At 40.2% G+C, this 57,671-nt stretch carries 58 protein-coding genes and 1 pseudogene (1 of these 59 running past the window's edge); 43 read left to right on the forward strand and 16 right to left on the reverse strand.

Annotation, left to right across the window (positions count from 1 at the left end; all coding sequences use genetic code 11):
• Positions 1 to 556: 556 nt before the first annotated feature.
• From NFS43_RS16195 to NFS43_RS16230, 8 genes are all read left to right on the forward strand, one after another.
• On the forward strand, positions 557 to 1,117 hold the full coding sequence (locus NFS43_RS16195; protein ID WP_251553787.1) for a hypothetical protein: 561 nt from the start codon (positions 557 to 559) through the stop codon (positions 1,115 to 1,117).
• Between the two features lie 116 nt (positions 1,118 to 1,233).
• Complete coding sequence (locus tag NFS43_RS16200; RefSeq protein ID WP_251553788.1) at positions 1,234 to 1,683, forward strand: SRPBCC family protein; 450 nt, start codon at positions 1,234 to 1,236, stop codon at positions 1,681 to 1,683.
• A 175-nt stretch (positions 1,684 to 1,858) separates the two neighbouring features.
• Positions 1,859 to 2,983: a cadherin-like beta sandwich domain-containing protein gene (locus tag NFS43_RS16205; protein ID WP_251553789.1), complete on the forward strand. Its 1,125-nt coding sequence runs from the start codon at positions 1,859 to 1,861 to the stop codon at positions 2,981 to 2,983.
• A 171-nt stretch (positions 2,984 to 3,154) separates the two neighbouring features.
• Positions 3,155 to 5,917 carry a phosphoenolpyruvate carboxylase gene (ppc, locus tag NFS43_RS16210; RefSeq protein WP_251553790.1) on the forward strand — a complete coding sequence of 921 codons (2,763 nt, stop codon included), beginning with the start codon at positions 3,155 to 3,157 and terminating at the stop codon, positions 5,915 to 5,917.
• A gap of 235 nt (positions 5,918 to 6,152) precedes the next feature.
• On the forward strand, positions 6,153 to 8,750 hold the full coding sequence (adhE, locus tag NFS43_RS16215; protein ID WP_251553791.1) for a bifunctional acetaldehyde-CoA/alcohol dehydrogenase: 2,598 nt from the start codon (positions 6,153 to 6,155) through the stop codon (positions 8,748 to 8,750).
• Between the two features lie 344 nt (positions 8,751 to 9,094).
• Positions 9,095 to 10,723 carry a long-chain-fatty-acid--CoA ligase gene (locus NFS43_RS16220; RefSeq protein ID WP_251553792.1) on the forward strand — a complete coding sequence of 543 codons (1,629 nt, stop codon included), beginning with the start codon at positions 9,095 to 9,097 and terminating at the stop codon, positions 10,721 to 10,723.
• Positions 10,724 to 10,809: 86 nt separating this feature from the next.
• Positions 10,810 to 11,541, forward strand: a complete 732-nt coding sequence (locus NFS43_RS16225; protein WP_251553793.1) for a hypothetical protein — start codon at positions 10,810 to 10,812, stop codon at positions 11,539 to 11,541.
• A 14-nt stretch (positions 11,542 to 11,555) separates the two neighbouring features.
• Complete coding sequence (locus NFS43_RS16230) at positions 11,556 to 12,623, forward strand: alpha/beta fold hydrolase (protein ID WP_251553794.1); 1,068 nt, start codon at positions 11,556 to 11,558, stop codon at positions 12,621 to 12,623.
• 52 nt (positions 12,624 to 12,675) lie between these two features.
• Here NFS43_RS16230 and NFS43_RS16235 read toward each other — a convergent pair whose 3' ends face one another.
• Complete coding sequence (locus NFS43_RS16235; RefSeq protein ID WP_251553795.1) at positions 12,676 to 13,458, reverse strand: alpha/beta fold hydrolase; 783 nt, start codon at positions 13,456 to 13,458, stop codon at positions 12,676 to 12,678.
• A 142-nt stretch (positions 13,459 to 13,600) separates the two neighbouring features.
• On the opposite strand from NFS43_RS16235, the gene phaQ reads away from it, so the two are divergent.
• The 4 genes and pseudogenes from phaQ to NFS43_RS16255 form a co-directional block, all read left to right on the forward strand.
• The gene (gene phaQ / locus NFS43_RS16240) at positions 13,601 to 14,038 is read left to right on the forward strand and encodes a poly-beta-hydroxybutyrate-responsive repressor (protein ID WP_251553796.1); all 438 of its coding nucleotides are present in this window, start codon (positions 13,601 to 13,603) and stop codon (positions 14,036 to 14,038) included.
• Positions 14,019 to 14,618 carry a hypothetical protein gene (locus tag NFS43_RS16245; RefSeq protein ID WP_251553797.1) on the forward strand — a complete coding sequence of 200 codons (600 nt, stop codon included), beginning with the start codon at positions 14,019 to 14,021 and terminating at the stop codon, positions 14,616 to 14,618. The genes phaQ and NFS43_RS16245 overlap by 20 nt, the downstream gene beginning before the upstream one ends.
• Positions 14,619 to 14,920: 302 nt before the next feature.
• Positions 14,921 to 15,016 (forward strand): YjcZ family sporulation protein, encoded by a 96-nt coding sequence (locus NFS43_RS16250; RefSeq protein ID WP_074433023.1) that lies wholly within the window; start codon positions 14,921 to 14,923, stop codon positions 15,014 to 15,016.
• A 93-nt stretch (positions 15,017 to 15,109) separates the two neighbouring features.
• Positions 15,110 to 15,184 (forward strand): annotated as a pseudogene (locus NFS43_RS16255) (YjcZ family sporulation protein); the annotation flags it as partial.
• Between the two features lie 115 nt (positions 15,185 to 15,299).
• On the opposite strand, the gene NFS43_RS16260 reads toward NFS43_RS16255, so the two are convergent.
• Entirely contained in the window at positions 15,300 to 17,042 is a 1,743-nt protein-coding gene (locus NFS43_RS16260; RefSeq protein WP_251553798.1) for an AAA family ATPase, read from the reverse strand.
• A 200-nt stretch (positions 17,043 to 17,242) separates the two neighbouring features.
• Positions 17,243 to 17,503, reverse strand: a complete 261-nt coding sequence (locus NFS43_RS16265; protein ID WP_251553799.1) for a hypothetical protein — start codon at positions 17,501 to 17,503, stop codon at positions 17,243 to 17,245.
• A 177-nt stretch (positions 17,504 to 17,680) separates the two neighbouring features.
• Here NFS43_RS16265 and NFS43_RS16270 point away from each other — a divergent pair, with 177 nt between their 5' ends.
• The 4 genes from NFS43_RS16270 to NFS43_RS16285 all read left to right on the forward strand — a co-directional run bounded on the left by NFS43_RS16270 (position 17,681) and on the right by NFS43_RS16285 (position 21,305).
• On the forward strand, positions 17,681 to 19,261 hold the full coding sequence (locus NFS43_RS16270; protein WP_251553845.1) for a peptide chain release factor 3: 1,581 nt from the start codon (positions 17,681 to 17,683) through the stop codon (positions 19,259 to 19,261).
• 192 nt (positions 19,262 to 19,453) lie between these two features.
• Entirely contained in the window at positions 19,454 to 20,197 is a 744-nt protein-coding gene (gene sigI, locus NFS43_RS16275) for an RNA polymerase sigma factor SigI (RefSeq protein ID WP_251553801.1), read from the forward strand.
• On the forward strand, positions 20,194 to 20,763 hold the full coding sequence (locus NFS43_RS16280; protein WP_251553802.1) for an anti-sigma factor domain-containing protein: 570 nt from the start codon (positions 20,194 to 20,196) through the stop codon (positions 20,761 to 20,763). Before sigI ends, NFS43_RS16280 begins: the two co-directional genes overlap by 4 nt.
• Complete coding sequence (locus tag NFS43_RS16285; protein WP_251553803.1) at positions 20,724 to 21,305, forward strand: hypothetical protein; 582 nt, start codon at positions 20,724 to 20,726, stop codon at positions 21,303 to 21,305. Before NFS43_RS16280 ends, NFS43_RS16285 begins: the two co-directional genes overlap by 40 nt.
• Before the next feature lie 47 nt (positions 21,306 to 21,352).
• Here the strand turns inward: NFS43_RS16285 and NFS43_RS16290 are convergent, their stop codons facing one another.
• Both NFS43_RS16290 and NFS43_RS16295 read right to left on the reverse strand, forming a co-directional pair.
• Complete coding sequence (locus tag NFS43_RS16290; RefSeq protein WP_042457375.1) at positions 21,353 to 21,553, reverse strand: alpha/beta-type small acid-soluble spore protein; 201 nt, start codon at positions 21,551 to 21,553, stop codon at positions 21,353 to 21,355.
• Positions 21,554 to 21,652: 99 nt separating this feature from the next.
• Positions 21,653 to 22,006: a DUF3905 domain-containing protein gene (locus tag NFS43_RS16295; protein ID WP_251553804.1), complete on the reverse strand. Its 354-nt coding sequence runs from the start codon at positions 22,004 to 22,006 to the stop codon at positions 21,653 to 21,655.
• Between the two features lie 132 nt (positions 22,007 to 22,138).
• Here NFS43_RS16295 and NFS43_RS16300 point away from each other — a divergent pair, with 132 nt between their 5' ends.
• Entirely contained in the window at positions 22,139 to 22,300 is a 162-nt protein-coding gene (locus NFS43_RS16300) for a hypothetical protein (protein WP_251553805.1), read from the forward strand.
• Positions 22,301 to 22,438, forward strand: a complete 138-nt coding sequence (locus tag NFS43_RS16305; RefSeq protein ID WP_251553806.1) for a hypothetical protein — start codon at positions 22,301 to 22,303, stop codon at positions 22,436 to 22,438.
• A 39-nt stretch (positions 22,439 to 22,477) separates the two neighbouring features.
• Here the strand turns inward: NFS43_RS16305 and NFS43_RS16310 are convergent, their stop codons facing one another.
• A complete protein-coding gene (locus tag NFS43_RS16310) occupies positions 22,478 to 24,223 on the reverse strand; it encodes a B12-binding domain-containing radical SAM protein (RefSeq protein WP_251553807.1) in 1,746 nt (581 codons plus the stop codon).
• 343 nt (positions 24,224 to 24,566) lie between these two features.
• Here NFS43_RS16310 and NFS43_RS16315 point away from each other — a divergent pair, with 343 nt between their 5' ends.
• The 8 genes from NFS43_RS16315 to NFS43_RS16350 all read left to right on the forward strand — a co-directional run bounded on the left by NFS43_RS16315 (position 24,567) and on the right by NFS43_RS16350 (position 33,711).
• Positions 24,567 to 25,580 carry a 2-oxoacid:acceptor oxidoreductase family protein gene (locus tag NFS43_RS16315; protein WP_251553808.1) on the forward strand — a complete coding sequence of 338 codons (1,014 nt, stop codon included), beginning with the start codon at positions 24,567 to 24,569 and terminating at the stop codon, positions 25,578 to 25,580.
• Positions 25,580 to 27,874 carry a thiamine pyrophosphate-dependent enzyme gene (locus tag NFS43_RS16320; RefSeq protein ID WP_251553809.1) on the forward strand — a complete coding sequence of 765 codons (2,295 nt, stop codon included), beginning with the start codon at positions 25,580 to 25,582 and terminating at the stop codon, positions 27,872 to 27,874. Before NFS43_RS16315 ends, NFS43_RS16320 begins: the two co-directional genes overlap by 1 nt.
• Before the next feature lie 167 nt (positions 27,875 to 28,041).
• Entirely contained in the window at positions 28,042 to 29,163 is a 1,122-nt protein-coding gene (locus NFS43_RS16325) for an ATP-binding protein (RefSeq protein ID WP_251553810.1), read from the forward strand.
• Positions 29,164 to 29,536: 373 nt separating this feature from the next.
• Positions 29,537 to 29,797, forward strand: a complete 261-nt coding sequence (locus tag NFS43_RS16330) for an aspartyl-phosphate phosphatase Spo0E family protein (RefSeq protein WP_251553811.1) — start codon at positions 29,537 to 29,539, stop codon at positions 29,795 to 29,797.
• Between the two features lie 452 nt (positions 29,798 to 30,249).
• Entirely contained in the window at positions 30,250 to 31,074 is an 825-nt protein-coding gene (locus NFS43_RS16335) for an electron transfer flavoprotein subunit beta/FixA family protein (protein WP_251553812.1), read from the forward strand.
• Positions 31,075 to 31,107: 33 nt separating this feature from the next.
• Positions 31,108 to 32,139: an electron transfer flavoprotein subunit alpha/FixB family protein gene (locus NFS43_RS16340; RefSeq protein WP_251553813.1), complete on the forward strand. Its 1,032-nt coding sequence runs from the start codon at positions 31,108 to 31,110 to the stop codon at positions 32,137 to 32,139.
• The gene (locus tag NFS43_RS16345) at positions 32,132 to 33,427 is read left to right on the forward strand and encodes an FAD-dependent oxidoreductase (RefSeq protein ID WP_251553846.1); all 1,296 of its coding nucleotides are present in this window, start codon (positions 32,132 to 32,134) and stop codon (positions 33,425 to 33,427) included. Before NFS43_RS16340 ends, NFS43_RS16345 begins: the two co-directional genes overlap by 8 nt.
• The gene (locus tag NFS43_RS16350; protein ID WP_098526926.1) at positions 33,427 to 33,711 is read left to right on the forward strand and encodes a ferredoxin family protein; all 285 of its coding nucleotides are present in this window, start codon (positions 33,427 to 33,429) and stop codon (positions 33,709 to 33,711) included. Before NFS43_RS16345 ends, NFS43_RS16350 begins: the two co-directional genes overlap by 1 nt.
• Before the next feature lie 180 nt (positions 33,712 to 33,891).
• On the opposite strand, the gene NFS43_RS16355 is transcribed toward NFS43_RS16350, so the two are convergent.
• Positions 33,892 to 34,236: a hypothetical protein gene (locus NFS43_RS16355; protein WP_251553814.1), complete on the reverse strand. Its 345-nt coding sequence runs from the start codon at positions 34,234 to 34,236 to the stop codon at positions 33,892 to 33,894.
• 123 nt (positions 34,237 to 34,359) lie between these two features.
• Positions 34,360 to 35,598, reverse strand: a complete 1,239-nt coding sequence (locus tag NFS43_RS16360) for an MFS transporter (RefSeq protein WP_251553815.1) — start codon at positions 35,596 to 35,598, stop codon at positions 34,360 to 34,362.
• Between the two features lie 217 nt (positions 35,599 to 35,815).
• Here NFS43_RS16360 and NFS43_RS16365 point away from each other — a divergent pair, with 217 nt between their 5' ends.
• Together NFS43_RS16365 and NFS43_RS16370 are read left to right on the forward strand one after the other, a co-directional pair.
• A complete protein-coding gene (locus NFS43_RS16365; protein ID WP_251553816.1) occupies positions 35,816 to 36,256 on the forward strand; it encodes a MarR family winged helix-turn-helix transcriptional regulator in 441 nt (146 codons plus the stop codon).
• Between the two features lie 95 nt (positions 36,257 to 36,351).
• Positions 36,352 to 38,046, forward strand: a complete 1,695-nt coding sequence (locus NFS43_RS16370; protein WP_251553817.1) for a M3 family oligoendopeptidase — start codon at positions 36,352 to 36,354, stop codon at positions 38,044 to 38,046.
• A 77-nt stretch (positions 38,047 to 38,123) separates the two neighbouring features.
• Here the strand turns inward: NFS43_RS16370 and NFS43_RS16375 are convergent, their stop codons facing one another.
• The gene (locus NFS43_RS16375; RefSeq protein WP_251553818.1) at positions 38,124 to 40,274 is read right to left on the reverse strand and encodes an ATP-dependent Clp protease ATP-binding subunit; all 2,151 of its coding nucleotides are present in this window, start codon (positions 40,272 to 40,274) and stop codon (positions 38,124 to 38,126) included.
• A gap of 188 nt (positions 40,275 to 40,462) precedes the next feature.
• Here NFS43_RS16375 and NFS43_RS16380 point away from each other — a divergent pair, with 188 nt between their 5' ends.
• A complete protein-coding gene (locus NFS43_RS16380; protein ID WP_251553819.1) occupies positions 40,463 to 41,515 on the forward strand; it encodes a YkvI family membrane protein in 1,053 nt (350 codons plus the stop codon).
• Between the two features lie 27 nt (positions 41,516 to 41,542).
• On the opposite strand, the gene NFS43_RS16385 is transcribed toward NFS43_RS16380, so the two are convergent.
• Complete coding sequence (locus NFS43_RS16385) at positions 41,543 to 42,154, reverse strand: CPBP family intramembrane glutamic endopeptidase (RefSeq protein ID WP_251553820.1); 612 nt, start codon at positions 42,152 to 42,154, stop codon at positions 41,543 to 41,545.
• A 142-nt stretch (positions 42,155 to 42,296) separates the two neighbouring features.
• Here NFS43_RS16385 and NFS43_RS16390 point away from each other — a divergent pair, with 142 nt between their 5' ends.
• Positions 42,297 to 42,416 carry a DUF6254 family protein gene (locus NFS43_RS16390; protein WP_251553821.1) on the forward strand — a complete coding sequence of 40 codons (120 nt, stop codon included), beginning with the start codon at positions 42,297 to 42,299 and terminating at the stop codon, positions 42,414 to 42,416.
• 85 nt (positions 42,417 to 42,501) lie between these two features.
• Here the strand turns inward: NFS43_RS16390 and NFS43_RS16395 are convergent, their stop codons facing one another.
• Positions 42,502 to 42,696 carry a YkvS family protein gene (locus tag NFS43_RS16395; protein ID WP_251553822.1) on the reverse strand — a complete coding sequence of 65 codons (195 nt, stop codon included), beginning with the start codon at positions 42,694 to 42,696 and terminating at the stop codon, positions 42,502 to 42,504.
• Positions 42,697 to 42,916: 220 nt separating this feature from the next.
• On the opposite strand from NFS43_RS16395, the gene NFS43_RS16400 reads away from it, so the two are divergent.
• The 6 genes from NFS43_RS16400 to ptsP all read left to right on the forward strand — a co-directional run bounded on the left by NFS43_RS16400 (position 42,917) and on the right by ptsP (position 48,799).
• Positions 42,917 to 43,111 (forward strand): hypothetical protein, encoded by a 195-nt coding sequence (locus tag NFS43_RS16400; protein WP_251553824.1) that lies wholly within the window; start codon positions 42,917 to 42,919, stop codon positions 43,109 to 43,111.
• 103 nt (positions 43,112 to 43,214) lie between these two features.
• A complete protein-coding gene (locus NFS43_RS16405) occupies positions 43,215 to 44,168 on the forward strand; it encodes an AAA family ATPase (RefSeq protein WP_251553825.1) in 954 nt (317 codons plus the stop codon).
• Positions 44,165 to 45,361: a DUF58 domain-containing protein gene (locus tag NFS43_RS16410; protein ID WP_251553826.1), complete on the forward strand. Its 1,197-nt coding sequence runs from the start codon at positions 44,165 to 44,167 to the stop codon at positions 45,359 to 45,361. The genes NFS43_RS16405 and NFS43_RS16410 overlap by 4 nt, the downstream gene beginning before the upstream one ends.
• Before the next feature lie 35 nt (positions 45,362 to 45,396).
• Positions 45,397 to 46,590 (forward strand): hypothetical protein, encoded by a 1,194-nt coding sequence (locus tag NFS43_RS16415; RefSeq protein ID WP_251553827.1) that lies wholly within the window; start codon positions 45,397 to 45,399, stop codon positions 46,588 to 46,590.
• Positions 46,591 to 46,820: 230 nt separating this feature from the next.
• Entirely contained in the window at positions 46,821 to 47,087 is a 267-nt protein-coding gene (locus NFS43_RS16420; RefSeq protein ID WP_251553847.1) for a phosphocarrier protein HPr, read from the forward strand.
• Positions 47,087 to 48,799, forward strand: a complete 1,713-nt coding sequence (gene ptsP / locus NFS43_RS16425) for a phosphoenolpyruvate--protein phosphotransferase (RefSeq protein WP_251553828.1) — start codon at positions 47,087 to 47,089, stop codon at positions 48,797 to 48,799. Before NFS43_RS16420 ends, ptsP begins: the two co-directional genes overlap by 1 nt.
• A 120-nt stretch (positions 48,800 to 48,919) precedes the next feature.
• Here ptsP and NFS43_RS16430 read toward each other — a convergent pair whose 3' ends face one another.
• A complete protein-coding gene (locus NFS43_RS16430; protein ID WP_251553829.1) occupies positions 48,920 to 49,066 on the reverse strand; it encodes a hypothetical protein in 147 nt (48 codons plus the stop codon).
• 309 nt (positions 49,067 to 49,375) lie between these two features.
• Here NFS43_RS16430 and NFS43_RS16435 point away from each other — a divergent pair, with 309 nt between their 5' ends.
• The 5 genes from NFS43_RS16435 (at position 49,376) to NFS43_RS16455 (ending at position 52,709) form a co-directional block, all read left to right on the forward strand.
• Positions 49,376 to 50,011: an FMN-dependent NADH-azoreductase gene (locus tag NFS43_RS16435; RefSeq protein ID WP_251553830.1), complete on the forward strand. Its 636-nt coding sequence runs from the start codon at positions 49,376 to 49,378 to the stop codon at positions 50,009 to 50,011.
• Positions 50,012 to 50,124: 113 nt separating this feature from the next.
• Positions 50,125 to 50,910 carry an SDR family oxidoreductase gene (locus tag NFS43_RS16440; protein ID WP_251553831.1) on the forward strand — a complete coding sequence of 262 codons (786 nt, stop codon included), beginning with the start codon at positions 50,125 to 50,127 and terminating at the stop codon, positions 50,908 to 50,910.
• Positions 50,911 to 50,985: 75 nt separating this feature from the next.
• Positions 50,986 to 51,459: a hypothetical protein gene (locus NFS43_RS16445; protein WP_251553832.1), complete on the forward strand. Its 474-nt coding sequence runs from the start codon at positions 50,986 to 50,988 to the stop codon at positions 51,457 to 51,459.
• A gap of 111 nt (positions 51,460 to 51,570) precedes the next feature.
• A complete protein-coding gene (locus tag NFS43_RS16450) occupies positions 51,571 to 52,452 on the forward strand; it encodes an NAD(P)-dependent oxidoreductase (protein ID WP_251553834.1) in 882 nt (293 codons plus the stop codon).
• 71 nt (positions 52,453 to 52,523) lie between these two features.
• Positions 52,524 to 52,709 (forward strand): hypothetical protein, encoded by a 186-nt coding sequence (locus NFS43_RS16455; protein WP_251553835.1) that lies wholly within the window; start codon positions 52,524 to 52,526, stop codon positions 52,707 to 52,709.
• A gap of 125 nt (positions 52,710 to 52,834) precedes the next feature.
• On the opposite strand, the gene NFS43_RS16460 is transcribed toward NFS43_RS16455, so the two are convergent.
• The 3 genes from NFS43_RS16460 to NFS43_RS16470 all read right to left on the reverse strand — a co-directional run bounded on the left by NFS43_RS16460 (position 52,835) and on the right by NFS43_RS16470 (position 54,948).
• A complete protein-coding gene (locus tag NFS43_RS16460) occupies positions 52,835 to 53,986 on the reverse strand; it encodes an aminotransferase A (RefSeq protein WP_251553848.1) in 1,152 nt (383 codons plus the stop codon).
• A gap of 110 nt (positions 53,987 to 54,096) precedes the next feature.
• Positions 54,097 to 54,297, reverse strand: a complete 201-nt coding sequence (locus tag NFS43_RS16465) for a hypothetical protein (protein WP_251553836.1) — start codon at positions 54,295 to 54,297, stop codon at positions 54,097 to 54,099.
• A 171-nt stretch (positions 54,298 to 54,468) separates the two neighbouring features.
• Complete coding sequence (locus NFS43_RS16470; RefSeq protein ID WP_251553837.1) at positions 54,469 to 54,948, reverse strand: YkyB family protein; 480 nt, start codon at positions 54,946 to 54,948, stop codon at positions 54,469 to 54,471.
• 256 nt (positions 54,949 to 55,204) lie between these two features.
• On the opposite strand from NFS43_RS16470, the gene NFS43_RS16475 reads away from it, so the two are divergent.
• Both NFS43_RS16475 and NFS43_RS16480 read left to right on the forward strand, forming a co-directional pair.
• On the forward strand, positions 55,205 to 56,185 hold the full coding sequence (locus NFS43_RS16475; protein ID WP_251553838.1) for a PAS domain-containing protein: 981 nt from the start codon (positions 55,205 to 55,207) through the stop codon (positions 56,183 to 56,185).
• Positions 56,136 to 57,347 (forward strand): putative bifunctional diguanylate cyclase/phosphodiesterase, encoded by a 1,212-nt coding sequence (locus NFS43_RS16480; protein ID WP_251553839.1) that lies wholly within the window; start codon positions 56,136 to 56,138, stop codon positions 57,345 to 57,347. The genes NFS43_RS16475 and NFS43_RS16480 overlap by 50 nt, the downstream gene beginning before the upstream one ends.
• A 53-nt stretch (positions 57,348 to 57,400) precedes the next feature.
• Here the strand turns inward: NFS43_RS16480 and NFS43_RS16485 are convergent, their stop codons facing one another.
• Positions 57,401 to 57,671, reverse strand: partial view of a metallophosphoesterase gene (locus NFS43_RS16485; protein WP_251553840.1) — the end only. Its footprint extends 605 nt past the window's final position; 271 of the gene's 876 nt are visible here — the last part of the coding sequence; its start codon lies beyond the right edge, outside the window; it ends in the stop codon at positions 57,401 to 57,403.

Consider the following 57,671-nt stretch of genomic DNA (forward strand, 5'->3'; position numbering starts at 1 on the left):
CGATTTAGTTAAACGATTTAACCTTACCTTTTCCTTGTGCTCCTCCCACACATGTCGTGTTACAGGAACCAACTTATTTAATGGATACAAATTCAAATTCGGTTTGGGAGGACCCTTAGTGTGTAGGATACATATTGATTAAAGTTAGGTTGATTGGAGCGGAAGGCGCGAAGACTCCTGCGCAAATCAACCGACAATTCGGATAGACAACTATTAATAAATTATACTATATTAACGCGGTGAATTAATGAAGAATAAAGATAAAATAAAAGCTGCCGAAGGTTTTTCGACAGCCTAACCATCTTATGATGGTTTTTTTTGAAAAATTTTTAAATTTTTCAAAAATAGAATCTCGTAGATGGATAAATTATCCTATAATAAAAGAAACAGTTTCTTTGATAAAGTTTGCAGGCTTATAAGCTATAAGTCTATGGTCTTAGAAGAATTTAATTCTCGAGATTGTTCCTTCTTACTTGATATTGAGGAAGAATAAGGTAAAGGGAATTCGATTCGTGCAATCCTCCCAATTGAAAAGGTGGTTACAGGGGGCTTTCAAATGAATAGAAAAGTGTATATCCTTTTAACAGATACTGGAACAGTTTTCACAAAAGTAATTAAGCTTTACACAAGGAAACCTTATAATCATGCTTCATTAGTCCTGGATGAACAGTTTGATTTAGTGTATAGCTTTGGCAGAAAAAATCCAAAAAATCCCTTCCTTGGAGGGTTTGTAAGAGAAGATCTACGGGGCAGTCTGTTTAAGAACGCGGACTGTGCTATTTATTGTTTAAATTTGAATGAAACACAATTTCACCGAATGGTGAATAAAATTAAGGAAATAGAACAGCGAAAAAATAAATACAGGTATAACCTTCTCGGTTTAATTGCAGTGATGCTGAATGTGGAGTTGAATCGCAAGAATGCCTATTTCTGTTCCCATTTTGTTGCTTCCGTTTTAGAAGAATCAGGAGTCAGAATAAACCGGCAAAAGCCGCTTTCACTTGTAACTCCCCAAGATATTAAGAACTGTCCTTCCTTGGAATTTATCTATGAAGGGAAATTGTCAGCTTACTTTGAGTATCCCGAAACCAGCATAAACATTCTTCAAATGTCATAGAAGCATTCCGCCAGATATATATCTTCTACAATTACCTGCTCCATCATATACCTTTAAAGAAGAGGCTGACCTTATGTAAGTCATCCTTTTTTACTTCTGAAGGAAAGAGGGAAGCTATGCCAACCGGAAAACATCAAGTAGAAATCAATGTGCCGATTGATGTGATATGGGATTTTGTGAAGGATATTGATAATTGGGCGCCGCTCGTTCCAAACTATATAGCCCATGAAAAATTATCGGACCGTACATCGACATGGGAATTTAAAAGCGAAATCGGAATCTTGAAAAAGAAAATTAGTTTGGTGATTGACATAAAAGAGTGGATTGAACCAACCAAGGTCTATTTTACGTTAAAGGGCCAAAGCGAAAAATATTTTGGAGAGGGATATTTTGAAGCGAAAGCGATCAATCACACAAAGACAAAATTAACTGGATTTCTAGAAGTTAACGTTAATGGAAAGCTAGGGTCAGCGGTAAATTCAAAACTGGAATCCGCTTTACCGGAAGCAGTTGAAGAAATGGCTATTGCGATATCATCAAAACTGTTGGAACTAATCAGGAAATAACCTTGTCTTTAGCGGGGATGACTAGTGTGCTTAGGTGTCACACCGGCCAGGGTTTAGTCATTCTCGTTTTTTTATATATGGAAGCCTCCAAAAATTAAGAAAAAGTTAAGCATTTGGTGATAGTGTATAGTTAAAATCTGCTATCCCACAGATAGTAAGCAGGAGGCGGGGAATCATGTTTGCCAAAATGGAGAAAAAAGGAGCGGCATTCCTATTTGCTGTGATGCTGATTGGTATGGGTCCTTTATCATCTATACCGACCGTACATGCAGAAAGTGCTGCAGAATCCGAAGAGGGACAAACAGCCAATACGTTGTCAACTTTAAAAATAGAGGGAATAGAGCTCGATCAGCCTTTCTCTCCGAGCGAAACCCAATATTCGGCTGCAGTGGAGAGCCAAGTCAGTTCGATTAGTCTGCTTGTGGAAAGTACAAGCCCAAACGCTTCCATAACGATTAATGGCAGCCCAGTCATTAGTGGAACAAATTCTGATTACCAACTGAAAACCGGGAAAAACCTTTTTACTATTACCGTTAGTGACAGCAGTCATCCCACAGTGACATATCAGCTGACTGTAACAAGGGAAAAAAGCAGCAATAATCTGCTTCAAAATATTAGCCTTTCAACAGGAGAACTGTCACCAAGCTTTTCAGCGGAGATAACAAATTATACAGCTCAAGTAGCAAATGAAAATTCTACGATTACCATTAAGCCAAAAGCCGTTGAAGCAAGTGCAACAGTTGAGATAAATGGGAAAACAGTGCAGGAAGCCGGGGTGTCAGTTAACCTTCCGGTGGGCACCACCCCTATATCTATTGTCGTGACAGCAGAAAATGGCGAACAAAAGGCCTATACGATATCGGTTACACGAGCCTCAGGCAGCACAAGCAAACCATCTGCTGGCCTCTCTGCAGAAAGAAACAGTTCAATGCCAGCGGCCAGTGCCTTACTTAGGTCGGGCACTCAGTCAAATGGTGCCGAAGCAAGCGGGGCAGATAAAACTTCCATTGAAACGGAGAAAGCAAGTTACGCGAAATTATCCGGCTTGTCAGTTTCTGAAGGAACATGGGACAGTGAGTTTTCTCCAGACGAGTATACCTATCATATCAGCGTTTCTAGTGACTTGAATACTGTCACCATTAATCCTCTAGCTGCATATAGCAGCTCATCGATCCAAATTGAAGGAGGAACAAGCCAAACAGTCCAGCTTAATGAAAACAAAAAAACCATCATTTCTATTGTTGTAAATTATAGTGATGACGACCGGAAAACCTATGTCCTTGTATTCGATAAAAATTAACGTAAGGAATACACTAAAACCCGCAGAAGGCGGGTTTTTTCATCATATTTTATGAATCGTTAAAACTTTTTTCAGAATAATAAGCAATTTTTTTTAACATTGCTCTTTAAATATGATATATTAATATTTAAAAATTTAAAGAATTTTTTGGACAAAGGGGAAGGTGAAAGAATGGCAGCAGTAGAAACTACAAATGACAGCAGTCTTCCATTGCGACGAGATGTGAAGTTATTAGGGAAAATGCTAGGGGAAATATTAATTAATCATGGCGGAACTGAGTTATTTGAAAAAGTAGAAAAGATCAGGCTTATGTGCAAGTCACTTAGGACACACTTTGACAAGGAAATATACTCTTCACTAAAAGAAGAAATTACAACGCTCACCCCTCCATTACGGGAACAAGTCATTCGGGCGTTTTCCATGTATTTTCATTTAATCAACGCTGCCGAACAAAATCATCGAATCAGACGGCGGAGGCAGTATCAGCTTCAAGCTGATACGAACGTTCAGCCTGGATCTATTGAGAGCGCTATTTTATCTCTAAAGGATAACCATCTGCCTGAAGATACAATCCAAAATATACTGAATACTTTATCGCTTGAGCTGGTTATTACGGCGCATCCAACTGAAGCAACCAAACGGTCCATTCTTGAAATTCAAAAAAGGATAGCTGATAGTCTTAAAACCCTTGACCACCCATTGCTTTCAAGAAGAGAAAGGAAAAAGCTGGAGGACAGCCTATTTAATGATGTCGCTATTTTATGGCAGACAGATGAACTGCGTCAGAAAAAACCTACAGTTATGGACGAGGTAAGAAATGGACTGTACTATTTTGACGAGACCCTTTTTGATGTCCTCCCGGAGGTTCATCAGGAGGTAGCTGAATGTTTGGAGAAAAATTATCCTGATACCGAATGGAAGGTGCCTAACTTTCTAAGATTTGGTTCTTGGATTGGCGGGGACCGTGATGGCAATCCGAATGTCACCCGTGAGGTAACATGGGAGACCTTAATCAGGCAGCGGAGGCTTGTTCTGAAGAAATATAAACAAGTATTAGTTGAATTAATGAAAAGATACAGCCATTCGACAACAAGAGTCAAGGTAAGTGAAGAACTTTTAACATTTCTTGCGGAGAAGGAAGACCTTTATTTGCCACCTGAGAAAAAGTGGCCGAATCAATCAGAGGTATACCGACGGGCATTTGCCATTATCTTGGAACGGATTAAGCAGATAGGCAGCACTGGGACTGGCTATCGATCTGCAGAGGAATTATTAGAAGACTTGTATTTGATCAAACGGAGTTTAAAAAGGCATCATCCGTCTGCACATGAATTGAAAATTATCCAAAAATTGATCCGTCAAGTAAATTTGTTTGGCTTCCATTTAGCCACTCTTGATATAAGGAACCATAGTGGGGAACACGAGGCAGCCATTAGTGAAATCCTGAAGAAAGTAGGTATCACTGATAATTATGCGGCCCTTTCGGAGGAAGAAAAATCTAGCACTTTGATAAATATTTTGTCCGATCCGCGGCCATTACTGTTATTAAATGAAGACTATTCACCAGAAACGCAAGAAATGATTAAAGTTTTTCAAACGATTAAAAAAGCCCATGAGGAATTTGGAAAACGCTCGATTTCAGTTTATCTGGTGAGCATGACGAAATCCCCAAGTGATCTCCTCGAGGTGCTGGTATTAGCAAAGGAGGCAGGACTATATCGGCTTCATGCTGATGGGAATCTGGAAAGTCATTTGCACGTTGCGCCATTGCTAGAAACAATCGATGATTTAACCTCCGGACCTAAAATCATGGAAACGCTGTTTAATATGCCTGTCTACCGTGAGCATTTGAAAATAATGGGGGACCAGCAGGAAATAATGCTTGGCTATTCAGACGGAAGCAAAGATGGCGGTACTTTGACAGCAAACTGGAAGCTCTATAAAGCCCAGATAGAAATTCATGATATGGCCAAGCAGTACGGAATCGGCTTGAAATTTTTCCATGGCCGGGGCGGTTCTTTTGGCCGGGGCGGAGGTCCATTAAATAAAAGTATCCTGTCCCAGCCAGTTGAAACCATTGGCGATGGAGTGAAAATCACTGAACAGGGTGAAGTTCTTTCTGCCCGGTATTTGCTAGAGGATATCGCGTATCGCAGTTTAGAACAGGCCACCTCCACGTTGATCTTAACTGCCGCTCATGTTTCAAATGAAGGGGAGTCTAAGCAGCTGAGAGAACAGGAATGGGAAGAAGCGATGGAGCAAATATCAGCAGAGGCATTGGCAAAATACCAATCGCTTGTGTTTCATGATCCTGATTTCCTAACTTATTTTCAACAAGCGACACCATTACAGGAGCTGGGAGAATTAAATATAGGTTCAAGACCGATGAGCCGAAAAAATAGGAATCGATTTGAAGATTTGCGGGCCATTCCATGGGTGTTTGCTTGGACACAAAGCCGCCAGCTCCTTCCAGGCTGGTTTGCAGCCGGAACGGGACTGCAAGGCTTTGCGTCGAAAAGTGGGCAAAACTTAAAACTGCTCCAGCAAATGTACGAAAAATGGCCGTTTTTTCAGGCAACGATTGATAATCTGCAAATGGCTCTCATGAAAGCGGATATTACAACGGCCAGAGAATATGTAACCCTTGTGGAAGATCAGGCCATTGCACAACGGATCTTTACGAATATTTTAGAAGAGTATGAACGGACAAAAGATATATTGCTGCAAATAACCGGTGATACAGAACTGTTGGATCATACTCCTAATATTAAGGATTCTGTTTTTAGAAGAAATCCATATGTTGATCCATTAAACTTTTTACAGGTTGAGCTCATTAAACAATTCAGAGAGCAGGACAATTTGGATGAATCAATGTTAACAGAAGTCTTATTGACCATTAGCGGCATTTCTGCGGGATTGCGCAATACGGGCTGATTCAAAACGCCATAAACTCTTAGAAACGGAGTTTATGGCGTTTTTTATTTTGTTTTTGTGCTATGAGGGCTGGTGATTTTGAAACTTTTATGAACAATTCAAAAATGAATGGTTATTCATTCATTTTTGCGCGCAATTCGACAAAATTCAATAAAACATCGTGATATAGTTCTTTCCAAGAGCGGACAGGAGTTTTATGTGAATTCCTGCACAAGAAACATGGGAGGGATGGCAAGTGGCTGTAAAAGAAAAAACAGTCTATGATAACCAGCAATTATCCGATATGATAGATCAACTTGCTGGCAATAGTTCAAGGGCGTTGGAGGAATTTCGCTGTTATAATCAGCAAATGGTTGATGATATTGTCAAACAAGTGGCGATTAAAGCATTGGAGCATCATAAATATCTGGCAAAATTGGCGGTGGAAGAAACAGGAAGGGGAGTTTATGAGGATAAGATTTTTAAAAATATGTTTGCAATAGAGTGTATCTATAACAATTTACGGAATATGAAAACGGTGGGAGTCATTCATGAAAATGAAAATGAGGGGTTTATTGAAATTGCCGAACCAGTTGGAGTGATCGCCGGCATAATTCCAATAACGAATCCAACTTCGACCGTTATTTTTAAAACCTTACTATCATTAAAAACCCGAAACCCAATTATCTTTGCGTTTCCCCGCTATGCGCAAAAATGCTGTGCGGCAGCAGCCGAACTGCTGCGGGAAGCAGCCGCTAAGGCAGGTGCTCCTGAGCACTCAATCCAATGGATTGAATCGCCTTCCCATGAAGCATTTCAGCTATTAATGAAGCACCCTAAGGTATCGCTTATTTTAGCAACAGGCGGCCCTAATCTGGTGAAAGCGGCATATAGCTCCGGAAAACCAGCACTGGGTGTGGGGGCAGGCAATGTTCCGTGTTATATCGAAAAAACCGCCAATATCAAACGTGCCGTGAATGATCTGATCCTGTCCAAAACGTTTGATAATGGAATGATTTGCGCTTCTGAGCAAGCACTGATTATTGACCAGGAAATCTATCACGAAGTAAAACAGGAATTAATTGCTAATGGCTGTTATTTTCTCAAGGAACAAGAAAAACAAATGGTGGAAAAACTTGCTATAGATCCTAAACATCATGCCCTTAACCCGATGATTGTCGGTCTTTCTGCCTGGCAAATAGCAAAAATGGCAGGAGTGAAGGTTCCTGCAAATACAAAAATTTTAATCGCCGAGTTACAAGGTGTTGGGCCGGACTATCCGTTATCCTGTGAAAAATTGAGCCCGATCTTGGCGTGCTACAAGGTTGATAGTTTGGCCAAAGGACTGATGATTGCAGAGGAAACGCTAGAATATGGCGGACTGGGCCATTCAGCAGCCATCCATTCATCGAACCAGGATGCGATTGATACATTTTCTATTCGGATGAAAGCGGGCCGCATTATTGTTAATACCCCATCCACCCACGGGGCTATCGGAGATATTTACAATACATCCGTGCCATCCTTAACAATAGGATGCGGTACGTATGGAGGAAATTCGGTGTCACAAAATGTTGGAGCAGCCAATTTAATCAATATTAAAAAAGTGGCTAAGAGAAGAGTGATGACACAATGGTTTAAGGTTCCATCACAAATTTTCTTTGAAAAAAACTCAGTTCAGACGCTTGCGGCCATTACAGGAATTTCACGAGCCTTTATTGTGACAAGTGAAAGCAGCCTAAAACACGGTTATGTTGATAAAGTTTTATATTATTTAAAAAAGAATTCAGCTGCAATCCGAACGGAAATTTTTTCAAATGTAGTACCAGAACCTTGTATAGATACGGTAATGGCAGGTGCCAATCAAATGATCAAGTTTCAGCCGGATCTGATTATCGCCCTTGGAGGAGGTTCTGTCATCGATGCGGCCAAGGCGATGTGGCTGTTTTATGAGCACCCGGACACGGAGTTTCAAAGTCTCACACAAAAATTCTTTGATCCTGCGAAGCGGGTCGTGTGTTTTCCAGAACTAAGGAAAAAAGCAAGGCTGCTTGCCATTCCGACCACTTCCGGAACTGGTTCTGAGGTAACTTCTTTTTCTGTTATTACGAATAAACAAGAAAATATCAAGCATCCGCTGGCAGACAGCCAGCTGACGCCAGATATAGCCATTATTGATCCGCAATTTGCCATGACAGTTCCTAAATCGGTCACTGCGGACACAGGAATGGATGTGTTAACACACGCGATTGAAGCGTATGTGTCGGTACTTGCAAATGACTATACAGATGGGTTGGCATTAAAGGCGATACAGCTGGTGTTTCGCTATCTGCCTCGGGCCTATCGGGATGGAGGGGATGAACAGGCCCGCGAAAAAATGCATAATGCTTCTGCTATTGCGGGTATGGCATTTGCCAATTCATTTCTTGGAATTAACCACAGTTTGGCCCATGTTCTGGGTGCCGAATTTAATATGCCGCACGGGAGGGCAAACGCCATCATGCTGCCGCATGTCATTCGCTTTAATGCCAAAAAACCTGATAAATTTATGACATTCCCTAAATATGAGTCCTTTATTGCCGATGAACGGTATGCCGAAATTGCCAGTATGCTTGGACTGCCTGCCCAGACAACTGAGGAAGGGGTGGAAAGCTTAAGCAAAGCAGTATATGAGCTTACAAAAGAGTTGGATATGCCAACAAGTATTTCCAAAGCTGGTGTAAGCCGGCATGAGTTTGAAGCCAAAGTGGATCTGCTTGCAGAGCGGGCCTTTCATGATCAGGATACCATGGCTAATCCAAAAATGCCTTTGGTTCGAGAACTGGCAGATCTTTTCCGTCTAGCCTATCAATAACTATGATTCCCTTAGAGGCTAGGAAACACTATTTCTACTATAAAAAATATCTATATAAACAATTGTTTAATTTCAATATGGCATTAAATATCGAATATTTTGTGAACAACAGAGCAAATGCTCAAACAAAATATTCTAATGCTGGAGATTCTTGTGGTGATTTGTCGATTATCTGATTATGCTAAGTAAAAAATGTAAATAGTGGCAAAAACCTGTCGATAACCGTTCATTTACAAAACCCTCTTTTAAAACAATAATTTAAGTGGTTACAAGATCTTCCAAGTTTGTGTAGAGAAGGAAATGATTCTCTAAATTGACTGGAGAAAAATTAGGAGGGGAAAAGTGTGGTGTACCAGAAAAAACCATGGCTAAAGTTTTATGACCCTAGAATTAGTGAGCATGTATCGATTGAGTATGATTCATTATTTGACTTATTAAGACAGGCTGCAAATATTCATGGTGATCATCCGGCTCTCACATTTTATGGAAAGTCTTGGAGCTATCATGAAACAAAAATGTTGTCTGACATGCTCGCAGCTTCTCTTTACCGTGTTGGATTTCAAAAGGGTGACAGGCTGGCAATCATGCTGCCAAACTGTCCCCAATACATTTTTAGTCTATTTGCCGCATTCCGATTAGGCGGTATAGCGGTTCAGGTCAACCCCATGTATGTGGAACGGGAAATCGAATATGTGCTCAATGATTCTGAGGCTGAGTATATGGTTGTATTTGAGGCCTTCTATCATAGAGTTAAACAGGTCCAGCCAAAAACATCCTTAAAGCGAATCATCGTGATCGGGTTTGGAGGAGATAAACGGCCATTAAGCGCCGGTGACCTTTATCTTGAAGACTTTCTAACCTATGATAATGTGATTCCGGAAATCTCTATCAATATTGCTGAAGATGTAGCGCTGCTGCAATATACTGGAGGGACAACGGGGATATCTAAGGGAGTTATGTTAACCCACTACAACCTGCTTGCCAATATTATTCAAGTATGTGATTTTACTTACAATGCGGTCGATGAAAAGCCGGAAAACTTTAAAATTATCAGTGTCCTTCCGATGTTTCACGTTTATGGACTTTCCTGCAATGCATTATCAGCCATTCGAATCGGATGTAATCAACTCATTCTCCCCCGGTTTGAAGTAAATGAACTTTTGGAGCTAATTAAACGGGAGAAACCGTTTCAGTTAACAGTGGTTCCAACAATGATCTTTGCCCTTAATAGCCATCAGCAATTGGAAGAGAGCAATATTGGAGATATTTTCTTTTTAAGCAGCGGTGGTGCCCCGCTCCCCGTTGAGCAGGTTAAAGTATTTGAAAGGAGATCGGGGATTCGGCTATCTGATGGGTATGGGCTTTCTGAAACGGCTCCATCCGCCATTTCTACTCCGCCATTTCTTCCAAGAAAATTGGGAAGTGTGGGCATACCTCTGCCCGGAACAGAAGCAAGAATCGTCAAGGAAACTTCGGACGGTTTTGAAGATGTGCCGGTAGGAGAAGCGGGCGAACTGATTCTTAGAGGGCCACAGGTCATGAAAGGCTATTGGAAACGTCCCGGAGATACTGAAATGGTCTTGAAGGATGGGTGGCTGTTTACAGGAGATATTGCAAAAATGGATGAAGACGGATATTTTTACATTTTAGACCGGAAAAAAGACATGATTGTTGCAAGCGGTTACAATGTGTATCCGCGAGAAGTGGAAGAAGTTTTGTACCAGCATCCAGCTATTGAAGAGGCTATAGTGATTGGTGTGCCAGATTCCTACAGAGGAGAAACAGTTAAGGCGTTTGTTAAGTTGAGGCCCGGAATGACGGCGGATCCGGATAAGCTTATTGAATTTGCTAAAATAAACCTCGCTCCTTATAAAGTTCCTAAGGAAATTGAAATCCTGGATGAACTGCCAAAATCCTCAGTTGGAAAACTGCTTAGAAGGATGATGAGGAAGGAGGAAGAAAGAGTCCATTGAGCGGGAATGAAACATAAGGTGTAACATTGGAAAAATTTAATGAAACAGAATAACTAACGCAGTCCTGTGATTAGGGGGGAGATTAGATGACAAAAGAAAAAGCGTTTGATCCATTCGAAGGCTATAAACGAATGGCGGAAATATGGGAAAAACAAATGAATGGTTTCCTGTATATGCTGACGGATAACCGTGAAACTGTCCGGTTAATGAAAGCTGGTTTGAATGCGCATTCAAACTATATGGAGATTTTGCGGAAAAATCAAGAATTGATGGCAGGCTTTCTCAACATACCAACGAAAAAGGATGTGGCGAATGTTGCAAAGCTATCTATTCAAGCAGAAGAAAAAATGGATCTTCTGGAGGAACAAGTATGGAATCTCCAGGATAGCCTAGGGCAGCTAAATCAAGAAAATGTTGAATTGCTTAAAGAGGCAGTAATGAATATTCAACAAATGAACACTGAATTAAAAAAAGCTTCCATCCATATGGAAGAAACCAGAAAAATGAATGCAGAGCTGCAGGAGCTTAGGAAAGGGCTTGTAGATATCAAAATTATTCAGGTCAATCTTCAAGAACTGCGGAAAGAAATTGACAGTCTTAAAAGTATCAAAACAGACTTAAAACACTTGAAAGCCAGTAAGGAACTTGCTCAAATCCAAAATGAGATTAGGGAGTTAAAAGAAGAAGCGGTACAACTTTCCGATATCAAAGCAGAACTGGCTGAAGTGAAAAAATCGATTCAGGCAGAACAAGACAATGAAATTAAAATGGACAAAGAACTGGTGCTATCATCCGCCGGTCCCTCCAAAGGAGAATGAAAGGGGAATAATGCATGGATGCAAAAGCACTTGGAGCGCGGTTTATTCCACAATTTGATTTAGAAAAGGAAACAAAAAGGTGGAATCAAGTTGTAAGAATTATTCTTGAGCCCAAACCGGATATCATACCAACTCCGAGACAAAGCATCTGGAAAAAAAATAAGTCAACCTTATGGTATCACCCGGCTAAGAATAAGAAATATCCAATTCCTGTTTTAATGGTCTATTCGCTTTTAAATAAGCCCTATATATTAGATGCAGGACCAGGCAGCAGCGTAGTAGGCGGGCTAACAGAGCGTGGATATGATGTATACCTTTTTGATTGGGGCTCTCCTGGTTTAGAAGACAGTGATACGACGCTGGATGTTTACATTATAGAGTATTTGGAAGCCGCAATTAAGAGGGCAATCCGCCATTCTGGGCAAAAGGGAATCTCTTTGCTTGGCTATTGCCTGGGGGGAACCATTTCAGCCATTCTTACATCGATTACTGACGTGCCAATCAAAAATTTAATTTTAGCGGCGGTTCCTATTGACTTCAGTATCGGGATTGTTCCCGATAAGTGGCTGGAAGGCTTGCAGAATGGAGAAATGGACTTTAACCGGTTTGCAGATGCCTATGGAACCATACCATCTGAATTTATGTATTTGATGTTCCGGATGCTGTCTCCTGTTTATAATAGCCCCATGGTCAATTTGGTTACCCGGGCATATGATGACGAGTATGTTGAAAAGTGGAGGAGGATGGATAAATGGACGAAGGACACTGCATCTTTTGCGGGTGCCGCCTTCAAGCAAATGTTTCATGATCTTTATAAAGAAAACAAACTATTGAAAGGGGAATTAGTCATCGGCGGCAGACAGGCAGTTCTTTCGCAAATTCAATGCCCGCTGTTCGTTTTCTCCTGCTCACGTGATACACTCGTTTTGGAGCAGCAAAGTTTGCCGATAATGGATATGGCAGGAAGTTTAGATAAAACCTATCAGGTCTTTGAAGGCGGTCATGTTTCACTTGCATTGACAGGGAAATTTGCTGAATTTGCCGATCAATGGCTTAGTACACGTTCACTCTCCGAAAAATGATCCAATTAGCACCGAGAAGGAGTGCATAATCCTTTCCCGGTGCTTGTGCTTTTTACCCCGCGACAGCCTGCTGGCCTAAAAAGGAACGCAATAAGAGATTGAAATGGTCTTTTGCCTCCAGCTTGGCGAGATGGCCTGTGTTCCTGATAATGACAAATTTAGAATGAGGGATCTGTTTGTGCATGCATGCCTGAATCCATACTGGTAAAACAGAATCATATTGGCCGCCAATAATTAATGTGGGAATCTTTATTTTTCTTAATAAAGATAAATTGTTGACTTCGAGGCAGGATTTAAGCGAATTGATAAAAATATCCTGTTTCGGCCGAAACAACTGATTAAAGTTTGATACCGTTTCATCATTCCAAGAGTAAAGTGCCATTCTGGCTAAATATTCCGTTTGTTTGCCTGTAGAGCTTAGGGCTTCAAATTTGGCTTTTCTGTTTTCAAACAGCCACTTTTTAAATTTCTTAGGGAAGTAATGAAATGAGCTTGCTAAAATGAGAGAACGGCAGATTGAGGGCGACTGGCGGTAGATTTCTTGTGCAACGGCTCCACCCATTGACAGGCCAAGAATGTGAGTATTTTTAATGTTTAGTTCGTTCAATAATAGAATAATGTCAGCGGCAAAGTTTTGAATGGTAATCCCTTCCGTTTTGTTGCACTCTCCGTGCCCGCGTAAATCAGGGATGATGAGTTCGAAATATTGAGACAATTCAAATTGATGGATCCACCCTTCCTTGATTTCACCTAAACCATGGATCAACACGAACGGTTCGCCTTTTCCAAACCGCAAATAAGGAATTCCCGTTTTACTTATTTTTGCTTCGATCATTTTACACCACCTTTTCATTTTTTTTAGTTTATTACCAAAAAGGAACATTTGTAAAGATTTAACTGGAATAGTAATATTTATTTAAATGTTTGACATATATTACCTATAGGTGTAAAATACATATAGGTGAGGTGATAAAGATATGGTAAACGAAGATAACCAATCGGTTAATCCATCAAAAAATATTGTCCTGCCATTTATTTTATTGCTTCTTAGCAGGGTTTCCCTTCACGGGTACGAGCTTATCCAAAAACTCGAGTCTTTTGGCTTTAAAACCCTTGACCAAGGAAATTTGTACAGAATGTTAAGAAAGTTGGAAAAAGATGAGCTGGTTTTATCAGAGTGGGATACAACTGGAACAGGACCGGCCAAACGAAAGTACTTCATTACAAAAGCTGGGATGAGATACTTAAAAGGGTATGCGAATCAATTAGAAACTTATCAATCATTGCTTGATCAATTCTTTAACATGTATACCAGCGTCCTTGAGCTCTATATCCCTTCATTTCAAAAGAAGGATTCAATAGAGAAAGTAAATAATAATAAGGGGAGGATTGAAGATGGCACAGAAGAAGAATGATACAGCACCTGCTGCTGAGGACATAACAAATCCTGCAGTAGAAGAGGTTAATTCCGCAAATTCTTTTGTAAACACTTTATGGGATCAATACGAGCTTTCTCGTGAACGGGCGGAAAAGCTTCGTGAAAACAGGGAAGAAGCTTATCTCAATACGATTAGGGAAGTGGCTAAATTCAACAAGCAGTACCGAAAAACTATTTCATCCCTGTATCAGCAAACGAAAAAGACGAACAAGGAAATTGCCAATGAAGTCATGCAGCGAATCGGCCGAGGGAATGAAGAAGTACAAGATGAACCTGCACGAGCAAGCAGCCGAGAGGCACTTAAGAAACAGCTTGAGGAGGTTTCTGGACAAATAGAGAAATTGGCCCTGACACCAATTAAATCTGTTTTCCAAATTGCCGACCAAATAGAGGAGAATTTAGAGAAGACAATTGAATCTAATCTGGAGTTCTCCCGCCAGCGCAGGAGCGCCTGGAAACAAGTGAGAAAAGAGTATGTCCAGCTTGCAAGAGATATGCATTTAAGTCTTGTCGATCGCGGTATTAATGGGGTTAAAGGACTTGTAAAAACTAAATAACTATATATTGCATCTTAGGGGTATGAGCATCTTGTATCATCTAATATATAAAAAAATACAATAACCACAATCTCTTTCAGGCAGGAGGTTGTGGTTTTTTTTGTTTTTGGATTTAACGGCCGGCGGCAGAAACAACACCCAAAAAAGGTTTAAGGGGGACATTCCATTTTTATGAACAAAGCCTTCATCATAAGAATGGGCTTAGCCATTTTAAGAAAAGCACTGAATAGGGATATATGTCTATTGCACATCAGGATATAGGTGAATAGGATATATTGAATTCGAAAAAGGAGGTATGGTATATGTCTGGAGCAGCAGGCGGATATGGCGCAGGATTTGCCCTGATTGTCGTTTTGTTTATTTTACTAATTATCGTTGGGGCAGCTTGGGTTTATTAAAAATATAAAAAAATAAAAGGAGGTAATGATATGTTTGGATATGGCGGCTTCGGTGGTTACGGCTTTGGCGGCTGCTGCGGCGGCTTCGGTTCTGGATATAGCGGCTTTGTGCTAATTGTCGTACTATTCATCCTATTAATCATTGTAGGTGCAGCTTGCTACTATTAATTTACAAATAAAACTTTAAATATTTCTAAATGGGGCCAGACCTTAAAAAAACTCCCTAGGATCTTTGGAAAAGTAAGTCCTAGGGAGTTTGCGGGGATCTGACCCCTTGATCTTGTTAAGCAAATATGGCATGGGAAGTATGATCGTACTCTTTAGTTCCATGTACGATTTTTTCCACCTCGGATCCTTCTATCGTTTCTTTTTTTAATAATGCCTCAACTAATTGATGATGGACATGCTGATGGCTGTTGATTAAATTTTCCGCACGGTCTATGGCCCGTTCGAATAGCTCTTGCATCTTTTCTTCCTTATCAAGCTTTTTAAAAGTTAACGAAAAACTATCTTCGAGCATACCGATTTCAACCATTTGTTCAATAATTTGTTTTGCTTGCTGCACATCACCGCCAACCCCGATACTATGCTCGCCCAGGACAATCCTTTCTGCTGCACCGCCAGCTAAAATCATAGCAACCCGATCTAGCAAATCACTGGTTGTTGATAATTGCAGCTCCTTTGGAATCGGTGCTACATAGCCTAGTGCTTCACCACGCGGGATAATGGTTGCTTTTCGGACAGAGCCGGGTTTTGTTAATGTTGCGACGAGGGCATGGCCAGCTTCATGGATGGCAACCCTGCGCTTGGTATCTAGGTCTGTCAGGGCGCGGGAGGAGCTTCCAAGAATCGTCCGGTCGAGTGCATAATCTAAATCATCCTTTTGAATCCTATCGTGTCCATTTAAAACTGCCCGTCTGCTGGCTGTTTCAAACAAAGAATAAAGGTCTGCTCCAGAAAGACCTGATGTACTTTCTGCCAGACTATCGAGCGATGCTGCTGCATCGGGTGCCATCGCCTTGTCCTTTGTATGAATCTGAATAATTTCCAATCTTCCTTTTGTATCTGGAAGCGGCACATGAAAGGAAAAATCTATGCGCCCTGGACGGAGAAAGGCATCATCCAGCATGTCTTTTCTATTAGTGGCAGCGATAAATAGGATTCCATCATTCGAGATCCCGCCATCAAGCTGCACAAGGAGCTCTGTTAAAGTTTTTTCAGCTTCTTCACCGCCATGCGGTTTACGTTTTCCAGCTAGGGCATCCACTTCATCGATGAAAATGACAGAAGGGCGCTCTTTTCTGGCTGCATGAAATAAAGAACGGATTCGGCTCGCGCCGACACCGACAAATAATTCATTAAAGGATGAACCGCTCGCTGAAAAAAAGGAGGCATTCAATTCATGGGCAATCGCTTGGGCAAGCAGCGTTTTTCCTGTCCCTGGCGGACCATATAACAAAATGCCCTTTGGAGGGGAAATTCCTAATTTTCGTGCCCGCTCCGGTTCAGTGATAGTGGATAATGTCTGCAAAATTTCTTCTTTCATTTCCTCGCCGAGCCCGCCTACATCTTTTAAACTGATAGATGGGAGGGGGCGGGCTTGGCTGACACTATTTTTCATCGAACGAAGTCCGAAGCCGCCCTTGGATTTTTGCAGAAAAAATACGGCACAGGCGAGCAGGATCAAAACCCCGCCCATAATCCATTTGCCATAGCGGGTGCTGGATGAATAGCTATAATCAATATTGTATTTTTCTATTAAATTGTCAATCATTTGGCTGTTAGGCGGCAATTGGGAACTGTATTCTTTACCGCCAGCCGTTAAATAAATGCGGCCATCTTGATGTTCCGTTATGGAAACGGATTTTCCTTCCTGCTGTTGAATGATTTTCTCAACAGCGGAGAATGGAATGGTCTCTTCGTTCCTGGCTGTTGAGTAACTATACCAAACTATGCCTGAAATGATTACTATTAACGCTGTTACCAGCGGGATTAATTTTGCAGCCGATTTTTTGCTTCGGTTCATTTATGGAGCCTCCTTCATACAGAGTACTCCTCCATTATAAAAGGTTATCCAGAAAAATGGATATGGTAATCAGTGGGAGGATCCAGAACAGATTTTATTCAATAGGTTGTTTTCAAAATGGAGCGGAAATCAACAAGCAAGTTTTAACTAACCTTTCAGTAAAAAACACTTACTCCTATTGAAAGTAAGTGTCCGTGGTGTTAAGAAAGCAGTCGAAGGTGTGGAATGATGGGTGTCAAGACGCTCTGGGCAAGCGTGCCATAAGTCACCCCGATACTGGAGGCTTTGCTCCACTTAAATACATGAACCTTTTCATCTTTTCCTTCATACAAAAATAACAGCTCATCGTCCTGCTCGGCGATTCCAATATTTATGTATGGCACATGATTTTGTTCAAGAACAATTTGAAATGCCTTCTGCAATAATTCAACAGTTAATTTATCAATTTTTGTAATGACCATATTGCCTCCTAATTGTATTACACCAGTCTTAACTATAAGGTTATTATAATCTGTATAGCTATCAGTTAAAAGAAATAATCTTTTGCAGACAACAGAAATATTGCAAAGTTCACGATTGCGAGATATGATTGATTTTATGGATAAAATGATTAATTAATGAATAGAAAGGAAGACAAGATGGGTAGCAATTTTAAACAAGAAGTATTATCCCGTCGGACTTTTGCGATTATTTCCCACCCGGATGCAGGGAAAACAACCCTTACCGAAAAGCTATTATTATTTGGCGGTGCCATTCGGGATGCAGGAACGGTAAAAGCAAAGAAAACAGGGAAGTTTGCAACTAGTGACTGGATGGAGATTGAAAAGCAGCGGGGAATTTCCGTTACATCCAGTGTGATGCAATTTGATTATGATGGATTCCGCGTTAATATTTTAGATACTCCTGGCCACCAGGATTTCAGTGAAGATACGTACCGGACCTTAATGGCCGTGGACAGCGCCGTTATGATTATTGATTCAGCCAAAGGGATTGAGGAGCAAACGCTGAAGCTATTTAAAGTTTGCCGCATGAGGGGCATTCCGATCTTTACTTTTATGAACAAACTCGACCGGCAGGGGAAAACTCCGCTTGAACTCCTTGCTGAATTGGAGGAAGTTCTGGGAATTGAATCTTACCCAATGAATTGGCCGATTGGAATGGGTAAAGAATTTCTTGGCATATACGACCGTTATTATCATCGTGTTGAACAATTCAGGGTGGAGGAGGATGAACGGTTTATACCTCTAAATGAGGATGGGGAAATTGAGGGGGATCATCCGATCAAATCCTCCGGGCTTTATGATCAAACTCTGGAAGAAATTATGCTGCTGGATGAAGCTGGGAACGAATTCTCAGCGGAAAAAGTTGCTGCTGGAACATTGACCCCAGTTTTCTTTGGCAGTGCCCTGACCAACTTTGGTGTCCAAACATTCCTTGAAACGTATTTACAGTTTGCTCCGCCTCCTAAGCCAAGGAAATCATCTAACGGTGAAGTGGACCCGCTTTCTGAACAATTTTCAGGTTTCGTATTTAAAATACAGGCCAATATGAATCCGGCTCACCGGGACCGAATTGCGTTTGTGCGGATATGCTCAGGGAAATTCGAGCGGGGCATGTCAGTGAATCTTCCACGAATAGGAAAGCAATTAAAGCTATCCCAATCCACTTCTTTTATGGCAGAAGAACGGAATACAGTGGAAGAGGCGGTCAGCGGCGATATCATAGGACTGTATGATACCGGCACCTACCAAATAGGCGACACGCTGACAGCCGGCAAAAATGATTTTCAATTTGAGAGATTGCCTCAATTTACCCCAGAGCTCTATGTCAGGGTATCAGCAAAAAATGTCATGAAACAGAAGTCATTTTATAAGGGACTCCACCAGCTCGTTCAGGAGGGAGCTATCCAGCTGTTCAAAACAGTCAAAACGGACGAATATTTGTTAGGAGCCGTCGGCCAGCTTCAGTTTGAAGTATTTGAACACCGGATGAGAAATGAATACAATGCTGAGGTCCTAATGGAGCGGTTAGGTTCCAAAATGGCCAGATGGATTGAAAACAACGAAGTGGACGAAAACTTATCAAGCTCACGGAGTTTATTGGTAAAAGACCGGTTTGACAACTTTGTATTCTTGTTTGAAAACGACTTTGCCCTCCGCTGGTTCCAAGAGAAGAATCCGAATGTGAAGCTCTATAATCCTATGGACCAGCATGATTGATCATAGCAATAACTATTTTGGCGGGAGCTTTCCCGCCAATTTTTGTTTTTATCGTGAAATAATTTTTTTATACCCCCATAACCTGAATGTAATGATCGTAATTTTGTAGTAAAAGTAGGCCTAAATTGGCTCACCACCGTAAAGACCAAAGCAGCTATCCTATGGTATAATTGGTCGAATAGAGGTGAGCAAATGCTAAGTTTATTGTTTTTGGCCAAGAAGAAAAAGACTTTAGAGGAAACGGTTTCCTTGATCCAAGAGGGCGATCAGTCATTACGAAATGAATTGATTGATTCTTACAAACCATTTATTGCAAAAACAGTTTCTTCTGTATGCAAACGATATATTTATGAAACGGATGATGAATTTAGCATAGGCCTGATTGCATTTAATGAAGCCATTGAAAAGTATTCCCCGGAACGCGGAAAGTCGCTGCTTAGTTTTTCCGAGGTGATTATAAAACGAAGAATAATCGACTATATTAGAAAACAATCTAAAAATCAGCATATAAGCATTGATATTACCAGTCCTTCACAAGAAGAAGATACTCCTGGAAATGCGATTGTAAATGAGCTTTCTCTGGATCATTTTCATAAAAAAAATGACGAAGTCTTACGAAAAGAAGAGATACTTCGTTTTCAGTCACTCCTTGCCGATTTTGATGTGAGCTTCAGTGACTTGGTGGAGAATGCTCCAAAGCATGCGGATGCAAGAAAAAATGCTATCGAGATGGCAAAATTGTTAGTTGAAAATCAAGAGTTGAAATTAATGCTGCTGGAAAAAAAACGGCTTCCGATTAAACAATTAGAAAAATTGGTAGATGTGAGCAGAAAAACGATTGAAAGGAACCGTAAGTATATCATTGCGATTGCCCTTATATTGTCGGGGGATTTTGTCTATATGAAGGACTATATAAAAGGGGTGTTGGAACCATGAAAAAGGGAATTGTTATGCAAATAGATGACGGATTTCTAACGCTTTTAACCCCTGAAGGAGAATTCTTGAGGGCAAAGAAACAGGATCAGGCTTATTCAGTTGGAGAGGAAATTTTATTTTTTCCCATTGAAATTAAAACAATAAAATTTTCTTTATTTTCGAGGGCCAACTTATTGAAACCCCTCTTGATAGCAGCTGCTGCATTTTTTATTTTTATCGCTTCAGCGTTTCCTTTGTACCAGAATAATAAGGCTTATGCCTATATGTCGATTGACGTAAATCCAAGTATCGAACTCGGGGTTAATAAGAAATTGCAGGTTGTCGAGATAACCGGTTTTAATAAAGAGGGCAAAGAGGTTATTTCACATCTCAAAGGCTGGAAAAAGAAGGATGTTTCTACGGTAACCGCAAAAATTATCGATGAAATCAAAGCGGAAGGGTACCTAGAGAATAAAAAACAAATTGTCATTTCAACGGTTGTACCCGAACAGTCGGAAGTAAAATTGGAAAAAAGCTGGAAGGCGATTTGCAAGAAATTAAATCGACTGTTACTGATCAGCAATTAGAGCTAAAGGTTGTATCTGGAACTAAATCGGATCTTGAAAAAGCTCATAATCTTGGAATGACCACTGGCAAATACCAGTTGGCTCATACCGATGATAATAAAGGGGAAAATAAGAAAAACAGCCATCCCAAAATGGAAACAAGCCCTCAACAAAGCACAAATTCTTCGGCTAACCAGGAAGCAGCAAGTGGCACTGCGCCGCCCGGGCAGGCAAAAAAACAGACAGAACCAAGCGTGCCTCAAAATCCTAATCCTTCCGCTAGTAGTACGCCCCATAATGGGAGCGAGAATGAAACCCATCCTGAAAAAAGCAATATCCCACAGGGGCAAATGAAGAAGTGGGGAGAACAGTCAGTTAAACAAAATCCAGGCCAGATCAAAAAACAAAATAACGGCAATATTCAACAGGGCCAAATGAAAAAGCCACAACCACAGACCTTTAGGCAGAACTCAGGTCAAATCAAAAAACAAGAAAATTGGAATAAAGCTCCATCTGGCGGAAAAAATCAACCAAAGAGGTTTGAAAATAATAACAAAAAATAAGCAAAGTCCGGCCAAAACGCCGGACTGTTTTTTTTCCATATATAGCATTATTGTTGTGAAAATTGTCCCGAAAGATCCGCTTGAGCTTGTTGTACCAGCCTTTTGGTGATTTCGCCGCCTACTGATCCATTAGCCCGCGAAACCGTATCAGACCCAAGCTGAACCCCGAATTCCTGAGCAATTTCATACTTAACTTGTTCCAAATATTGTTCGACACCAGGCACTAATAATTTATTTCTATTTGGCATTTTCCTTCACTCCTTATAGTCTCAGAGGCAATACTCTCTGTAGGGATATTATTTTATATTTCCTTATGGTTCATAAGTGGTAAAGATTATCGATTATGGTTAATCACTGCCCTTGCTTACATCAATAGTTGGATGCATAAACGGAAAAGCCTGCGGTTTCCTTTTGCTTTCAAGCAGTTCATGGTTTTCCGATGTATTCCATCCAATATCATTGGTTGGGTGCACCCATTCCTCTCCCGACATAATAGCCGGGTCAGTCTCCTTTGACCAGTTCTCCAATGGTGAATTTTCTGATGAGTAGCTGCTATCACCGATCACTACACCATGTTTATTTACGAATGGCGGTTTCATTTTAATGCCTGTCCCCTTAAAACTGGGTGCATTTATTTGGTGAGGCATTGTATCATCAATACTGACCTTCTCGGTTGTAAACTTGCTTTGTTCTTTTTTCAACCATTGTCACCTCTGATTATATATTCTGCAGATTTTTCAATAATTATTTTAGAAAAATCAGCCAGAGAATGATTAACAGGATTTTGTTTCACAATATAGCTGTATCTATCTTTCAGGGAGGTGGTTTTCAAGATGGCAAAAAGAAAAGCAGAATTTGATGCAGTAGATAAATACAGTAAAACACCAAAGAAAAATATCCAGGAAAGTGAATTTTCAGCGGAGTTTACCCATGATGACAATGCCATTCGGTTTCAAAATCGAAATTCTAAATTAGGCAAAAAGGGAAGAAGTTAAATGAAAGGCCGACGTAAAACACCGCCAAGAATACCCGTAGAGGAATTTAGTGTTGAATATGGCGATGTCAATGGGATTCCTCTTCATGAAACAAAATCCGCTAGGACGAATAAACGAGCCAAAACAAAACGGGGGTGACTTATAGTCACCCTCGAGTAAAAAACATATTATTTTTCCTTAAGGCAGGATAAATGGAAAGATAACTGTTTGGTTATGGACAGGGTCAAAGTAAGCCAGTAAACAGGATGGCTGTTTTACAATGGTTCCTGTCATTAAATACCTGGTTATATCGAATGAAATCTCCTCTAGCATCGTATGTTTATATAAATCTTTTTCATCGAGCCCGAGACGGACAAAACTCTCCCCTAATGAAGCAGGATTGTTTATGATGTGATTGTAAAGGCTGATTCGGCGAGATTTATCATATGAAGCATTCCACCATGGTTTTCTTGGTTTATATTTATGGTTTTTCAAATAATCATACTTCATGAGCCCTTCGATTACCTGTAAATCAGGGACCTGTTTCTCCGTTAGAAATGAGCCCAACCGGCGGTATAAATCCTCAAGCTGGTGCCCAATTCTCGACCAGCCCTGCCCATCCCAATAAGAACCAAATTCTTGGAAGAAATCAAACGGAGAAGAAAAACTATTAGACACTAAATATTCGATGGCTGTGTCCATACGGTGGTCATTCCAATATTTTTCTAATACATCCTCCACTTGTTTAATCCTGATTATGTCACCATAGGAAAGTACGTTATTTCCTAAGACTTCATATGGAGAATGATCCATATAGACATATTGATGCTCATGAGCCCTCAGGCGTACCCCTGTTCCCCGCAGCATTTTTAAAAAGCCTAATTGCAGTTCTTCTGGGCGCAATTCAAAAACATCATTAAAGGTTTTTCGGAAGGAAGCATAGTCTTCTTCTGGAAGACCGGCAATCAAATCAAGATGCTGATCAATTTTTCCACCGTCTTTCACCATTGATACAGTTCTGGTCAATTTGGCAAAGTTCTGCTTTCTCATGACAAGTTCATTGGTATCATCATTCGTTGACTGTACGCCAATTTCAAAACGGAATAGTCCCTTCGGTGCTTCTTGATTCAAAAATTCAATCACCTCAGGACGCATAATATCTGCAGTAATCTCAAATTGGAATACTGTGCCTGGATGATGTTCGTCAATGAGAAAACGGAACATTTCCAAAGCATAGCTTCTGCTGATATTGAATGTCCGGTCCACAAATTTAATGGTTTTTGCGCCATTTTCCATTAAGTACCGAATATCGGCCTTAATCTTTTCCCGGTCAAAATACCGCACGCCTATTTCAATAGAAGAAAGGCAAAATTGGCAGTTAAATGGGCAGCCGCGGCTTGTTTCAATATAGGTCACCCGTTTGCTTAAATGGGGAGCATCTTCAGGAAAACGATAGGGAGAAGGGAGCTCCTTCAGGTCTAATTTATTCCTTTGTGGAGTGATCACGATTTCGTTATTTTCACGAAAAGCAGCTCCGTGGACATTTCGAAAATTCCTTGTTGATGTTAATTCAGTGAGCAGCTGTTTAAAGGTTTGCTCCCCTTCACCCATCACAATAAAGTCGATATCTGGGCATTTTTCCATCCATTCCATTGTGTCATAGGATACTTCAGGTCCCCCAAGGACAATGGTAATCGAAGGGTCAATTTTTTTTAGGAGATTGACCACTTTTAAGGTTTCTTCGATATTCCAAATATAGCAGCTAAATCCAATGACAGATGGCTTTTGCTGGTAAAGGTCTGAAACGATATTTAAAATGGGATCTTTAATTGTGTACTCTTTGATGTCAATGTCAAATTCTGGAGCGGCATATGCTTTTAAATACCGAATTGCAAGGTTTGTGTGGATGTATTTTGCATTCAAGGTCGAACAAATTACATTCATGATTAAGCCCCTTTTCTATTATAAAACAACGAATTATTATAGCTTATTTTTAATGAAAAAGATAGCACTTAGAGCGTTTCCTGTTTGGGTGAAAAGCAAGAATAAGACGAATTCTTTTGTGTGTTATATAACAATTTGAATCTCTGTTATATTTTTATTTTAATCAATAAAGCCATACTAGATAACTGGTTTTAGAAAAGAATCCAAAGTGTTATAAAATTTTTTTGTGGATGTTTGACTTTTGTCACAGATAATGAATCGAATAAAGCCTACAATAGATTTGGATAAGTCAAAAACTTAAGTCTTTTTCGTGAATCTTTTACGAAATAGGGGGAGGGACAGTATGTCTATATTGCCAAAGAAGAATGAGTTAGGATTCTTTGAAATCCGCTTAGAATCGATAGGTGGTTTAGGTGCGAACCTTGCTGGGAAAATGTTAGCGGAGGCTGGAGTATTAGGACTTGGGTTAAACGGATCCAATTTCTCATCCTACGGTTCAGAGAAAAAAGGGACACCTGTGAAAAGTTTTATCCGTTTCTGCGAACCGGATGTGGAAATCCGCGACCATAGTCCAATTGAACAGCCTCATGTTGTCGGAGTATTTCATGAAGCTTTATACAAAACAGTCAATGTTGTCAGCGGCCTGGATGCTGAAGGAATTGTGCTGGTGAATAGCACAAGAGAATTTGATGATGTGAAAAGCGACCTGCATCTTGAGTATGGCACTTTAGCGATAGTAGATGCGCTGGGAATTGCAGTGGAAGAAAAAACAAAAGTAAATACAGCCATGCTTGGCGCCTTATTCCGGATTTGCGATTTTCTTGATCCAGAAGCCATGAAAAAAGTCATTACCAGGACATTTGAAAAGAAATATCCACATCTTGTTGAACCGAATCTGCGCACATTTGAGCGTGGATATAATGAGGTTCAGTTTAAATCCTATGAAGTTCCTGTTGATGCACAAGGCAAAGCCTTTAAACGCCCGCTCCCTGCGCTTGGCTATTTGACACAGGAGCTTGGCGGGGCCATACCTGCGCAAGCGAATAGTATTTTAAAAGATTTAAGCGGTTCCCGTCAAGGCTTCCTTCCTGAGCTAAAATTAGAAAAATGTATCAACTGTGCTGCATGTGATAATGTTTGTCCGGATTTCTGTTTTGTGTGGGAAGAGGGCGAAGATAAACGCGGCAGGAAACAAATGTTTTTGAAAGGGATCGATTATCAATATTGTAAGGGCTGTTTAAAATGTGTGGAGGCATGTCCGACAGATGCACTTGGTGATTTGCGCGAGATGATCGGCTATGCGGATTCCCACCGAGTCAAGCAAAACTTTCCTTATGTAACAGGGGGGATTTTATAATGGCAATTACAGAGAAGGAATTAACATCACCTGGTGTGGCGGAACAAATATCCACATTTGAATCGGGAAATGAAATGGCCGCCATGGCAGCCGCACAAATTAACTATCATATTATGGGATATTTTCCGATCACGCCATCTACTGAGGTAGCCCAATATTTGGATCAAATGAAGTCACGGGGTGAACATGACATTAAGCTGATCCCAGCTGATGGTGAACATGGTTCTGCCGGTATCTGTTACGGTGCGGCAGCAACGGGTGCCCGTGTATTTAATGCTACAAGTGCCAACGGATTCTTATATATGATTGAACAGCTGCCAGTGCAAGCTGGAACTCGGTTCCCAATGGTAATGAACCTTGTTACGAGGGCTGTGAGCGGACCGCTTGATATTAGAGGGGACCATTCTGATCTGTATTATGGACTAAATACTGGCTGGGTGATTTTAACAGCAAAAACACCTCAAGCAGTTTATGATATGAATATTATGGCATTAAAAGTTGCCGAGCATTCAGAGGTGCGCCTTCCAGTAATTGTTGCCTATGATGGTTTCTGGACCTCTCACCAAAAAAGGAGAGTCCAATATTTTGCTGACCGGAAAGTGGTACAGCAATTCGTAGGGGAATGTCCAACAGAATACAATTTTATTAGAGATCCGCAAAAGCCAGTTACAATCGGTGCCCACATGAATGGGGAGGATCTTATTAATAATCACTTCCAGCAATCCGAAGCCATTTACCGTGCTGGAGAAGTATATAAAGAAGTTGCAGCTGAGTATGCTGCAATATCTGGCAGAAATTATTCAGTTCTGGATTTGTATAAGATGGAAGATGCAGAAGTTGCCTTATTCCTGTTAAACTCTGCGGCTGAATCAGCTAAGGATGTAGTGGATAAACTTCGCAGCCAAGGCATTAAGGCTGGCGTGATCAGCCCAAATATTATCCGGCCATTTCCTGTTAAGGAGATTCAGGATGCATTAAAAAATGTAAAAGCCTTATTAGTAGGGGAACGTGCTGATTCTTACGGTGCACACGGTCCAAACCTTACTCATGAAATTAAATCCGCCCTTCAAGATGATAAAGAAAACAAGACGATTGTTCTAAGCCGTGTATTTGGCCTTGGCGGCAAGGATTTTTACCAAAGTGATGCTGAAGAGTTTTTCTCATTGGCTATTGATGCCATGGAAAAAGGCTATGCCGAAAAACCATTTGATTATTTTGGCCATGTGCCTGGCAATCCGGAGAAGGTTCTGAAGCCTGTCATTGCCCCTCAGCATGGTGATGTATATAAATCGGGCTTAATTGAAGTAAAAATGAACGAAGAAACGAATAAGCTGCAGGTGAAAATCCCTCCTTTGAGAATGCTTGCCTCGAAACCAAAACGGCTTGCTTCCGGGCATGGTGCTTGTCCTGGATGCGGAATCTTTGCCGGTCTGGAATTGTTTTTTAAAGGAATCGAAGGAGATATCGTTACCCTTTTCCAAACGGGGTGCGCTTATGTGACAACGACAGCCTATCCATACAGCTCTCATAAACAGACGATGATGCATAACTTGTTCCAAAATGGAGCAGCCACTTTATCCGGTACGGTTGAAGCGTTTATGGAATTAAAACGCCGAGGTGAAATTCAGGTAGCGGATGATGCGACCTTTATCATGATTACCGGAGACGGGGGAATGGATATCGGCATGGGTTCAGCCATTGGCACAGCTCTTCGGGGGCACAAGCTGATTATGCTGGAATATGATAATGAGGGTTACATGAATACCGGTTCCCAATTATCCTACTCCACCCCGCTTGGCCATATGACAAGTACATCCGGAGTTGGGAAAGCACAGAAGGGGAAAACCTTCCATCATAAAGATACAGTACAAATAATGGCAGCCACGAATATTCCTTATGTATTTACCGGTTCTGAAGCGTTCCCTCAAGATCTGGTGAAAAAGGGAGCTAAGGCTCAATGGTATGCGCAGCATGTTGGTCCAGTTTACGGCAAACTTCTGATTACCTGTCCATTAAACTGGAAATCTGAAGACCGATATGGAACCAAAATTTTGGAGGCTGCTGTTAACTCCTGCTTCTTCCCATTATACGAGGTAGAACAAGGAGTAACTGCCATTACCTACAACCCTGAAGAAAAAAATAAACGAGTTCCAGTTACAGAGTGGTTTAAATATATGGGCAAGACAAAACACCTGTTAAAAGAAGAGAACAAGCCTTTACTTGAAGAATTTGAAACAGAAGTAGAAAAAAGATGGCAGCGCCTAAAAGCGAAACATGACAACCCAAATCTATAAAGAAGGTACAGTTAGAATGAGAATGCAAAGCTGCTAGCAGCTTTGCATTTTTTTTAAGCACAGCTGGCAAAAATTAGTTTTAACATTTAAAGGAATTCATTCTTCCTATGTAGAAATTATAAATATATTTTAAAGCTCGATTTTGTAATAGGCGGGGTGGCATTTCAGTGGAAAAGCAAGTCAATCAGAAAGATGCTGAACCTCTTGATGATTGTGTTATCAGTGTTGAAGGTATAGATGTCAATCAAATATATAAACGGGTATTTGATGTTTCGATTGATGGGCTTGTATTATGGGATAATCAATCTCGGATTATGGATGTAAATCATTCAGCAGAGACGATATTGTACTTGCCTAGAGAAAAGCTGATTGGGAAACAGTTATACGAACCATATTTAGGACAGGAAAATCAAATTCAACAATTGAAGAAACATATCGAAAATACAATTGAAAATGGACGCGATCTTTCTGTTATGGCACTTGAAACTAAATCAGGCAAAAATCGGCATGTGGAGTTTCATTCGCAGCATGATCTATCTGGAAACTTTAACATAACTGTGCTAAAGGATGTTACTGAAATGGCAGTGATGCAGGAGCAGTTAAGCAAATCGGATACTTTGAGTGTTATTGGAGAACTTGCTGCTGGTATCGCTCATGAAATCAGAAATCCTATGACCGCATTAAAGGGGTTTATCCAGCTGCTTGAAGGAAGCATCAAGAAAGAGCATGCCATGTATTATGAAGTCATTACCACCGAACTGCAGCGCATTGATACGATAATTAATGAGTTTTTGCTGTTGGCAAAACCTCAAGCCATTAAGTATCAATTAAAAGACGTTAATCAAATCATGCGTGAAACCATTGATTTGTTAAATGCCCATGCTGTTCTGCATAATATTCAATTTATAACGGAATATGGTGAAGAGCTCCCACCCATTTATTGTGAACCCAATCAGTTAAAAAAGGTCTTTATTAACCTTATCAAAAATGCGATTGAGGTTATGCCGCATGGTGGAAAGATTGCTGTGATGACCAGTCAGGTTAGGGACCGCCAAGGCCGGATTCACATTTCCATTCAAGATGAAGGGAAAGGAATTCCAAAAGAACAACTGAAACGTTTGGGAGAACCATTTTATACTACGAAGGAACGTGGTACAGGACTGGGTTTAATGGTCAGCTATAAAATTATTGAGGACCATAAAGGAACCATTTGGGCAGAAAGCAATGAAGGAAAAGGGACTATTTTCCATATCACTCTGCCGCTTGATTTTCAAACAGGGACAAATTAAAGAAGAGGATGACTCACGATTAGAGTCATTCTTTTTTATTATCAACCTCTATCTCAATGGAACTAGTTATTTTTTCCTAAAGATATCGTGAAAAAATATCAACAAAATACGACTTTTCTACTGTATAATGGATATTTATTCAATAGAAAGGAAGGGAAATGCTAGTTTTTGAATTATGGCATTATTTTGAGGCAGCATGTTTGTCGCAAAAACATGAAATACAATAAATATTTTGTCGAATAATAAGAGAATTAGATTGTTTTGTCTACTTTTGCGATTGTATTTACATTTAGATAAATTCTTGTCATAATTCTTCAAGTAGTCTATTAAATTAATCCATTACAGTAATAGGGTAAAAGGTAGGAGGATAACATTGTACAAGTATAGTAATGGCAGCAGTCATCAGAATAATGAAATTGACATGATTGAACAGATTAAAGCGAAAAGAGAGCTTATGATAAAGAGTGCCAATACATTAGGTTATACTAGTGAGGAAACCGTAAAATACAGCCAAGAGTTAGATGAGTTAATTAACAAGTATCACAAAATTATGGGACAAGCCCCAAGACCAAATGATGAAGTGAAGATTGCGTTCAAGCAAATGATAATGATCTGGCCAAAAGTTTTAGTGTGATGGACAATCATGCAGGCCTTCGTTATAATAAAAGATAACAGCACATGAAAAAAAGTCCATAAAGTCTTCTTCATATAAATGGACGACTCATTTCCCCCATTGCAAGCAAGATTACCGTATTGAACTTGCAACAGAATTTAGAACGATTGATTTATAGACCCTTAAGATTATTCATGATATATATTCTTCCATTAATATATAGTTGTATAAAGGCGCATCTAGGTTCCACTTTTGTAAATTTGATTCCATTCTTACTAATCATTTCATTTCCTCTTAGAAATCACTAATCACATCCACATGATCTTTAAAAATACGTCATTAGAAAAGAAAACAAAATTGTTGGGGAATATGCTTCTATTACGATACATATATCGTTAATAAAAGCATTTTTTATAACCATGCAAGCAAACGCTTTCAGTATCTCAAATGAGATGGAGGAGGGAAATTCCAAAATGCACATTGTTGTATGTGTCAAACAAGTACCCGACACAAAAATTATTAAAATTAATCCAAAAACGAACACTCTTGACCGCCGCAGTGCTCCAGCCATTTTAAATCCTTATGATGCCCATGCTGTACAGGAAGCTGTAAAGATCAGGAAAAAAACAGGCGGGACGATTTCTGTATTGTCAATGGGACCGCCTCAGGCAACCGCCGTCATAAAAAAGAGCATAGAAATCGGTGCAGACAGGGGATACTTAATTACCGACCGTGCCTTTGCGGGAGCCGATACACTGGCAACCAGCTATGCTCTATCTAAAGCATTAGAGAGGATTGGCAAGGAGATTCCCGTTGATATGGTTATTTGCGGCAAGCATGCCATTGATGGAGACACAGGGCAGGTAGGGCCGGGAATAGCCAGAAGGCTCGATATACCGCCAATAACAAATGTGATCGAGGTAACCGAAGTCAACCAGCAGGAAAATACAGTATTAATGAAACGGAAATTATCGAATGGTTATGAATTAATCCAAACAGAACTCCCTTGTCTTATGACAGTAGAAAAAGAGATTAATGATATTGAATATTCCCCATTGCCAAATATGATTAAAGCAGCACGGTATGAACCGATAATTTGGGCAGTGAGTGACCTTGAAAATGTTGACCGCACACAGCTTGGTCTGAAAGGGTCACCGACCATTGTTGGTAAAATGTTTACTCCTCCAAGACCGGAAGGCGGAAAACGAATTGAAGGAACCGCCGATGAGCAAGTAAAGCAGCTAATGGATATTTTGCTGGAAAGTAAGGATTTGTTCACCTTACAAGCTTCTAATTAATGGGGAAAAATCTTTTTGTTGGGAGGGGTATACATGAATTTAGATGATTATCGCGGAGTATGGGTTTTTATTGAACAAAATAATCAAAAAATTGAAGGCGTTTCCCTGGAACTGCTTGGTGCCGGAAGGAGACTCGCTGATAAATTAATGGTTCCATTAGCCGGATTCTTATTAGGCAGCGGAGTTAAACCGTTAGCCAGCCAGGTGATTGCATATGGTGCGGATGAAGTTTATATGATTGACCATCCTGTATTAAAACAATATCGAACAGAATCCTACATGAAAGGTGTTATGCTGCTGGCGCAAAAATATATGCCGGAAATTATTCTCTACGGGGCAACACCAAATGGAAAGGATTTGGCAAGTGCCGTAGCGACAGATTTGGTAACAGGGCTGACAGCTGACACAACAATGCTTGATGCCGATTTGGACAGCCGGCTTCTTGAAGCAAGCCGTCCTGCGTTTGGCGGCAATATCATGGCAACGATTCTTTGTAAAAAACATCGCCCGCAGATGGCAACCGTCCGTCCTAAAGTGATGAAGGCTTTAGAACCGGATTCCAGCAGACTCGGTAAAATTATTGAGGAAAATATTACGCTTCAAGAAGAGGATATGCGTACAAAAGTGCTTCAAATTGTGAATGATGTAACAAAAAAAACCAACTTGGCAGATGCACATGTCATTGTTTGCGGCGGTAAGGGAATGGGGGATATCCAAAATTTCCAACTCATTCATGAGTTTGCCGAAACGATCGGTGCCAGCGTCGGCGGGACAAGGGATGTGGTTGAAGCAGGATGGCTGCCGCACGAACAGCAGATTGGACAGACTGGAGAAACGGTGACTCCTAAAATATATTTTGCCATCGGGATATCTGGAGCGATTCAGCACGTTGTCGGAATGAAAAATTCTGAGTTAATCATCGCTATTAATAAAGATCCTAATGCGCCGATTTTTGATGTAGCAACATACGGAATTGTAGGAGATGCATTGGAAATTGTCCCAAAACTAATCGAGCAATTTGAGCGGCTTAAAAATGAAAAAGGCGGTGAAATTAGCTATGCCTGAAAAGTTTGATGTCATTGTGGTTGGAGCAGGCCCGGCAGGTACGGCATGTGCCTTGACATGTGCACGGGGCGGCCTAAATGTGCTGCTGATCGAAAGAGGAGAGTATCCTGGATCTAAGAATGTTATGGGCGGTGTACTTTACCGAAAGCAAATGGAAGATCTGATTCCAGAGTTTTGGAAAGAAGCGCCGCTGGAACGGCCTGTTATTGAACAGCGGTTTTGGGTAATGGATAAGGAGTCTGTTGCATCGTTTGGTTATAAAGGCCTTGAATGGGGTGTAGAACCTTATAACAATTTCACCGTATTAAGAGCTAAATTTGATCAGTGGTTCGCAGGCAAAGCAGTAGAGGCTGGGGCGCTGCTTATTAATGAAACAGTAGTAACGGAGTGTATTGTGGAGAACGGTAAGGTGGTTGGCGTACGCACCGACCGTCCAGATGGAGAGGTTTATGCTGATGTGGTGGTACTGGCAGATGGGGTGAACTCCCTTTTGTCTAAGCAGCTTGGTTTTCATAAAGAATTTCGCCCTGATGAAGTGGCTTTAACTGTCATGGAAGTGATCAATCTTCCGAAGGATAAGATAAACGAGCGGTTTAATTTGGAAGACAATCAAGGGTGCACAATTGAAATCTTTGGTGATTCAACCAAGGGCAATCTAGGGACGGCATTCCTCTATACCAATAAAGACAGTTTAAATATCGGGGTGGGCACAACCCTATCAAGTATGATCAAAGCGAAATTAAAGCCTTATGACCTTTTGGATCACTTGAAAAATCATCCAATGATAAAACCGCTGCTTGCTGGTGGGGAGTCGGCTGAGTATTTGGCCCACCTTATCCCTGAAGGAGGATACCATTCCGTTCCGAGGGTGGCCGGAAATGGTGTGGTTGTTGTGGGGGATGCAGCCCAGCTGGTCAATGCCATTCATCGTGAAGGCTCGAACATGGCTATGCATTCAGGCCTATTAGCTGCGGAATCGATAATGGAGGCTAAAAACCGGGGAGACTTTAGTGAATCTGCTTTAAATATTTATCGAGATAAATTGTACGATAGTTTTATTATCAAGGATTTAGAAAAATATAAGGATGCCGCCCATACATTTGAAAGGTATCCACAGTATTTTAATGAATACCTGCCGCTCATGAATCAAGCAATGAGTAAATTCTTTACAGTCGATGGCACGCCAAAACGAGAAAAGCAAAAACAAATTATCAAGAGTGTTACAGCGGAAAAAGGAACGCTGCGGGTCCTGCAAGATATCTATCGAGCTTGGAAGGCGGTGAAATAATGTCGACAAAAAATATCGAGGAAAAGCAATATCTCCTGAGATTTAAGTGTGATACCAAATCCCATTTAACGGTGCTTGACCATGATATCTGTATGACAAAATGCCCCGATAAGATATGCACCGTATTTTGCCCGGCTGAAGTTTATAAATGGGAAGGAACCAGAATGCAGGTTGGCTACGAAGGATGCCATGAGTGCGGAAGCTGCCGCATTGGCTGCCCGTATCAGAATATTAAATGGGAATATCCAAAAGGCGGGCATGGAATCGTGTTCCGCTTGGCTTAAACCAGAAATCCCTTAAAAACTTTCTAAAACGTGCTGTTTGCTATTCATGCAAGCAGCATTTTTTATTTTTGAAAATTGTCCAGCTCTAGCACGAAGGCGCATCCACTTTTCTTCTATGTAACTAATTTCACAAGGAATTTCAAAAAGAGGTGAAGCAATAGGGTGAGGAGTTTTGAGGGATTAAGAGATTTTTTCTAACTCGGTAGAGACGGTAAGGTGATCATTTTTGCTTGATGATACAAGGGAAGAGGCAAGCTGAATGGCGTTGTCCATGCATTTTGAGGCGCTTGAAACAAAGAATGGATTCGTCCAGTCGAAATCTCCTTCATGGTCTGCCGGATAAATCGTTACTTTCCAATGAAAGTAAATTTTCGGTTCATAGAGCTGGACCCCTTCTACAGCAATGAGCCAATGGGTGCAAGTCATGCCCATGAAAGCGTCTGATTCATTAAGTGCCAATCTGTCATTTTTTCCAATTGGAACTAGAGCAATTTGATAAAAGTCATGATAATTCGGGGTTTTCAATCAATGGAACCTCCTTTGATAAGTTGTATCTATATTATATGAAATTTTTCACCTTTTTTGAGTTACAAATGTGTAAATTTTTCGAATACTTTACATAAAAATAAGGGCGGCTATAAGCAGCCCTTATTTCGGTTGATTTATTTCTGTTAATTTTTGGTCTGCAGGAAGGAAAAATGCGGTTAAGCCCACTATTGGCAAGATACCCAACGATATAATCATAGTTGGCAGTCCAATCAAATCTGCAATATAGCCCAAGCCGACTGATCCTATTGCGCCCATTCCAAACGCTAGTCCGACCGTCAGGCCTGACATCAAGCCTATTTTCCCTGGAACTAATTCCTGTGCATAGACAACGGTTACGGAAAAACTGGTCATTAAAATAAATCCAGTTAAAACCAAAAGAATGAACGCCATTACAGGCGATACATGAGGAATAAGGATTGAAAGAGGCAGAGTTCCCAGCATAGAGAATGAGATGATATTTTTTTTGCCAAAGCGGTCGGCTAGCGGACCTCCAAAAAACGTTCCAAACGCACCGGCCACTAAAAAGGCAAACAAGAATAACTGTGCTTGTTTAATGGATAGGCTATATTTTTCTATTCCATAAAAGGAGTAAAAATTGGTCATGCCGGAAATATACCAAGATCGCGCAAAAATGAGCAGTAATATGAGTTCGAGTGCGTTTTTAATGTTTCTTTTAAGACCAATTTTTTGTTTTGAGGCGGATGAAGCGGTTCTTTTTGATTGGGCAATGCCTGCTAAATTACCTTGATACCATACAGCGATGTAGATTAATAATAAAACTGCAGCTGCAGCAACAATGCTAAACCATGAGGCTCCTCTTTGGCCTAAAGGGACCAAAATTAAAGCGGTAATTAATGGAGCAAATGCCTGTCCGGTATTTCCTCCGACCTGATAAATGGATTGGGCAAGACCTCTTCGGCTTCCGGCAGCCATAAAAGCAACCCGGGAACCTTCCGGGTGAAACACAGCCGAACCGATTCCGATAAAAATAACCGATAACACCATCATGGTAAAGGTGGGGGAAAATGCCAATCCAAGGATCCCAATCAAACTAAAAGCTAAGCCGACGGGCAGCGCAAAAGGCATTGGACGTTTATCTGTGTAACTCCCCACAACGGGCTGCATGACGGAAGCAACCATATTCAAGGAAAAGGCAATAATGCCGAGCTGGGTGTAGGATAGCCCCATTGACTTTTCAAGAATCGGAAACATCGCTGGTACAACAGACTGTAAGGCGTCATTAAGTAAATGGCAAAATCCCAGAATGATTAGGATTTTATATTGGGTTGAATGATGGGACACTGCCGGATTAGGAGGCAGGGCTGCTTGCTGGGTCATTTATATTCCCCTTTTCAGAAAATTTTTTCTATTTCTATATTACTACTAGATGTTCAGTTGGGAAATAGTTAATTTCTACGATCATGAGGGATTTGCTAAATAGAAGCACCCGAGCAAATTGACAGTGATTGATAAATTTTTTATAATAATTTTGAAATCGAGATATTTAAAAGCAAACGTTCATGCGAATGTTAAAACCATAAAGGGTGGGTTTAAAATGGAAAATGATTCAACTGCGAAATCACTAAAGCTATTTATTGTTCTATCCAGAGCTTATAAAGCTATAAATGAGCATGTCAATAAAGTCATTCAAGCAAATGGGTTAAATCCAACAGAATTTGCTGTCTTAGAGCTTTTATATCATAAGGGGGATCAGCCGCTGCAGCAAATTGGCGGAAAGATTTTGCTTGCAAGCGGGAGCATTACCTATGTGGTAGATAAGCTGGAACAGAAGGGATTGCTGCAAAGGATCGCCTGTCCAAGTGACAGGAGGGTAACCTATGCTTCGATAACGGATGAGGGAAAGGCATTAATTCAGGAAATCTTTCCAGAACATGCAGAGCAAATCAATAAATTAATGTCCAGTCTTACCGATACGGAAAAATTAACAGCCATTGATTTATTGAAAAAATTAGGAATACCTGCGGGAAAATTTTGATGACGGCCACCTGGCCGTTTTTATTTTAAACTGTTGAGTCCATTAGGTATAATGGTATAGATTAACTGATTACTTCAAGAGGGGGATGTCAAGAAATGGGATTTGAAAGCTATACATATGTCCGTCCTGATTTATCGGAGGTAACTTCAAGGTTTGAAACGGCATTAAAGCGTTTTCGCACTGCTGAGTCTGCTGAGGAGCAATGCCATGCCATGGATGAGATCAATCAGATCAGAAATAACATAGGAACAATGTTTAATTTGTGCAATATCCGTCATACGATTAATACAAATGATGAGTTTTATAAGGAAGAACAGGATTACATGGATGAGCTTGAGCCCGAAATTGAAGGGTTAGAAACGAAGTATTATCAAGCACTTGTCCAATCAAAATTCAGGCCTGAGCTTGAAACCAAGTTTGGCAGGCAGCTGTTTGCCTTGGCTGAAAGCCAATTAAAAACATTTAAGCCGGAAATTGTGCCTATGCTCCAAAAAGAAAATCGCTTAGTGACAGAATACACGAAATTAGTGGCATCTGCTAAAATTCAGTTTGAAGGTGAAGAGCGGACGCTTGCCCAGATTGACCCATTTATTGAATCGACTGATAGAGACATGCGAAAACGGGCGAGTGAAGCAAAATTTGGTTTCTTTGCTGAACATGAAGCAGATCTGGACCGTATTTATGATGACCTTGTAAGGGTGCGGACAGACATTGCCAAAGCATTAGGGTTTAAGGATTTCGTTGAGCTTGGCTACCACAGAATGATGAGGACCGACTATAATGCAGAAATGGTGGCCAATTTCCGCCAGCAAGTAAAGGACTACATTGTTCCGATCGCTGCGAAACTAAAGGAGCGCCAACGGGCACGTCTCGGTCTCGAACAATTAAAGTATTATGATGAAAATATCGTATATCAGACCGGAAATGCTGTGCCAAAGGGAAGTCCAGAATGGATTATAGAAAATGGCCAAAAGATGTACGAAGACCTTTCGAAGGAAACAGGTGAATTTTTTAGGTTCATGCGGGAGAATAATCTGATGGACCTTGTTGCAAAAAAAGGGAAAGCCAGCGGGGGCTATTGCACCTATATTGAGAACTATAAAGCACCCTTTATTTTTTCAAATTTTAACGGGACATCTGGAGATATTGGCGTACTGACACATGAGGCCGGCCACGCGTTTCAAGTGTATTCAAGCCGCCATTTTGAAATTCCGGAATACAACTGGCCAACGTATGAAGCCTGTGAAATCCATTCCATGAGCATGGAGTTCTTTACTTGGCCATGGATGGACCTGTTTTTTAAAGAGGATACCGATAAATATAAATTTTCTCATTTAAGCGATGCCTTGTTATTTCTCCCATACGGGGTGTCAGTGGATGAGTTCCAGCATTGGGTATATGAAAATCCTGAGGCTTCACCGAAGGAGCGGAAACTAAAGTGGCGTGAAGTTGAGAAGAAATATTTGCCGCATAAGGATTATGATGGATTTGCGTATTTAGAAAATGGCGGATTCTGGCAGCGCCAAGGCCATATTTATAATTCTCCTTTCTATTACATTGACTATACCCTTGCGCAGATTTGTGCCTTCCAATTCTGGAAACGTTCAAGAGAAAATAAGGAAGAGGCATGGGGAGATTACCTAAATCTTTGCAGTCTGGGCGGTAGCATGTCATTTACTAAGCTTGTAGAGGCAGCCAATTTAATTTCACCATTTGAAAATGGCTGTGTGGAATCAGTTGTTGGAGAAATTGAAAATTGGCTGAACTCAGTAGACGATAAGAATTTATAAAAAAGAAACGAAGTACGCGGCGCAAAAATAAACGCCCGATTAGCAATAGAAAAGCGAAGCCACACGGCTTCGCTTTTCTATTGGATTGTAACGGCATCGGCGGTCACTTTTAATTCGCCGTTTTCTATGATGGCTGACAATTTATTGACTTCTGGCTGTTCGAGTATAAAGTCGGCAATTTTATCTTCGAGCTGTTCTTGGATGACACGTCTTAGTGGACGTGCTCCAAAGGCTGGATGATACCCAAGCTCTGCCAGTTTTTCTTTGGCATCGTCTGATATGGAGAATTGAATATTTTGTTCTGTTAGAGCTTCTTGTAGTTCTTGAATCATTAAATCTACAATGGATAAAATATGCTTTTTATCAAGAGAGTTAAATTCAATGATGCTGTCGAAACGGTTTAAGAATTCCGGCTTAAAGAAGCTGCCAAGTGATTCGAGAATATTTGCCTCTTCTACTGCTTCACTTGTTCCAAAACCCACATGGATCGGTTTATAACCCGTTCCAGCATTACTTGTCATGATGATGACAGTGTCTTTGAAGCTAACCACTCTGCCTTGGCTGTCAGTCAAACGGCCATCTTCTAGAATTTGCAGGAACATATGCTGTACATCAGGATGCGCTTTTTCAATTTCGTCCAATAGGATAATACTATACGGGTTTCTGCGCACCTTTTCTGTAAGCTGTCCTGCCTCTTCGTGGCCGACATAGCCAGGAGGGGAACCGATAAGTTTTGAAATGCTGTGTTTTTCCATGTATTCACTCATGTCAAGCCGAATCATTGAGTCTTTTGTTCCGAACAATTCTTCAGCTAATGTTTTAGTTAGTTCCGTTTTACCGACACCTGTAGGCCCAACAAATAAGAAGGAACCAATTGGCCGGTTTTTTGATTTTAACCCGGCCCGGCCGCGGCGAATGGCTTTCGCCACTTTACGGACGGCTTTTTCTTGGCCAATGACCTTTACATTTAGAGCGTCTTCAAGGTTTTTCATTTTGGCCTGTTCATCCTGCTGCAATTTACCTACAGGGATTCCGGTTTTTTGTTCCACAATCTCTTGAATAAGAGAAACAGTCACAACTGGACGTTCTGAGCTAAAGTCATTGTTTAAGGCTTTCTCTAATTTTGCTTCTTCATCCCGCAGTTTTGCGGCCTGTTCATATTTCTCTTGTTTCAATGCTGCCTCTTTTTCAGCGGCAATTTCTTTTAGACGTGTCTCGATCTGTTCCTTACTCTTATAATCCGATGTCAGGTTTAATTTAGAGCCTGCTTCGTCCATTAAATCAATCGCTTTATCTGGTAAGAAGCGGTCTTGGATATATCGCTCCGATAATTGGACACATGCTTGGATGGCTTCGTCGGCATAGGATACTTCATGAAAGTCTTCATATTTTTTCTGAAGACCTTTTAAGATTTCAATCGCCGCTTTTGTACTTGGCTCTTGAATATGAACCGGCTGGAAGCGTCGTTCCAGAGCGGGATCTTTTTCAATCTGACGATATTCTTTCAACGTTGTGGCACCAACCACATGCAATTCACCGCGGGCAAGAGCTGGTTTTAAAATATTTCCTGCATCCATTGAACCTTCAGCTGAACCAGCACCAACCAGTAAATGAATTTCATCGATGAACAGGATAATGTTTTTGCGTTCTTGTAATTCGGCAATTAATTGCTTCATTCTTTCTTCGAATTGACCTCGTATACCCGTATTGGCAACGAGAGAAGCAACGTCCAGTAAATAAACCTGTTTATTTTGTAATTTTGCCGGTACATCGCCATCTGCTATTTTCAAAGCAATGCCTTCTGCAATCGCCGTTTTACCCACACCTGGTTCACCGATTAATACGGGGTTATTTTTATTTCTTCTATTTAAAATTTCAATGACTTGCTTGATTTCTTTATCCCGGCCAATAACTGGGTCAATTAACCCTGCCCGTGCCATTTGTGTTAAGTTCCGGCCAAATTGATCGATAAATCCTCCATGGGCTGCTTTAGATCCAGTTTGAGGCTGAAATTGTCCTGACATCCCTTGGCCCTTTGTTAGGTTTTGAAATAAGTCTTCAAAAGAGGAGCCTGTGAATGGATTAAAATTCATCCCCATTCCTGCGCCTATGGATTGCTTTTCTTTCACATAGCAATCATGGCAAAGAATCAGCTCTTTTTGTTGGCCATTAATATTCACTTTTAATTGTACATTCGCTTGATTCTGATGGCATCGTTGACAAAGCATAATAAAAACCTCCTTGTTATTTAGCTTTTATCAATTTGACTTTGACTATCTTTGACTTTCTGACTACAGTATACTCTGACCTTTTTTGACTTTCAAGAGATTTGTCTAAAGAAATTGTTTCCAATTAGGGAAAAAGCTCGTCATTGTTTGTCCCATCATTCATATATTGGTGATAAGGGGGAGATGGTGTGAGAAAGAACTGGAACCAGGCCTTTCAAATTGCTGCAGTTTATGTTGGAACAGTAGTTGGGGCTGGATTTGCCACGGGAAGAGAAATTGTTGAATTCTTTTCCCGATATGGTTTCTTTGGCTTCATTAGTATATTAATGAGCGGCTTTCTGTTTATCATTCTAGGTTCTAAGCTTATGCGGACAGCTGCTCAAATTGGGGCAAAATCGTATCAGGAGTTCAATAACTATTTATTCGGCAGATGGGCTGGTTCTGTCATCAACCTACTGATGCTGTTCATGCTTCTGGGGGTATGCGCGGTGATGCTTTCGGGTGCAGGGGCTGTCTTTGAGGAACAACTAGAAATCCCTAAAAATATGGGAATTCTTCTGACAATCATTCTTTCATATATCGTGATGCTGCTTGGCACGAGAGGCCTATTTGCTGTAAATGCGTTTGTTGTTCCGTTAATGGTTAGCTTTAGTTTATTCTTGATGGTTTTATCACTAAAGCTGCCGAATTTCGTACAGCAATTTTTGTACATTCCGCCGTCAGTTGTGGGCTGGAAGACGGCCATATCTCCATTTTCCTATGCAGCATTAAATCTCGGATTGGCACAAGCTGTTCTAGTGCCGATTGCGACAGAGGTAAAGAATGATTGGACCATCAAGTGGGGAGGGATATTAGGGGGACTGGCATTAACCTTCATTTTAATTGGGAGTCATGCTACATTAATCATGCTGCCAAACGTAGAATTATATCAAATCCCAATGGCCATCATAATGAAAAATTATGCTCCATTTTTGTATGGGATTTTTGTTTTAATTATTTATGGGGAGATATTTACCTCAGTGATTGGAAACGTATTTGGTCTTGACAGGCAATTGCAGCAGTATAAACAAGTTCCTGCTGTGATTTCAGTCACCGCCATTTTTACCGTTTCTTATCTAATCAGTTTAGTAAACTACGGTACACTTTTGTCCTATCTCTATCCATTATTTGGCTACATATGCATGACCTTTTTTGTTTTGCTTTGGATGAAGCCTTATCCGCCGGCAAGAAAAAACTATTGAAAAACAGCTGCCCATTTAGCAGCTGTTTTATTTTAGAGGCAAAATAATAAAAATCATGATATCAAAAATAATATGAGAAACAATGGTCAATGGCATGCTTTTTTTCCAATAATATAAAAACCCCCAAGCAAGCCCTGAGAGGAAGGAAGCAAGCATTAGTAAAATAGAACCCGAATAAAGATGGACAGAGGTATAAAGGAGGGAACCAAGCAATATTCCCCAGACAGGTTTGATGTAACGCAATAGTCTTTTTTGGATAAATCCTCGCCAAAATAGTTCTTCACCAGGTGCCGCCACTAAAATAAGGGCGAGGTACTCCCAAAAAATAGATGGGGCATACCATTTATAGAGCTGCCGAATTTCTTTTGTAATCGGCAGTTGAATCGTATGCATCATTTTTATTCCTAACCAAAAAATGAAGAATAAAAGTAATCCTGAAACGATCCCGTACAGGAAATATCGGAAAAAGGATAATTGGTCATCTACTTCAGATTGATACATGGCGTAGGCAATTAAGATAAGTATAGAGCCTGAAAAGATATACCAAAATATCGACTTATCATGAAAAGAAAAGTAAATAAGCAAATGTGCGATTAGGAATCCGATGATGATACGAAAGTCAAGGAACAGTTTTTTCATTTTGTAAGCTCCTTTGTCAAAATCAATAACATACATTTTAGCAAATAATAATTAAAAAGAAAATGAATTCATTCTCCATTTTAACCAAATACTTAAATAGTAACAGCAGGAATAAAAAATTGCAGGGAAGGAGTGAGGCCTTTTGAGCAAGTCGAAACGCCAGGAAGAAAGAGAGTGGGCAATAAGAAAGCAGGAGCAGAACCCACACGGGAAAGTACCATCCTTTAAACAATTGGCGAAGGATGTTGAGCAAGATAAATAATTCATCAAACAATAGGGACTGTCCAAAAAGAGAAAGGAGTCAGACTCCTTTATGGACAGTCCCAGGTAACTGCATTTAATTGTTTCTAACTGTTAAAAGCGCTTTCTTTGACAACCTTATAATTTTTGTGATTTACCACTGTACGCTGATCTAATTCCAAATCCCGATAATTATCCATATATGTTAAATCAACAATCACCGAATTCTCGTTCACTTTTTCCACAATACCTTGAAGACCACCGCGAAATTCTATGATATTCCCTACCTCCGCTTTTTTCAAATTGCCTCTCTCCTTTATTATCAATCTTTTTACTATTTAAATAACAGTTTGCACCATTTTTCTCCATTCGTAAAGGGATTAATTATACAATTTCGTTAATTCTGCAGTTATTTTTCGATATTCATGAAAGCCTTTTCTTTGGCTAAGGGAATTTCACCTCATTTTAATTGACTTGCCATGCAGTATATAAGATACAATATAATAGTGAGGTGGCGTACAAATGAAAGAAGAACTTGTTAATGACGTATTGAATCGGCTAATGACAGGGGAACTGTCTGAGTATTTTGTTAAAAATGAGGATTTTATGGATTTTCGCAAAGTTCTTGTCAAGCGCAAGGATTTTAAACATTTTCGTGGGATTGCCCAAAGGAATGGCGATGTTTTATACCAATATTTAGAAGAACAAAGAAGTTAACTGACAGGACCTTCGATTAAAGGTCCTGTTTTTTGTATGTGAAAATTCATAAATTTTGATAAAATAGATGTTAAAGCCTATAACAATAACGGGAGTTGATGGAATGCAGGCAGCCGAAAAAATAGATCGTTTAAAACAAGAAATAGCGAAAGTAATCGTTGGGAAAGAAGCAGAAATAGAATTAATGGCTATTTCCTTATTATTCAATGGCCATATTTTACTTGAAAGTGTCCCAGGCACGGGGAAAACAATGCTTGCCAAAAGTTTTGCTGCCGCGATTGGCGGTAAGTTTTCCAGGATTCAATTTACACCAGATGTTCTTCCTAGCGACATTACTGGGATCCAGTATTTTAATCCAAAGGTGCAAGAGTTTGAATTGCGCCCTGGACCGATTATGGCCAATATTGTTCTGGCAGATGAGATTAATCGGGCAACACCAAGAACACAGTCCAGTTTATTAGAGGTTATGGAAGAGAGACAGGTAACAATAGACGGAATTACCCTTCCAATACAGACTCCGTTTATGGTGATTGCCACACAGAATCCGGTCGAATCACAGCAAGGAACGTTCCCCCTTCCGGCTGCCCAAATGGATCGTTTTTTTATGAAGCTGAACGTGGACTACCCGTCCTATGACGATGAGCGGAAAATGATGCAGCTTCAGCGCGGAAAACAACAACAGGAAAAAAACTTTCAAGTATTTACCGTAAACGAAATTGAACAATTAAAAATAGCAGTCAGTGAAACCCGGATTTCAGAGGAAGTGGAAGCCTACCTTCTCTCGATCGTAAGGGAAACCCGCAATCATCCTGATATTGAATTAGGCGCCAGTCCCAGAGGAACATTAGCGTTAATGAGAGCCTCACAGGGTAAAGCTTTTTTAAATTCTCGCAGCTTCGTGATTCCGGATGATGTAAAATTTGTGGCTCCTTTTGTACTGCGCCATCGGATTCACTTGTCGATTGAAGGGGCACTAACAAAAACACCAGAAGAAATCATTTCTGAAATCATTGAATCGTCTCTTGTTCCAGTGGAAGCAGGAGGTGCAAATGGATGAAATGGAACAAATATGTGATGGAGGAGGGGAAAATCTCAGGCAGCATTTTTGTGGCAATTCTCCTTATCATGATCAGCCTATACATGCAATCGAAACTAGTCCTGTTCGTTGCTGTCTTTTTTCTTTCGGCTGTCCTAATCAATCGGGTTTATTTAAAAAAGGCTGGGAATCAGTTTTATTTTGAAAACTCAAATGAAAAACATCGGATGTTTATTGATGAAAAAGGGATATGGAGATTGAAATTTCAAAACGAAGGGGTTCCGATTCTTAAAGGTGAAATGAGAATTACGTTTGACCACTTCGTTGCCCCTGAAGGAGAACATGCAAGCTCAAGCCTTTCTATATTCGAAATATCTGTGCCTTTTACGTCATTCACCCATCAAACAAGGGAAATCTTGATCCCCTTTTCAGCTCAATCCAGAGGTATCGCAAAAATCCGTAAACTCGAACTGCGTATCCCAAGTTTGTTTGGCTTTGGCGAAACTTTGTTAGAATTTAACCCATTTATTAAGCAGCAGACGGTCGTTTATCCTAACCGTATGCCTGTTAAAGGATTAAATGAGCAGTTATCGGTCTGGCAAGGAGAGAGTCCGGTTCCCTATTCGATTTATCAGCATCGGAATGGTCATATTGGTACAAGAAATTATGTCCCTTCGGACAGCTTTAATCAGATTCATTGGAAGGCGACTGCCAAAAGGCAAGTTTTGCAAACGAAAATATATGAAAAAATAACGGATAAGGGGACAGCTTTAGCCTTTAACATTTCAAATGGCCATTCCATGTCAGGGCATCTTGAGGAATACTTGAGCTGCATTGCCGAGTTTGCCTACTTTGCCTTTCATAAAAACATTCCCTATCTGTTATGCATAAATGTACGAACCTCTGGGAACGTCCCATTTGTCTATTTGCCTAAAGGGGAAGGCAGGGAGCATTTGCAAAAAGCTCTGGAGATTTTGGCATCAATCAGTACATATAGTACGAGTGTATCCTATCAGACAATGCTTGCCTTTTATCAGCGGCATTTGGCCAGCCTGCCAGTACTGATTCATGCCGGTATCAGAACGGAAGAGAACAATCAAAGCTTTGTATATGAATCCCAAAAAGGAGTCCGGCTTCTGGAGTTAACAATAGAGAAAGAGCATGGCCGGCTCGCGCCTTTAATGATGGTAAAAGAAAGAAGGCGGTTCTCATAATAAAAAAGCTTGCTCTCCTAACCTATCAATTCAATATGGAATTGTGTGCTGGTATCCTATTTATTTTCTTATTTTTTATCAATATTAAGGAAATACCGCCGATTATGGTTTTGCTTGCGTTATGTCTACCTAGTTTTGCAGCATATATGATCGTCATGATGAAGATACCATCAAAAGCAAAATATGTTTATTTCATTGTGATCTTCCCGCTATTGCTCATAGCTGGGAACATAAGTGGATTCCCGCTGTTTACCCTCGCGCTTTTAGGGTTATTTATTTATTGGCGGGGAACTGTCCTATATGAAGAAGATATGGTTCAGTATAATCATGCATTATTACTGCTGCTCGCTTTTTTATTTGGAGTGGCTGCGATTATTTACTCGGCTTTGAGCGATTATCCATACCAAAGCTTCCTTCTCTATTTTCTTATTCTCCAGCTGATTATAATCTTGATTGGAGGATTTTTAAATAAGTGGATGACTATTACTAATGATAAAGCAAAGTTTGTCCTTTACTTTGTTAAACTTCTCTCCATTATGGCTGGAGCAGGATTAGCTGTTACCTTCCTGTATAAAGTGATAAAAATGGGTTTTTTTGGTATTTTAGAATCTGCAGCCTGGCTCTTTTCAAGTCTTGTTGTTCCCATTTTTGGTTTAATTCAGTTTTTAATGAACCTTATTAAACAGGATGACTATAAATTTGATCCAGAACCTGCTGAATTTCAAGGTGGTGCAGGAGAATATACTGCGGATCACACTTTCTTTATTACAGAAGAATGGCTGACATTTTTTTTCATGATCGTAGTGACCATCGTTATTTTCTTTCTTATAAAAACAAAATTAAAAAATTCTGGACATACGGGTGTTTCTCCATACACAGTGGAAATTTTGCAAGGCACTAATTTGTCCAGTACTTCAGCACGCAGGCGCAAGAAGGGAAACGCGCCGGAAGATCTTATTAGAAAAGAAATTTTCGAACTGGAAAAATATGCAGATAAACTTCGTTTAGGCCGTTTGCCATATGAAACGCTTGGGGAATGGTGGGAAAGGGTTGGGTTAACTGGTTCAGAAAAATCAAAGAATATTTATCAAAAGGTCCGATATGGGGAAGAAGTTTCTTCAAGTGAAGATCAGGCAATTATGAAGGAAGAAATTTTGAACTTAAAACAGCAGCTGAAAGAATTGGATAAAATGGATAAGAACAGGAGGAAATTGTTGCGGAAAAAGTAACAAAATTGTGACAAAATAGCTGGAATTAGGGCTTTTTCTGCCAGAATCAGACATAATACATGTAAAAAGAATTTTTCGCTCATTATTTCACAAATTTTGAGTCTTTCTAGTTGTCGAGACCTACAGAAAAATGCTATTCTATCATTTGTATGAAATGGCTGAACAAAGCCAAAATAGAAAAAGGTAATTCCCTTTTTTGCGTATTTTAATTTAAAGGAGTTTGATTGATGATGGCAGAAAAACAATTTCATGTAGTTGCTGACACCGGCATTCACGCAAGACCGGCAACATTATTAGTACAGGCAGCAAGCAGATATAATTCTGAGATTACTTTAGAGTACAAAGGGAAAACAGTTAATTTAAAATCAATCATGGGTGTAATGTCTTTGGGGATTGGCAAAGGGGCAGATATTAAAATTAATGCAGAAGGCAACGATGCTGATGATGCATTAAACAGCTTAGAGGAACTTTTGAAAAAGGAAGGTTTGGCTGAATAATGGCTTTCTTAAACGGGATTGCTGCATCAAATGGTATCGCTATTGCTAAAGCATACCGTCTAGTAGAACCAAATCTTTCCTTTGACAAGACTACTGTTGAAAATCCTTCCGCTGAAGTAGAACGCTTTCGCGCTGCAATTGCAAAGGCAAAATCAGAGCTTGAAGTGATTCGGGATCGTGCAAAGGTTGACCTTGGACCTGATAAAGCCGCAATCTTTGAGGCTCATTTGCTTGTCTTAAGCGACCCAGAGTTAAATTCACCCATTGAAGATAAAATACAAGCAGAAAAGGTAAATGCTGAATCTGCCCTTAAGGAAACGGCAGATATGTTCGTCATGATGTTTGAACAAATGGATAATGAATACATGAAAGAGCGCGCCGCAGATATCCGTGACGTAACCAAACGTGTATTGGCCCATTTGTTAGGTGTTCAGCTGCCAAATCCAAGCATGATTGCAGAAGAGGTTATTATTGTGGCTGAGGATTTAACACCATCTGATACTGCCCAATTAAATCGCCAATTTGTAAAAGGTTTTACGACCAATATTGGCGGACGCACTTCACATTCTGCGATTATGGCCCGCTCGCTGGAAATTCCGGCTGTAGTTGGTACGAAAGAAGCCACTGAAGAAATTAATAATGGAGATTTAGTCATTGTTGATGGACTTAAAGGGGAAGTACATATTAACCCAACTCCAGAATTAGTGGAAGAATATCGAAATGTCCATGAACAATTCGAAAAGCAAAAAGCTGAGTGGGCAAAATTGATCAATGAACCATCTGTTTCTGCGGATGGCCACCATGTAGAATTAGTTGCCAACATCGGCACACCTAAGGACTTAAAGGGTGTTATCGAAAATGGCGGCGAAGGTGTCGGATTATATCGTACGGAATTTCTATACATGGGAAGAGACCAAATGCCTTCAGAGGACGAACAGTTTGAAGCTTATAAGGCTGTTTTAGAAGGTATGGACGGAAAGCCTGTAGTTGTCCGTACACTGGATATTGGCGGGGATAAAGAGCTGCCATATTTAAATCTTCCTAAAGAAATGAACCCATTCCTAGGTTTCCGAGCGATTCGCTTATGCTTGGAGGAACAGGATATTTTCCGTACGCAGCTTCGGGCGCTATTAAGAGCTAGCAGTTATGGAAATCTAAAAATCATGTTCCCAATGATCGCAACTTTAGGTGAGTTTCGGGATGCCAAAGCCATTTTGGAAGAAGAAAAGCAAAAGCTTCTATCTGAGGGACAAAAGGTTGCAGATAAAATCGAATTAGGGATAATGGTAGAAATTCCATCGACGGCTGTCCTGGCAGACCAATTTGCTAAAGAGGTTGACTTCTTTAGTATTGGAACTAATGATCTGATTCAGTATACTATGGCTGCAGACCGTATGAACCAGCGTGTTTCTTATTTATATCAGCCATATAGTCCTTCTATCTTACGCCTGGTGAAAATGGTTATTGATGCATCACATGCCGAAGGCAAATGGACGGGCATGTGCGGTGAAATGGCTGGAGATGAAACAGCTATTCCAATCCTATTGGGCCTTGGACTCGATGAGTTTTCAATGAGTGCCACTTCCATACTGAAAGCTCGTTCACTGATCAAGAATTTGAAAAAGTCCGATATGGAAAAGCTGGCTCAAGAAGTCATTAATATGCAAACTACCGACCAAGTAATTGATGCAGTAAATGCTGCAATTAAATAATATCTAGTCAGATATAAAAACAAGACCGGCTTTTAGCAGCTGGTCTTGTTTTTTGATTTGAGAAATAATTAGGCCATAAAAAAGGATTTGCCGTTTGACAAATCCATCCCAGTTCGTTATTTATTCATTGGTTTCAAGAGAATAAGGATTCTTTCCAATGTTTTTGCGCATGTCATCTGTCATTAAGAAAGGCTCATTTACAGCATGATTGTTTTCTGCTGGACTTGGCTGCAAACTTCCATCATAATGGAATGGCTTTTGTTCCATGCTAAATTCACCTCCAGATAGGTTTATCTTGTACAAGTTTGAAATAAATTATCAATCAGCATCGCTGACGTTCATCCCTATAAAGGAAACAGGCAATCAGGAATTTAGGGACTTTCTGCCTATAATTATACACTATATGTCCCATCGACAACAAAAATATTTTGAAAAGTAGGAAAAGTTTACTTGATTAAAATTGCCCATTCAAAATTGGACAAAATTTTATTCTTTCATTATTTCTATGGTTAATAAGCAATCATTCGTTTCAAACTAGAATGAAGCAAAATAACTAAAATGAAAGGGGATTAACAAGTGGCGCAGATTTTGTACATTACGGCACATCCTCATGATGATTCACAATCGTATAGTATGGCAGCGGGGAAGGCGTTTATCGATACGTATAAACAAGTAAATCCAAATGACGAGATTATTCATCTTGATTTATACAAGGAAAATATCCCTCAAATTGATGCAGATGTGTTTAGTGGATGGGGGAAGCTCCGTTCCGGCCAGGCCTTTGATGACCTCTCACTAGAGGAAAAGGACAAAGTCGGCAGGTTAAATGAGCTAAGTGACCAGTTTGTTGCAGCAGATAAGTACATTTTTGTCACTCCATTGTGGAATTTTTCATTTCCGCCCATTATGAAGGCATATCTCGATTCTGTAGCAGTTGCCGGCAAAACCTTCAAATATACACAAGAAGGCCCTGTTGGGCTGTTAACTGGCAAAAAAGCGCTGCATATCCAAGCTAGAGGAGGATTTTATTCTGAGGGGCCTGCAGCTGAACTAGAAATGGGACATCGTTATATCAAAATTATCATGAGTTTTTTTGGCATTCCTTCTCTTGAGGGATTATTTGTCGAGGGGCATAATGCAGTGCCTGAAAAAGCCGAGGAAATTAAGGCAAATGCCATTAACCGAGCTAAAGATCTTGCTCATGTTTTTTAATATTCGATTCTGCCGGGACGGTTAACTGTCTCGGTTTTTTTGTGTTTATCAGACTATTCTTTCTATTGTATGTTGTATAATAACCTTGTAACAAAAAAGGAGGAGAAATGAATATGGATTTCAATCTAAAAGGAAAAACTGCTCTAGTTGCTGCCTCAAGTCAGGGGCTTGGGTTTGCTATAGCGGAGAAGTTAATAAGGGAGGGAGCAAATGTAGTCATTTCCGGCCGTGACGAAACTAAATTAAAGCCAAAAGCAGAAAGGCTTAATAGTATAGGAACCGGAAAAGCTATTTATCAGGCGGCAGATCTAACAAGGCCCAGCGATATAAAGCTGCTTGCAGCTAGATGTATTGAAACCTTTGGAAGAATTGATATGCTGGTTAACAATGCGGGTGGACCGCCAGCAGGCGAATTTGTGGAATTGTCTGATGATGTTTGGCAGGCATCATTTGAATTAAATCTATTGTCTTATATACGGTTGATTAGGGAGACCCTCCCTTACTTAAAACAGCGTGGAGGAAAAATCTTAAACATCGCTTCCTCCTCAATAAAGGAGCCGATTCCTGGTTTAATCCTATCGAATACTTTTAGAACAGGGATCATTGGGCTTTCCAAAACGCTGGCTTCCGAGCTTGCTCCCGATAATATCCTGATTAACACAATAGCTCCTGGAAGGATTGCTACAGACAGGGTAAAACATCTTGATCAAGTTAATGCCGACAAACAAGGAGTAGACATAGGGGTAATCGAGGCACAAGCCAAGTCAGCCATCCCATTGAAACGCTATGGAACGCCCGAAGAATTTGCTAATGTCGCCGTATTTCTTTTATCTGACGCCAATTCGTATATGACAGGCAGTGCATTCTTAGTAGATGGCGGCATGGTCAAAGCAATATAAATATCGATATTTACCTCTTTAATGTTTATCGGAAGAACTATTTGGCGATGGTAAACATATAAAGGAGTGGTAAACATGGAGGCAAAAATTCGAATCTATGCAATGATAGTCATAATTTTTGCTGTTGCATTAACGATCACCGGATGCGGCCAAGTCTTTTCTAATGAATTAATTGTTAATCGGTATGCAGATGCCTTGCTGACGAAGAACAATGAACTTCAATTTAGATTTCGAATTAATAATGAAATATTGGAGGGTCATCAATTATATAAGGTAAAGGTAACGATTCATGATGCAAAGCTGGCAGCCGCAATCGGAAAACATGAGATTGTTTATGGTGATGGCCAAGTTTTAAATGGAGAATATATCGAGGTAAAGAGCAAAAGTGAAAAATATATTTTTATGGATCCGATTCCTTTAAAACGTGATTTACATATTCATGAACTTCACGACATGATTGAAAACAACCATGCCGTTTCCATCGAAGTCTATAACAATAAACAAGTATTTGGCAGAGCCTATCTCACCAATTTTTCTTCAGAATTATAATGGAGTCATCATTTCACACCGGGACATTCTAATAGTGCCGGTTTTTTATTGCCATTCATACTTGCTGCCATGCTAAAATGAATAAGAATATAAAGGAAAGGATCGATTACATTGCTTACACCAGAAAATACAGTGGTTGGATTTATTGGAACGGGCGTTATGGGCAAAAGTATGGCAGCCCATATACTAGAAGCGGGTTATTCTTTAATTGTAAATTCCCGGACGAAACAAAAAGCGGCTGAGTTATTGGAAAAAGGGGCACAATGGGCTGATTCACCGAAGGAAATAGCTGAAAAGGCTGCAGTGGTGATTACTATGGTTGGCTATCCCGCAGATGTGGAAGAAGTGTATCTAAGCGAATCAGGTTTGATTGCGAATGGAAGGCCTGGCTGCTATTTTATTGATATGACAACCTCTTCCCCGTCGCTGGCAGTTAAGATTTTTGGTGAGGCTGCCAATAAGGGAATGGCAGCCATTGATGCTCCTGTTTCAGGAGGAGATATTGGTGCAAGAGATGGAAAACTTTCAATTATGGTCGGGGGAGAGACAGCAGCTGTTGAGGCTGTACGTCCAATCCTCATGCTTCTGGGTACGAATATTGTCCACCAAGGAAAAGCCGGTGCAGGACAGCATACAAAAATGTGCAATCAAATTGCCATTGCGTCCAATATGATCGGGGTTAGTGAGGCAATTGTTTATGCAGTAAAAGCAGGCCTTGATCCCGAAAACGTATTAAAAAGTATTACAACAGGCGCCGCCGGAAGCTGGTCATTAAGCAATTTGGCCCCAAGAATGTTAAAAGGAGATTTCGAACCAGGTTTTTACATAAAGCACTTTATTAAGGATATGAAAATTGCGCTGGACGAGGCGGAAAAAATGGAAATGGAAGTGCCAGGATTAACTTTGGCGAAATCACTATATGAGCAATTAGTCCAACGCGGGGAAGAAAATAGCGGTACACAGGCACTTTATAAATATTGGTTTATTGACTAACGGACACAAAATGGAAGGAATAAAAACCCCTTATTAAATTGAAAATAAAGTACAGATAGGGGGAATGATGAATGGCTAAACGTACAAAAAAGAACGATCCACAGCAGAAGAACAAAAAAGGCTTTGATTCAGCAGCCATAAATGCTGAATTTGCCCATGAAATGGGAGCGGCCGATACTAACAAAATCCATCATGATAAGGCCAAAAAAGCAAAAGCAGCCAAAAATAATGGGAAATATAATGGAATGAATCCTTAGCACCAAAAAAGGCTGTCCAAAAAGCAAAGAGGTCAGACACCACCCCGAAATATATAGAGGGTATTTTGAACCATTCTATATATTGGTCTAGGCGTGGTGTCAGCCCCCCCCTTAATGGACAGCTGCTATTGACTGATAAAATATTTTTCGATTCTATCGAGCCCTTCCTGCAAATTGGCCATGGAACAAGCAAAGGATAACCGAAAATACCCCTCACCAAAGCGAGAAAACGCACTTCCGGGAATAACTGCTACTTTCGCTTGATTGGCAAGTGCAAGAGCAAAATCAAAACTATTCAATGAAATTTGTTCTGGAATTTTCACGAAAAAATAAAACGCCCCATCCGGCATTACAGCATCAAGCCCCATGGCATGTAATCGCTGATCAACATAATCTCTTCTGGCCCTGTATTCCTTTCTCATGGCCTCAGCATCATTTATCCCCGCCGTCAGCGCCTCATAGGCCGCTTTCTGTGCTATTGAATTTGCACATGACACGTTATATTGATGAACCTTTAATATATGTTTAGCAATGGATTTTTGTGCAAATAAAAAACCAATTCTCCATCCGGTCATTGAATGTGATTTTGACAAACCGTTAATCACAATTGTCTGCTCCTTCAAAAATCCGGCAATGGATGTATGCTCATGGCCGAAGGTTAGCTCACTGTAGATTTCATCAGCCAAGATAAAGATGTCCTTTCCTTTTACAAAATCGGCGATTTCCTTTAACTCTGCTTCCGTTAGGCTGACTCCCGTCGGGTTTGAAGGGTAGGGAAGCACGATGCAGCGTGTTTTTTCAGTAATGAAAGGTTTCATCGCTTCTAATGTAAACCGGAATTGATGGCTTCGGATATCTACATGGACGGGCACAGCGCCCATCATCCGAATCACCGGTTCATAACCTGGGTATACAGGTCCTGGCAGCAATACTTCGGTTCCCTCCGTCAGGATGGTTCGAAAGGCAATATCGATTGCTTCACTCGCCCCAAGTGTAACAATCACTTCTGTTTCAGGGTGATAGTGCAGATTGTACTTATGGGCCATAAAATCACTAGCAGCCTTTCTTAATTCTATGGTTCCTGCATTATGCGTATAGGAGGTAAAATCATTTTCAATCGCTTTTATGCCAGCTTGTTTAACATGTTCAGGGGTCGGAAAATCGGGTTGTCCGATGGTGAATGAAATCATTCCCTCAACATTGGCAACCATATTAGAAAATTTTCTTATTCCCGATATTTCAATGTTTTTCACTCGATTATTGATCAGATTCTCCAATAGCTGTCCATTCCTTCCCGAAAAAATACTATCCTGCTTCATTAGATTCTATCATAAAAATGAAAAACAGTCCGCTTAAGCGGGCTGTTTTCATCAAGGAAGTCTATATGTTAGTAGCCATAATCCCAGTCTACATCATCAGGATGCCAGTAAACTGGAGAAACGGCTCCTAAATTCACTATTTTACTTTCTAATTTGCAATTGCACGTTTTACAGCCGCATTGCTCCTTGATTTCTTGATAGACGGAAATATCAATATCTTCAATAAAAGTCACATGCTCGTCTTGAAAAAGAATGGCAGTACCACTCATCTTGAAACACCCCTTAAAAATAAATATATCCTTGCTATGAGTTAATTGTAATGCCGGTACTTGGAACCGTCTATAAGGTTGTGATAACGTTCACAAAATGCTCAAGAAAGGGTGCAGAAAGCGGGCTGAAAATGAAAAGTAAACATGGTCGATTGTGATTGCCAACCTATTTTAAGAATATCTCTCGCCTAATTTCTTGAAAATTGGTTTTTGATAGGATGGTTGTTTTTTGGTCGGGTTAGAAGGAATATGGTCTTGTTCCTTGATTCCTGTATAAGATTGCAAAATAGCCTTTGCTGTATGGAGTGATAGCGAGGCCTTTGGATTTCTTACCCTTCCATCTAATTTCCCTAGATGGGGAAGATGAGTAAAGTCAGTTTTGGCAGGAGGCATATGGAAAAGATACATTCCGCATTCCACTAAAACATCAGACTGCTGCTGACTGTTTCGTGGGTTTTTAGAAAAATGCAGACCGATTTTTTTGGCTTTCCCTTCTTGAATTAACTTTTTTAATGATTCTTGTTTTAGTTTATAAAGAAATTTGGGGTTTGGCGCTGTCTTAGCATGGCGATTCACGATAAAGACAGCTTGCGCGAGGGTATCAATGGTTAGATTTGTTTTATTTTGGGGATATCTTTGATCGGGATTCAAAATAGGGTCTCCTTTCTTTCTTTTAAGAACAACTACATTATACCGTTTTTTTACGGAAATAGAAATATGTCTCCTAGTATTTTAACACTAAATATAGTGTTTTTTAACTATTGACAATGATATTTTAGCCGACTTGGCCTTGGATAATTCAAAATTGTAATAAATTTTTGTAAAATAATCAATTATTTTTATTCTTACTTACATTCTTCCGAATTCATTGTAAAATATTAATCATAAATCAGGAAATAGAAATTTGTTGGCAAAAGCAAATTTAAGATTTGAGGATAACGACATGAACGATATGAATCAGTTTATGACAAATGAACTAGTTACGGGAAAGTCAGCTTCAAAAATACAAAAAATCATTTTTGATATTATTTTTCAGCATATACATGATATGGTTTTTGTTATGAAGGTTGAAAGCGGACCAATTTTTCGTTACTTGTTTATTAATGAAGCCGGAATGTCTAAAGCAAACCTATCCACAGAAGTGATCGGGAAAAGTTTTCAAGAAGCTCTGCCCAGGAACAGGGCTTCTATTCTCCAGCGAAAATATGAAAAATTGTTGAAAAACGAGAAGGTTACGAAATTTGATGACCACTTCTTTTATAACGGAGAATATGAGGTTTACGGAGAAACCATTCTAACGCCAATCTTCAATGAGTTAAACGAGATTAGTTATGTGGTTGGAGTTACAAGGGATATCACGGAAAGAATACTGGAAAAGAAAAAGATGGCCCGAAATGAACAGAGGTATCGTTCCATTGTAGATAATAATTTAGATGCGATTTTTTCAATCACTCCAATGGGGAAAATACTCGAGGTCAACCCGGCTGCCGCCATGTTGACCGGTTATTCGGAAAAACAAATGACCAGCAGGTCTATATATGATTTAATCCACGACACGGATTTAGATAAAATCAAGAGTATGATAGAAAAGACTTGTACAGGGCACCCGCTTGAATCTTTGGATTGCAAAATTATCCATAGCAAGGGGCAGCAGCTCATTGTCCATATTAAGACGGCGCCAATTGTAATTCATGGCGAAATTGATGGACTTTTCGTAATATTAAAAGATTTGTCGGAACATGCGAAAAATATGGAAATGATCAGGTTTATGGCGTTTCATGATCAATTAACGGGACTGTTTAATCGAAGGGCACTGCTTGATCATTTAAAATGCTCAAATGGATTCACCTGCAAAGAAATCGCAAGAATTTGCACTCATCTCCATTGATTTGGATCGTTTTAAACACTTAAATGACACACTTGGACACCTCGCAGGGGATGAAATATTGAAAGGTGTTGCTGTCCGTTTATCGCAGTTTCAAAATAACCAATGCCTTCTTTACCGGATAGGCGGTGACGAATTCAGCATCTTGCTGTTAAATACCAATAGACAGGCAGCAAGCAGATTTGTCAGCAAGGTGTTTCATTTATTTTCGCAATCCTTCTATTTCAACTCTCAAGAATATTTTATTTCCCCAAGCATTGGAGTCAGTATGTATCCTTTAGACGGCAAGGATGCTGAAATGCTAATAAAGAATGCGGATGAGGCTCTCTTTCAGGTCAAGGAAAGGGGAAAAGCGCATTACCAATTTTACCGGACGGATATGAAATCTGTTTTTACCAATGTGGTTACATTAGAAACCCAGCTTCGAAAAGCGATGGAAAAACAAGAGCTTAGCTTGTTTTATCAGCCGCAAGTGACCGTTATGAATGAAAAAGTGAAAAGCTTTGAGGCGCTCCTTCGTTGGAAAAATAAAGATTTTGGCTATATACCGCCAAGTGTGTTTATCCCTCTGGCAGAAGATACCGGTCTTATCATTTCAATAGGATACTGGGTTATTGAACAAGCTTGCGGTCAAATAAAACGTTGGAATGAAAAGGGTTATTCAGATATCCGTGTGGCCGTTAATATATCACCCAAGCAATTTCAACAGTCAAATCTTGTTCCGTTTATCGAGTGGGCAATAAAAAATTATCAAATCTCTCCTGCTTCGCTGGAAATAGAAATTACGGAAGGGGCAATGAGTGATACCAGTGAAACCATCCCGATTTTAAATAAATTAAAGAGGCTGGGCATTTCCATTGCAGTTGATGATTTTGGGACAGGTTATTCCTCTTTAAGTTATTTGAAGCAATTTCCTATTGATGGACTAAAAATCGATCAGTCCTTTATAAGAGATATTTTGACTGATGAAAAGGATGCTGCTATTACCACTACCATTATTCACCTGGGAAAAAGTCTTGGATTGGAGGTCATTGCTGAAGGTGTAGAAAACCAGCAGCAGAAAGACCTTCTTTTAAAGGCTGGATGCCACAAAATTCAAGGATATTATTATTCAAAACCCATTCCTGAGAACGAGCTGGAGTCTCTTTTTTTAATGCCCCAATGAACTTGATAACAAGAGGCTGATTAAAAATAGCGGTTTAAAAGCCAAATCAGTCTCTATTTTTTATCAGTACTCAATGTATATACTGTTAATTCCGGCTCCGCCATGAATCTAAATGGAAGTCTGGTGGTTCCAATCCCTCGATTAACATAGAGATGAAGCTGCTGGCCTGTTCCAATTGTATAGAGCCCCTCAGGGTAAGCTTGACCAAAGGGAGGGGTTACTAAAGCTCCAACAAAAGGAATTTTCACCTGGCCGCCATGACTATGACCGCTGATTTGCCAGTGGATTCCGTATTTGGCAGCTGTGTCCGCAAGGTCGGGTGCA

The organism is Neobacillus muris, from assembly GCF_943193175.1.
Taxonomy (GTDB): Bacteria; Bacillota; Bacilli; order Bacillales; family Cytobacillaceae; genus Neobacillus; species Neobacillus muris.

What these genes read in the sequence shown, in the direction of transcription:
- NFS43_RS16445 (WP_251553832.1), top strand. Translation starts at nt 50,986, where the DNA reads ATGGAGGCAAAAATTCGAATCTATGCAATGATAGTCATAATTTTTGCT.
- NFS43_RS16465 (WP_251553836.1), bottom strand. Translation starts at nt 54,297, where the DNA reads ATGAGTGGTACTGCCATTCTTTTTCAAGACGAGCATGTGACTTTTATT.
- NFS43_RS16360 (WP_251553815.1), bottom strand. Translation starts at nt 35,598, where the DNA reads ATGACCCAGCAAGCAGCCCTGCCTCCTAATCCGGCAGTGTCCCATCAT.
- NFS43_RS16385 (WP_251553820.1), bottom strand. Translation starts at nt 42,154, where the DNA reads ATGAAAAAACTGTTCCTTGACTTTCGTATCATCATCGGATTCCTAATC.
- NFS43_RS16410 (WP_251553826.1), top strand. Translation starts at nt 44,165, where the DNA reads ATGAAATGGAACAAATATGTGATGGAGGAGGGGAAAATCTCAGGCAGC.
- NFS43_RS16365 (WP_251553816.1), top strand. Translation starts at nt 35,816, where the DNA reads ATGGAAAATGATTCAACTGCGAAATCACTAAAGCTATTTATTGTTCTA.
- NFS43_RS16265 (WP_251553799.1), bottom strand. Translation starts at nt 17,503, where the DNA reads ATGGTCATTACAAAAATTGATAAATTAACTGTTGAATTATTGCAGAAG.
- NFS43_RS16370 (WP_251553817.1), top strand. Translation starts at nt 36,352, where the DNA reads ATGGGATTTGAAAGCTATACATATGTCCGTCCTGATTTATCGGAGGTA.
- NFS43_RS16405 (WP_251553825.1), top strand. Translation starts at nt 43,215, where the DNA reads ATGCAGGCAGCCGAAAAAATAGATCGTTTAAAACAAGAAATAGCGAAA.
- NFS43_RS16245 (WP_251553797.1), top strand. Translation starts at nt 14,019, where the DNA reads ATGGCACAGAAGAAGAATGATACAGCACCTGCTGCTGAGGACATAACA.
- NFS43_RS16305 (WP_251553806.1), top strand. Translation starts at nt 22,301, where the DNA reads ATGAAAGGCCGACGTAAAACACCGCCAAGAATACCCGTAGAGGAATTT.
- NFS43_RS16430 (WP_251553829.1), bottom strand. Translation starts at nt 49,066, where the DNA reads ATGGAACAAAAGCCATTCCATTATGATGGAAGTTTGCAGCCAAGTCCA.
- NFS43_RS16455 (WP_251553835.1), top strand. Translation starts at nt 52,524, where the DNA reads ATGGCTAAACGTACAAAAAAGAACGATCCACAGCAGAAGAACAAAAAA.
- NFS43_RS16400 (WP_251553824.1), top strand. Translation starts at nt 42,917, where the DNA reads ATGAAAGAAGAACTTGTTAATGACGTATTGAATCGGCTAATGACAGGG.
- ptsP (WP_251553828.1), top strand. Translation starts at nt 47,087, where the DNA reads ATGGCTTTCTTAAACGGGATTGCTGCATCAAATGGTATCGCTATTGCT.
- NFS43_RS16260 (WP_251553798.1), bottom strand. Translation starts at nt 17,042, where the DNA reads ATGAACCGAAGCAAAAAATCGGCTGCAAAATTAATCCCGCTGGTAACA.
- NFS43_RS16375 (WP_251553818.1), bottom strand. Translation starts at nt 40,274, where the DNA reads ATGCTTTGTCAACGATGCCATCAGAATCAAGCGAATGTACAATTAAAA.
- sigI (WP_251553801.1), top strand. Translation starts at nt 19,454, where the DNA reads ATGCTAAGTTTATTGTTTTTGGCCAAGAAGAAAAAGACTTTAGAGGAA.
- ppc (WP_251553790.1), top strand. Translation starts at nt 3,155, where the DNA reads ATGGCAGCAGTAGAAACTACAAATGACAGCAGTCTTCCATTGCGACGA.
- phaQ (WP_251553796.1), top strand. Translation starts at nt 13,601, where the DNA reads ATGGTAAACGAAGATAACCAATCGGTTAATCCATCAAAAAATATTGTC.
- NFS43_RS16350 (WP_098526926.1), top strand. Translation starts at nt 33,427, where the DNA reads ATGTCGACAAAAAATATCGAGGAAAAGCAATATCTCCTGAGATTTAAG.
- NFS43_RS16440 (WP_251553831.1), top strand. Translation starts at nt 50,125, where the DNA reads ATGGATTTCAATCTAAAAGGAAAAACTGCTCTAGTTGCTGCCTCAAGT.
- NFS43_RS16195 (WP_251553787.1), top strand. Translation starts at nt 557, where the DNA reads ATGAATAGAAAAGTGTATATCCTTTTAACAGATACTGGAACAGTTTTC.
- NFS43_RS16310 (WP_251553807.1), bottom strand. Translation starts at nt 24,223, where the DNA reads ATGAATGTAATTTGTTCGACCTTGAATGCAAAATACATCCACACAAAC.
- NFS43_RS16315 (WP_251553808.1), top strand. Translation starts at nt 24,567, where the DNA reads ATGTCTATATTGCCAAAGAAGAATGAGTTAGGATTCTTTGAAATCCGC.
- NFS43_RS16200 (WP_251553788.1), top strand. Translation starts at nt 1,234, where the DNA reads ATGCCAACCGGAAAACATCAAGTAGAAATCAATGTGCCGATTGATGTG.
- NFS43_RS16230 (WP_251553794.1), top strand. Translation starts at nt 11,556, where the DNA reads ATGGATGCAAAAGCACTTGGAGCGCGGTTTATTCCACAATTTGATTTA.
- NFS43_RS16270 (WP_251553845.1), top strand. Translation starts at nt 17,681, where the DNA reads ATGGGTAGCAATTTTAAACAAGAAGTATTATCCCGTCGGACTTTTGCG.
- NFS43_RS16290 (WP_042457375.1), bottom strand. Translation starts at nt 21,553, where the DNA reads ATGCCAAATAGAAATAAATTATTAGTGCCTGGTGTCGAACAATATTTG.
- NFS43_RS16420 (WP_251553847.1), top strand. Translation starts at nt 46,821, where the DNA reads ATGGCAGAAAAACAATTTCATGTAGTTGCTGACACCGGCATTCACGCA.
- NFS43_RS16345 (WP_251553846.1), top strand. Translation starts at nt 32,132, where the DNA reads ATGCCTGAAAAGTTTGATGTCATTGTGGTTGGAGCAGGCCCGGCAGGT.
- NFS43_RS16280 (WP_251553802.1), top strand. Translation starts at nt 20,194, where the DNA reads ATGAAAAAGGGAATTGTTATGCAAATAGATGACGGATTTCTAACGCTT.
- NFS43_RS16335 (WP_251553812.1), top strand. Translation starts at nt 30,250, where the DNA reads ATGCACATTGTTGTATGTGTCAAACAAGTACCCGACACAAAAATTATT.
- NFS43_RS16340 (WP_251553813.1), top strand. Translation starts at nt 31,108, where the DNA reads ATGAATTTAGATGATTATCGCGGAGTATGGGTTTTTATTGAACAAAAT.
- NFS43_RS16235 (WP_251553795.1), bottom strand. Translation starts at nt 13,458, where the DNA reads ATGATCGAAGCAAAAATAAGTAAAACGGGAATTCCTTATTTGCGGTTT.
- NFS43_RS16205 (WP_251553789.1), top strand. Translation starts at nt 1,859, where the DNA reads ATGTTTGCCAAAATGGAGAAAAAAGGAGCGGCATTCCTATTTGCTGTG.
- NFS43_RS16480 (WP_251553839.1), top strand. Translation starts at nt 56,136, where the DNA reads ATGGATTCACCTGCAAAGAAATCGCAAGAATTTGCACTCATCTCCATT.
- NFS43_RS16225 (WP_251553793.1), top strand. Translation starts at nt 10,810, where the DNA reads ATGACAAAAGAAAAAGCGTTTGATCCATTCGAAGGCTATAAACGAATG.
- NFS43_RS16415 (WP_251553827.1), top strand. Translation starts at nt 45,397, where the DNA reads ATGGAATTGTGTGCTGGTATCCTATTTATTTTCTTATTTTTTATCAAT.
- NFS43_RS16320 (WP_251553809.1), top strand. Translation starts at nt 25,580, where the DNA reads ATGGCAATTACAGAGAAGGAATTAACATCACCTGGTGTGGCGGAACAA.
- NFS43_RS16250 (WP_074433023.1), top strand. Translation starts at nt 14,921, where the DNA reads ATGTCTGGAGCAGCAGGCGGATATGGCGCAGGATTTGCCCTGATTGTC.
- NFS43_RS16300 (WP_251553805.1), top strand. Translation starts at nt 22,139, where the DNA reads ATGGCAAAAAGAAAAGCAGAATTTGATGCAGTAGATAAATACAGTAAA.